The organism is Yoonia vestfoldensis DSM 16212 (assembly GCF_000382265.1).
Lineage (GTDB): Bacteria > Pseudomonadota > Alphaproteobacteria > Rhodobacterales > Rhodobacteraceae > Yoonia > Yoonia vestfoldensis.
In genome coordinates this window covers 1-56,998 of record NZ_KB907982.1, presented here as the reverse complement: position 1 = coordinate 56,998, position 56,998 = coordinate 1, and the positions used below count along the sequence as shown (strand labels likewise).

53 protein-coding genes and 1 tRNA gene (1 of these 54 cut by a window edge) are annotated in these 56,998 nt (G+C 61.9%); 20 read left to right on the top strand and 34 right to left on the bottom strand.

Annotation, left to right across the window (positions count from 1 at the left end):
- Nucleotides 1-957, bottom strand: the 5' portion of a protein-coding gene (locus H147_RS0111440) for a Zn-dependent hydrolase (RefSeq protein WP_019955509.1). The gene continues 294 nt to the left of window position 1, outside the view; 957 of the gene's 1,251 nt are visible here — the first part of the coding sequence; its start codon is at nt 955-957; the stop codon falls past the left edge of the window.
- 164 nt (nt 958-1,121) lie between these two features.
- Here H147_RS0111440 and H147_RS0111435 point away from each other — a divergent pair, with 164 nt between their 5' ends.
- Together H147_RS0111435 and H147_RS0111430 are read left to right on the top strand one after the other, a co-directional pair.
- Nucleotides 1,122-1,724, top strand: a complete 603-nt coding sequence (locus tag H147_RS0111435; RefSeq protein WP_019955508.1) for a TetR family transcriptional regulator C-terminal domain-containing protein — start codon at nt 1,122-1,124, stop codon at nt 1,722-1,724.
- Nucleotides 1,725-1,743: 19 nt separating this feature from the next.
- On the top strand, nt 1,744-2,004 hold the full coding sequence (locus tag H147_RS0111430) for a hypothetical protein (protein WP_245541136.1): 261 nt from the start codon (nt 1,744-1,746) through the stop codon (nt 2,002-2,004).
- Between the two features lie 66 nt (nt 2,005-2,070).
- Here H147_RS0111430 and preA read toward each other — a convergent pair whose 3' ends face one another.
- The 4 genes from preA to araD form a co-directional block, all read right to left on the bottom strand.
- The gene (gene preA / locus H147_RS0111425; RefSeq protein ID WP_019955506.1) at nt 2,071-3,375 is read right to left on the bottom strand and encodes an NAD-dependent dihydropyrimidine dehydrogenase subunit PreA; all 1,305 of its coding nucleotides are present in this window, start codon (nt 3,373-3,375) and stop codon (nt 2,071-2,073) included.
- A 97-nt stretch (nt 3,376-3,472) separates the two neighbouring features.
- Entirely contained in the window at nt 3,473-4,801 is a 1,329-nt protein-coding gene (locus tag H147_RS0111420; protein ID WP_026352447.1) for an NAD(P)-dependent oxidoreductase, read from the bottom strand.
- Between the two features lie 148 nt (nt 4,802-4,949).
- The gene (locus tag H147_RS0111415; protein ID WP_019955504.1) at nt 4,950-5,858 is read right to left on the bottom strand and encodes a Gfo/Idh/MocA family protein; all 909 of its coding nucleotides are present in this window, start codon (nt 5,856-5,858) and stop codon (nt 4,950-4,952) included.
- On the bottom strand, nt 5,858-7,615 hold the full coding sequence (gene araD, locus H147_RS0111410; protein ID WP_026352446.1) for an L-arabinonate dehydratase: 1,758 nt from the start codon (nt 7,613-7,615) through the stop codon (nt 5,858-5,860). Before araD ends, H147_RS0111415 begins: the two co-directional genes overlap by 1 nt.
- 303 nt (nt 7,616-7,918) lie before the next feature.
- On the opposite strand from araD, the gene acs reads away from it, so the two are divergent.
- The 7 genes from acs (at nt 7,919) to H147_RS0111375 (ending at nt 16,618) form a co-directional block, all read left to right on the top strand.
- Nucleotides 7,919-9,883, top strand: a complete 1,965-nt coding sequence (gene acs, locus H147_RS0111405; protein ID WP_019955502.1) for an acetate--CoA ligase — start codon at nt 7,919-7,921, stop codon at nt 9,881-9,883.
- Entirely contained in the window at nt 9,880-10,566 is a 687-nt protein-coding gene (locus H147_RS0111400; RefSeq protein ID WP_019955501.1) for an adenylate kinase, read from the top strand. Before acs ends, H147_RS0111400 begins: the two co-directional genes overlap by 4 nt.
- Before the next feature lie 67 nt (nt 10,567-10,633).
- Nucleotides 10,634-10,894: a DUF4212 domain-containing protein gene (locus tag H147_RS0111395; RefSeq protein ID WP_019955500.1), complete on the top strand. Its 261-nt coding sequence runs from the start codon at nt 10,634-10,636 to the stop codon at nt 10,892-10,894.
- Nucleotides 10,895-10,916: 22 nt separating this feature from the next.
- Complete coding sequence (locus H147_RS0111390; RefSeq protein ID WP_019955499.1) at nt 10,917-12,734, top strand: sodium:solute symporter family protein; 1,818 nt, start codon at nt 10,917-10,919, stop codon at nt 12,732-12,734.
- An 89-nt stretch (nt 12,735-12,823) separates the two neighbouring features.
- Entirely contained in the window at nt 12,824-14,659 is a 1,836-nt protein-coding gene (locus H147_RS0111385; protein ID WP_026352445.1) for a DUF294 nucleotidyltransferase-like domain-containing protein, read from the top strand.
- Between the two features lie 25 nt (nt 14,660-14,684).
- Nucleotides 14,685-15,209, top strand: a complete 525-nt coding sequence (locus H147_RS0111380) for a hypothetical protein (RefSeq protein WP_019955497.1) — start codon at nt 14,685-14,687, stop codon at nt 15,207-15,209.
- Nucleotides 15,209-16,618, top strand: a complete 1,410-nt coding sequence (locus H147_RS0111375; protein ID WP_019955496.1) for a 3'-5' exonuclease — start codon at nt 15,209-15,211, stop codon at nt 16,616-16,618. Before H147_RS0111380 ends, H147_RS0111375 begins: the two co-directional genes overlap by 1 nt.
- On the opposite strand, the gene H147_RS0111370 is transcribed toward H147_RS0111375, so the two are convergent.
- From H147_RS0111370 to H147_RS0111350, 5 genes are read right to left on the bottom strand one after another with little or no spacing between them, the layout of a single operon-like run.
- On the bottom strand, nt 16,615-17,343 hold the full coding sequence (locus H147_RS0111370; RefSeq protein WP_043699812.1) for an MBL fold metallo-hydrolase: 729 nt from the start codon (nt 17,341-17,343) through the stop codon (nt 16,615-16,617). The genes H147_RS0111375 and H147_RS0111370 overlap by 4 nt on opposite strands.
- Nucleotides 17,344-17,345: 2 nt before the next feature.
- Entirely contained in the window at nt 17,346-18,383 is a 1,038-nt protein-coding gene (locus tag H147_RS0111365) for an ABC transporter ATP-binding protein (protein WP_019955494.1), read from the bottom strand.
- Entirely contained in the window at nt 18,380-19,150 is a 771-nt protein-coding gene (locus tag H147_RS0111360) for an ABC transporter permease (protein ID WP_019955493.1), read from the bottom strand. Before H147_RS0111360 ends, H147_RS0111365 begins: the two co-directional genes overlap by 4 nt.
- Nucleotides 19,147-19,998, bottom strand: coding sequence for an ABC transporter permease (locus H147_RS0111355; protein WP_019955492.1), 852 nt, complete (start codon nt 19,996-19,998; stop codon nt 19,147-19,149). The genes H147_RS0111360 and H147_RS0111355 overlap by 4 nt, the downstream gene beginning before the upstream one ends.
- A complete protein-coding gene (locus H147_RS0111350; protein WP_019955491.1) occupies nt 19,998-21,053 on the bottom strand; it encodes an extracellular solute-binding protein in 1,056 nt (351 codons plus the stop codon). The genes H147_RS0111355 and H147_RS0111350 overlap by 1 nt, the downstream gene beginning before the upstream one ends.
- Nucleotides 21,054-21,179: 126 nt before the next feature.
- Here H147_RS0111350 and H147_RS0111345 point away from each other — a divergent pair, with 126 nt between their 5' ends.
- On the top strand, nt 21,180-21,797 hold the full coding sequence (locus H147_RS0111345; RefSeq protein WP_019955490.1) for a TetR/AcrR family transcriptional regulator: 618 nt from the start codon (nt 21,180-21,182) through the stop codon (nt 21,795-21,797).
- On the opposite strand, the gene H147_RS0111340 is transcribed toward H147_RS0111345, so the two are convergent.
- The 5 genes from H147_RS0111340 to H147_RS0111320 form a co-directional block, all read right to left on the bottom strand.
- The gene (locus H147_RS0111340; protein WP_019955489.1) at nt 21,790-22,563 is read right to left on the bottom strand and encodes a beta-keto acid cleavage family enzyme; all 774 of its coding nucleotides are present in this window, start codon (nt 22,561-22,563) and stop codon (nt 21,790-21,792) included. The two genes, H147_RS0111345 and H147_RS0111340, sit on opposite strands and share 8 nt — an antisense overlap.
- Nucleotides 22,560-23,888, bottom strand: a complete 1,329-nt coding sequence (locus tag H147_RS0111335) for an aspartate aminotransferase family protein (protein WP_019955488.1) — start codon at nt 23,886-23,888, stop codon at nt 22,560-22,562. The genes H147_RS0111340 and H147_RS0111335 overlap by 4 nt, the downstream gene beginning before the upstream one ends.
- Nucleotides 23,889-23,890: 2 nt before the next feature.
- Nucleotides 23,891-24,316, bottom strand: a complete 426-nt coding sequence (locus tag H147_RS0111330; protein WP_019955487.1) for a universal stress protein — start codon at nt 24,314-24,316, stop codon at nt 23,891-23,893.
- Nucleotides 24,317-24,326: 10 nt separating this feature from the next.
- On the bottom strand, nt 24,327-26,969 hold the full coding sequence (locus H147_RS0111325) for a TRAP transporter permease (RefSeq protein ID WP_019955486.1): 2,643 nt from the start codon (nt 26,967-26,969) through the stop codon (nt 24,327-24,329).
- Nucleotides 26,970-27,065: 96 nt separating this feature from the next.
- Nucleotides 27,066-28,031, bottom strand: coding sequence for a TAXI family TRAP transporter solute-binding subunit (locus H147_RS0111320; RefSeq protein WP_019955485.1), 966 nt, complete (start codon nt 28,029-28,031; stop codon nt 27,066-27,068).
- Nucleotides 28,032-28,225: 194 nt separating this feature from the next.
- On the opposite strand from H147_RS0111320, the gene H147_RS0111315 reads away from it, so the two are divergent.
- Nucleotides 28,226-29,086 (top strand): SDR family oxidoreductase, encoded by an 861-nt coding sequence (locus H147_RS0111315; RefSeq protein ID WP_019955484.1) that lies wholly within the window; start codon nt 28,226-28,228, stop codon nt 29,084-29,086.
- Here the strand turns inward: H147_RS0111315 and H147_RS0111310 are convergent.
- The gene (locus H147_RS0111310) at nt 29,052-29,708 is read right to left on the bottom strand and encodes an androgen-induced gene 1 family protein (RefSeq protein WP_019955483.1); all 657 of its coding nucleotides are present in this window, start codon (nt 29,706-29,708) and stop codon (nt 29,052-29,054) included. The genes H147_RS0111315 and H147_RS0111310 overlap by 35 nt on opposite strands.
- Nucleotides 29,709-29,837: 129 nt before the next feature.
- Here H147_RS0111310 and H147_RS0111305 point away from each other — a divergent pair, with 129 nt between their 5' ends.
- Nucleotides 29,838-30,650, top strand: coding sequence for an ion transporter (locus tag H147_RS0111305; RefSeq protein WP_019955482.1), 813 nt, complete (start codon nt 29,838-29,840; stop codon nt 30,648-30,650).
- Between the two features lie 110 nt (nt 30,651-30,760).
- The gene (locus H147_RS0111300; protein ID WP_162561666.1) at nt 30,761-31,192 is read left to right on the top strand and encodes a hypothetical protein; all 432 of its coding nucleotides are present in this window, start codon (nt 30,761-30,763) and stop codon (nt 31,190-31,192) included.
- Here the strand turns inward: H147_RS0111300 and H147_RS0111295 are convergent.
- The 7 genes from H147_RS0111295 to H147_RS0111265 form a co-directional block, all read right to left on the bottom strand.
- On the bottom strand, nt 31,170-32,582 hold the full coding sequence (locus tag H147_RS0111295) for a methyl-accepting chemotaxis protein (RefSeq protein ID WP_019955480.1): 1,413 nt from the start codon (nt 32,580-32,582) through the stop codon (nt 31,170-31,172). The genes H147_RS0111300 and H147_RS0111295 overlap by 23 nt on opposite strands.
- Before the next feature lie 79 nt (nt 32,583-32,661).
- Nucleotides 32,662-34,575 carry a 1-deoxy-D-xylulose-5-phosphate synthase gene (gene dxs / locus H147_RS0111290; RefSeq protein WP_019955479.1) on the bottom strand — a complete coding sequence of 638 codons (1,914 nt, stop codon included), beginning with the start codon at nt 34,573-34,575 and terminating at the stop codon, nt 32,662-32,664.
- 11 nt (nt 34,576-34,586) lie between these two features.
- The gene (locus H147_RS0111285) at nt 34,587-35,471 is read right to left on the bottom strand and encodes a polyprenyl synthetase family protein (RefSeq protein WP_019955478.1); all 885 of its coding nucleotides are present in this window, start codon (nt 35,469-35,471) and stop codon (nt 34,587-34,589) included.
- Nucleotides 35,464-35,697: an exodeoxyribonuclease VII small subunit gene (locus H147_RS0111280; protein WP_019955477.1), complete on the bottom strand. Its 234-nt coding sequence runs from the start codon at nt 35,695-35,697 to the stop codon at nt 35,464-35,466. Before H147_RS0111280 ends, H147_RS0111285 begins: the two co-directional genes overlap by 8 nt.
- Entirely contained in the window at nt 35,694-36,617 is a 924-nt protein-coding gene (locus H147_RS0111275) for a histone deacetylase family protein (protein ID WP_019955476.1), read from the bottom strand. The genes H147_RS0111280 and H147_RS0111275 overlap by 4 nt, the downstream gene beginning before the upstream one ends.
- 82 nt (nt 36,618-36,699) lie before the next feature.
- Nucleotides 36,700-37,398: a response regulator gene (locus H147_RS0111270; protein ID WP_019955475.1), complete on the bottom strand. Its 699-nt coding sequence runs from the start codon at nt 37,396-37,398 to the stop codon at nt 36,700-36,702.
- On the bottom strand, nt 37,395-37,901 hold the full coding sequence (locus H147_RS0111265; RefSeq protein ID WP_026352442.1) for a MarR family winged helix-turn-helix transcriptional regulator: 507 nt from the start codon (nt 37,899-37,901) through the stop codon (nt 37,395-37,397). The genes H147_RS0111270 and H147_RS0111265 overlap by 4 nt, the downstream gene beginning before the upstream one ends.
- Before the next feature lie 144 nt (nt 37,902-38,045).
- On the opposite strand from H147_RS0111265, the gene H147_RS0111260 reads away from it, so the two are divergent.
- Nucleotides 38,046-38,915: a branched-chain amino acid aminotransferase gene (locus H147_RS0111260; RefSeq protein WP_019955473.1), complete on the top strand. Its 870-nt coding sequence runs from the start codon at nt 38,046-38,048 to the stop codon at nt 38,913-38,915.
- 42 nt (nt 38,916-38,957) lie between these two features.
- On the opposite strand, the gene H147_RS0111255 is transcribed toward H147_RS0111260, so the two are convergent.
- Nucleotides 38,958-39,155 (bottom strand): hypothetical protein, encoded by a 198-nt coding sequence (locus H147_RS0111255; protein ID WP_110570965.1) that lies wholly within the window; start codon nt 39,153-39,155, stop codon nt 38,958-38,960.
- Between the two features lie 74 nt (nt 39,156-39,229).
- The gene (locus tag H147_RS0111250) at nt 39,230-40,150 is read right to left on the bottom strand and encodes a DMT family transporter (protein ID WP_019955471.1); all 921 of its coding nucleotides are present in this window, start codon (nt 40,148-40,150) and stop codon (nt 39,230-39,232) included.
- 115 nt (nt 40,151-40,265) lie between these two features.
- Between H147_RS0111250 and H147_RS0111245 the strand changes: the two genes are divergently transcribed.
- A complete protein-coding gene (locus tag H147_RS0111245; protein ID WP_019955470.1) occupies nt 40,266-41,285 on the top strand; it encodes a fatty acid desaturase in 1,020 nt (339 codons plus the stop codon).
- Between the two features lie 2 nt (nt 41,286-41,287).
- Here H147_RS0111245 and H147_RS0111240 read toward each other — a convergent pair whose 3' ends face one another.
- The 8 genes from H147_RS0111240 to H147_RS0111205 all read right to left on the bottom strand — a co-directional run bounded on the left by H147_RS0111240 (nt 41,288) and on the right by H147_RS0111205 (nt 52,428).
- The gene (locus H147_RS0111240; RefSeq protein WP_019955469.1) at nt 41,288-42,442 is read right to left on the bottom strand and encodes a PQQ-dependent sugar dehydrogenase; all 1,155 of its coding nucleotides are present in this window, start codon (nt 42,440-42,442) and stop codon (nt 41,288-41,290) included.
- Nucleotides 42,439-43,473, bottom strand: a complete 1,035-nt coding sequence (queG, locus tag H147_RS0111235) for a tRNA epoxyqueuosine(34) reductase QueG (protein ID WP_019955468.1) — start codon at nt 43,471-43,473, stop codon at nt 42,439-42,441. Before queG ends, H147_RS0111240 begins: the two co-directional genes overlap by 4 nt.
- Before the next feature lie 66 nt (nt 43,474-43,539).
- The gene (fzlA, locus tag H147_RS0111230; protein WP_019955467.1) at nt 43,540-44,205 is read right to left on the bottom strand and encodes an FtsZ-binding protein FzlA; all 666 of its coding nucleotides are present in this window, start codon (nt 44,203-44,205) and stop codon (nt 43,540-43,542) included.
- A 64-nt stretch (nt 44,206-44,269) separates the two neighbouring features.
- Nucleotides 44,270-45,022 (bottom strand): monofunctional biosynthetic peptidoglycan transglycosylase, encoded by a 753-nt coding sequence (gene mtgA, locus H147_RS0111225; RefSeq protein ID WP_019955466.1) that lies wholly within the window; start codon nt 45,020-45,022, stop codon nt 44,270-44,272.
- Between the two features lie 81 nt (nt 45,023-45,103).
- Nucleotides 45,104-49,636, bottom strand: coding sequence for a glutamate synthase large subunit (gene gltB / locus H147_RS0111220; RefSeq protein WP_019955465.1), 4,533 nt, complete (start codon nt 49,634-49,636; stop codon nt 45,104-45,106).
- Nucleotides 49,623-50,333, bottom strand: coding sequence for a hypothetical protein (locus H147_RS0111215; protein ID WP_019955464.1), 711 nt, complete (start codon nt 50,331-50,333; stop codon nt 49,623-49,625). Before H147_RS0111215 ends, gltB begins: the two co-directional genes overlap by 14 nt.
- A complete protein-coding gene (locus H147_RS0111210) occupies nt 50,330-50,998 on the bottom strand; it encodes a hypothetical protein (protein ID WP_110570963.1) in 669 nt (222 codons plus the stop codon). The genes H147_RS0111215 and H147_RS0111210 overlap by 4 nt, the downstream gene beginning before the upstream one ends.
- Before the next feature lie 2 nt (nt 50,999-51,000).
- Nucleotides 51,001-52,428 (bottom strand): NAD(P)-dependent oxidoreductase, encoded by a 1,428-nt coding sequence (locus tag H147_RS0111205; RefSeq protein ID WP_019955462.1) that lies wholly within the window; start codon nt 52,426-52,428, stop codon nt 51,001-51,003.
- Nucleotides 52,429-52,644: 216 nt separating this feature from the next.
- Here H147_RS0111205 and H147_RS0111200 point away from each other — a divergent pair, with 216 nt between their 5' ends.
- A complete protein-coding gene (locus H147_RS0111200) occupies nt 52,645-53,448 on the top strand; it encodes an undecaprenyl-diphosphate phosphatase (RefSeq protein WP_019955461.1) in 804 nt (267 codons plus the stop codon).
- Here the strand turns inward: H147_RS0111200 and H147_RS0111195 are convergent.
- Nucleotides 53,445-54,425, bottom strand: coding sequence for a complex I NDUFA9 subunit family protein (locus H147_RS0111195; protein WP_019955460.1), 981 nt, complete (start codon nt 54,423-54,425; stop codon nt 53,445-53,447). The two genes, H147_RS0111200 and H147_RS0111195, sit on opposite strands and share 4 nt — an antisense overlap.
- A 150-nt stretch (nt 54,426-54,575) precedes the next feature.
- Between H147_RS0111195 and H147_RS0111190 the strand changes: the two genes are divergently transcribed.
- The 4 genes from H147_RS0111190 to tnpC form a co-directional block, all read left to right on the top strand.
- Nucleotides 54,576-54,661, top strand: a tRNA-Leu gene (locus H147_RS0111190).
- Between the two features lie 434 nt (nt 54,662-55,095).
- Nucleotides 55,096-55,485 carry a transposase gene (locus H147_RS21020; protein ID WP_026352401.1) on the top strand — a complete coding sequence of 130 codons (390 nt, stop codon included), beginning with the start codon at nt 55,096-55,098 and terminating at the stop codon, nt 55,483-55,485.
- Nucleotides 55,486-55,502: 17 nt separating this feature from the next.
- Complete coding sequence (gene tnpB, locus H147_RS21015; RefSeq protein WP_211216544.1) at nt 55,503-55,835, top strand: IS66 family insertion sequence element accessory protein TnpB; 333 nt, start codon at nt 55,503-55,505, stop codon at nt 55,833-55,835.
- Nucleotides 55,836-55,958: 123 nt separating this feature from the next.
- On the top strand, nt 55,959-56,998 hold a 1,040-nt coding region (tnpC, locus tag H147_RS0111175), incomplete at its 3' end, for an IS66 family transposase (RefSeq protein WP_375342051.1).

The following is a 56,998-nucleotide window of genomic DNA, read 5'->3' as shown; positions in this document are numbered from 1 at the left end:
TATGCCGATGTCGGCACAGATCTGCGGCGCGCGGTCCATGAGTTCGGCGACCATCGCGTTCAGCTTGTCCAGCAGATGCGTGCGCAGATCGACGGTGAACACGACCTTGCCCGGAATGATGTTGCGGCTGTTCGGATAAACGTCGATATGCCCGATCGCCCCCACCGCATTCGGCTGGTGCGTCATGGCGATTTCGTGGACCAGCTCGGTAATCAATGCCAAGCCGCGCCCTGCATTCTTGCGCATATGCATGGGCGTCGATCCGGTATGGCTTTCTTTGCCGGTCACCGTGCATTGCACCCAGCGCAGGCCCTGCCCATGGGTGACGACGCCAATCTGCTTGCCTTCCGCCTCCAAAATCGGGCCCTGTTCGATATGCAGCTCAAAGAAGGCGTGCATCTTGCGCTCGCCCACCTTTTCCGGGCCTTTCCAGCCGATCCGCTCCAGCTCGTCCCCGAACCGTTTGCCCTTGGCATCCACACGGTCGAGCGCCCAGTCCAGCGCATGTTTGCCAGCAAACACACCCGAGGCCAGCATCGCGGGCGCATAGCGTGTGCCTTCTTCGTTCGTCCAGTTGGTCACGACGATGGGGTGTTTGGTCTTGATATCCAGATCGTTCAGCGTGCGGATCACCTCCAGCCCGCCCAGAACCCCCAGCACCCCGTCGTATTTGCCCCCAGTGGGCTGGGTATCCAGATGGGATCCGACATAGACCGGCAGCGCGTCAGGGTCAGTGCCGTCGCGGCGGGCGAACATGTTGCCGATCTCGTCCACGCCCATGGTGCAGCCCGCAGCCTCGCACCAGCGCTGGAACAGATGCCGGCCTTCGCTATCTTCATCGGTCAGGGTCTGGCGGTTGTTGCCACCCGCCACACCGGGGCCGATCTTGGCCATCTCCATTAGGCTGTCCCACAGACGCGCGCCGTTGATCTTGAGGTTCTCTGCGGGGGATGGCATCGGGCTCTCCAGTCTTTCTTGGTTTGACCAAACGGTCAAAAGAACGCTAACAGAGGTTTACGACCAGTCAAGTTTTCCGCGTGATGTTTCGGCAAATGCTGGTTATGCGAGCGAAGCAGACAGCGGGCGGGCCGTCCAGCCTCTAAATTAGGCAGAACACGACGATGACCAAAGCGCCGACCCGAATTCAACAACGCAATCAGGCAGCGATCCTGTCGGCTGGCCTTGATGTGTTTTCGCAATACGGCTTTCGCGGCACCACCTTGGACCAGATCGCAGAGGCGGCAGGGCTGTCAAAACCCAACCTGCTTTATTATTTTCCGTCAAAAGAAGCGATCCACACGGCCCTGCTGGAACGCTTGCTTGAAAACTGGCTCGATCCGCTGAAAGCGCTTGATGCAGCCGGTGATCCGGTGCAGGAACTGACCGCCTACGTGCGGCGCAAACTGGCGCTGAGCAAGGATTTCCCCCGCGAAAGTCGCCTTTTCGCCAATGAAATCCTGCAGGGCGCGCCTTGGATCGAAGACATCCTGCGCAATGACCTCAAGCGCCTGGTCGATGAAAAGGCCGCGATCATTCAGGGCTGGGCCGATGCAGGCAAGATCGCGCCCGTCGATCCGTATCATCTGATCTTTTCGATCTGGGCGTTGACCCAACATTACGCCGATTTCGACGTACAGGTGCGCGCCGTTCTGGGCGACCGCGCGCCCTATGACGGGGCGGCGCTGTTTCTGGACCAGCTTTATCGGAAGCTGCTCGGGTCTTAGGATAGCATTAATGATGTTGATGCAGATTGACACAATGCAGATCATTTACGCCGCCACTGTCCGTCATCCTCGTGCCAACCCAAGTTGGTGTGCCCGCATTTTCGATGCGAAATCTGCACGCAAGGGTGGCATCGTGCGTCGTGCCGTCCGCGATGTGGACCGCGAAATCGGGCGCGCCGCTTTTGTCGAGGAGGTTGGCCGCCGCGGCTTTCACCTGATCGAATGCGGCGGACAATACATCGTCATCTGCAATTCAGGGCAACTGGTCGTCCACACCTGACAGCAAAAATCTTCGTCCGAAGATTTTTGTCGCAAGCCAAGAATTTTTGACAAAAACTCTTGCCCGCTACTCCGCCGCCACGGCGCCCGGATTGTTGGGATGCGTCGTCCAGTTGGCGTAGTCCTTCTGCACGACCTTGCCCGTGCGCGGATCGACCTGCCCCGGTTCCATCGCTTCCATCGTGATGCAGTTCTCGACAGGGCAGACATCGACGCAGAGGTTGCAGGCGACGCATTCCTCGTCGATCACGGTAAAGGTCCGGTCAGCGGACATGGCGATGGCCTGATGGCTGGTGTCTTCGCAGGCGGCATAGCAGCGGCCGCATTTGATACAATCGTCCTGACTGATCTTGGCCTTGGCGACATAGTTCAGGTTCAGATACTGCCAATCGGTGACGTTCGGCACTGCGCGGCCCACGACCTGTTCGACTGAGGTGTAGCCTTTTTCGTCCATCCACTGCGACAGCCCGCTGATCATCTCCTGCACTATCTTGAAGCCATAGGTCATTGCCGCTGTGCAGACCTGCACGTTGCCGCAGCCGAGGCTGATGTATTCTGCCGCATCGCGCCATGTGGTCACACCGCCGATGCCACTGATCGGCAGGCCGTGCGTGTCGGGATGGCGCGCGATTTCCGACACCATCGACAGCGCAATCGGCTTCACGGCAGGACCGCAATAGCCGCCATGCGATCCTTTGCCGTCGATCGACGGCTCGGGCGACATGGTGTCGAGGTTCACGGAGGTGATCGAATTGATCGTGTTGATCAGGCTGACCGCATCTGCCCCGCCGCGCATCGCCGCCGCAGCCGGTTTGCGGATATCGGTGATATTGGGCGTCAGTTTGACGATCACGGGCTTGTCGTAATATTGCTTGCACCAGCGCGTGACCATTTCGATATATTCGGGCACCTGCCCCACCGCCGCGCCCATACCGCGTTCAGACATGCCATGCGGGCAGCCGAAGTTCAGCTCGATCCCGTCGGCACCGGTTTCCTGCACGCGCGGCAGGATGTCCTTCCACGCCTGTTCCTCGCACGGGACCATGATCGACACGATCATCGCGCGGTCGGGATAGTCTGCCTTGACCCGTTTGATCTCGTCGAGATTGGTCTGCAGCGGACGGTCGGTGATCAATTCGATGTTGTTGAGCCCCAAGAGCCGCCGGTCCGCGCCATAGATCGCGCCATAGCGCGGGCCATTGACGTTGACGACGGGCGGCCCTTCGGACCCGAGCGTTTTCCATACGACACCGCCCCAGCCGGCCTCGAAGGCGCGGCGGACATTGTATTCCTTGTCCGTGGGCGGCGCGGATGCCAGCCAGAACGGGTTGGGGGATTTGATACCCAGAAAATTCGTTGTCAGATCAGCCATGGCTTTATCCTTTGCTGTCCGCCCCGTCCCGGGCTTGACCCGGGACCTCGTGCGGGAATGTGAAAGGCCGCGGGTCACGCCCGCGACGCCGTTGCGTTCAGGCGGTCAGGGCCGCGTGGATATCCATAGCCGCATCGCGCCCTTCGGCCACGGCGGTCACGGTCAGATCGTCGCCGCCGCTGGCGCAATCGCCCCCGGCCCAGACACCCGCGCGGCTGGTGCGTCCGGCACCTGTCACCGCGATCTTGCGTCCGTCGAGCGCGAGCCCTGCATCGGTGACCAGCGTTTGACCGATGGCCTTGAACAGCTGGTCGACGGGCAGGCGGATCATCTCTCCGGTGCCTTGCAGCCCCGCGCCCGTGTCGGCGGTGTACTCCAGTTCCACCTCGCGCACGGCCTCGTTGCCGTGGATCGCGACGGGCTGGACATTGAACAAAAGCCGCACACCGTGGGACGCGGCAAGGTCCTGTTCATAGCGGCTTGCGCTCATCGCATCGCGGCTGCGGCGATAGGCGATGGTGACGTTCTGCGCGCCGAGCAGTTTGGACTGCACCGCAGCATCGACCGCCGTCATGCCACCGCCGATGACGACGACATCGCGGCCCACGGGCAGGCTTGTCAGGTCACTGGCCTGCCGCAATTCAGCGATGAAGTCGACGGCATCGCGGACGCCGTCCTTGTCTTCGCCTGCGGTGCGCAGCGCGTTCACACCGCCAAGCCCCATGCCGAGGAACACAGCGTCGTATTCATCCGCCAGCCCGTCAAGCGACAGATCGCGGCCCAGCGCCTTGCCTGTCTGCAAGGTGATACCGCCGATGCCCATCAGCCAATCCACTTCGCGCGCGGCGAAATCGTCCGTTGATTTATAAGCGGCGATGCCGAATTCGTTCAGCCCGCCGGGTTTCGGCAGCGCATCGAAGATCGTCACGTCATGGCCATGCATTGCAAGCCTGTGCGCGCAGGCCAGCCCCGCAGGGCCAGCACCGATGACAGCCACGGTTTTGCCCGTCGATGGCGCGCGGTGATAGGGATGGCTTTGCTTTGCCATCAGCGTGTCGGTCGCATAGCGCTGCAAGCGCCCGATCTCGACCGGCTTACCTTCGGCGGCTTCGCGCACGCAGGCCTGTTCACAGAGGTCTTCGGTCGGGCAGACGCGCGCGCACATGCCGCCAAGGATATTCTGGTCGAAGATCGTTTTCGCCGCAGCCTCGGGCGTGCCAGTGCTGATCTGCCGAATGAAGAGCGGGATGTCGATGGATGTCGGGCAAGCCGTCACGCAAGGCGCATCATGGCAGAAATAGCAGCGATCGGCCGCGACGCGGGCTTCGTGCCGGTCAAGCGGGTCGTGCAGGTCGGCGAAATTCTGGGCAAGGGTTTCGGCGGGCAATCGCGCCGCCGCTATTCCGGGAGTCATCGGGTTGGACATGGCTGCATCCTGTCTGGCTTGTCACTCTCAGCCTGCCACAGTTTTATTTTTTATCAAATGGTAAATTTTTGGCAGTTTGTGAACGCCTTTTCCCCTCCGGGGAAGCCTCCGGCGGGGATATTTTTACTCTGAAGATGCAATGGTTTGCTTAGAAATCGAAAGGTTCGACCACGTGTCTTTTGCCCAAGGTCAGCGCATCCGCGACATGGATCATCGGGGTGATGTCGACCTCGGATGCTGCTGTTTTCACCAGCTCCGCCATCCGGTCATAGAGGGCGGGGTATTCGCGGTCGGGGCCGGATTCGATATCCTTCCCATCAATCACGAGCCGCGCGCCGCCGTCGTGCAACGCCAGCGTGCCATCCGTGGTGTCCACCGTGATGTCCCAGCTTTGCGGGCCGGTTTGCCGCCAGTCGAAACTGCCGGTGACATTGCCTGTCCATGTCAGTTCGGCCGCAATCGGCGTGTCGCGGTTGGCGGGGAAATACAGATCGGCATGACGCAGATGCACGGGGCGCGGCAGGATTTCCGTCATGATCGACAGCGCATTGCTGCCCGGATCGAACACGCCCATGCCACCCGGTGCAAAGACCCAATCCTGCCCCGGATGCCAGCGGCGCACGTCTTCTTTCCAGGTGATATGGGCGGCGGTGATGGTCTTGTCCGCAAGCCAGGCCTTGGCGGGGGCGACACCTTTGGCCATACGGCTGTGCCATGTGGTGTAAAGCGTCACACCCGCATCCTGCGCCATGGCGGCCAGCGCCTGCACCTCGGCCAAGGTCGCGCCGGGGGGTTTTTCCAGCATCACATGGCGACCTGCGGCGATAGCAGCGGCGGCGTAATCATAGCGCGGGACCGGCGGCAGGCAGAGCGAGACTGTGTCGATGTCAGGCCGTTTCGCCAGCATCTGCGCGAAATCCGTATAGGCAGGCACGCCATCCACCGACCCCGCGCGGCTGACCGTCGCGGCAAGGGTCCAGTCGGGGCTGGCGGCGATGGCGGGCACGTGCTGGTCAACGGCAATCTTGCCGATGCCCACAAGGCAGATGGCGCGCATCAATGCGCTTCCTTGCCGACGGCATTGCCGCGATGGCCGACGAGGAAATCAAAATCGGCCCCCGTGTCAGCCCCCATCACGCGGTCATGGTAAAGCATCGCGTAACCGCTGGCCGGACGCGGGTTGGCGCCCGATTTTTCCGCCGACCACGCCGCCAGACGCGCCTGCAATTCGGCATCGGTGATATCCAGATGCAGGCGGCGACCGGCGACATCAAGCTCGATCATATCGCCGTTCTGCACGACAGCCAGTGGGCCGCCCATCGCCGCCTCGGGCGAGGTGTGCAGCACCACGGTGCCAAAGGCGGTGCCGGACATGCGGGCATCCGAGATGCGCACCATATCGGTGATGCCTTTTTTCAGGATCATGGGTGGCAGGCCCATATTGCCGACCTCGGCCATGCCGGGATAGCCGCGCGGGCCGCAGTTTTTCAGAACCATGACGCAGGTTTCGTCGATATCGAGATCCTCGTCGTTGATGCGCGCCTTATAGTCGTCGATATCCTCGAACACCACGGCACGGCCGCGATGCTGCATGAGGGCGGTCGTCGCGGCAGATGGTTTGAGCACCGCGCCACCGGGGGCCAGATTGCCGCGCAGCACGGCGATGCCGCCCGAGGCCGTCAGGGCCTTTTCGACCGGCAGGATCACATCCTCGTTCCAGTTGCGCACATCCTTGACCTCGTCCCAGATCGTCCCGCCCGAGACGGTCAGCGCATCCTTGTGCAGCAATCCCGCCTCGCCCAGTCGTTTGATGACGACGGGCAGCCCGCCAGCGTAGAAGAATTCTTCCATCAGGTATTTGCCCGATGGCATCAGGTTCAGAATCGTCGGCACATCGCGCCCGCAGCGGTCCCAGTCATCCAGCGTCAGCGACACGTCCTTGGTGCGCCCTGCCATCGCCAGCAGGTGGATCACCGCATTGGTGGACCCGCCGATCGCGGCATTGGTGCGGATCGCGTTCTCGAACGCGGCCTTTGTCATGATGTCGGACGGTTTCAGGTCATCCTTGACCATCTGCACGATGCGCCGCCCGGTCAGATGCGCCATCACGCGGCGGCGGCTGTCGACGGCAGGGATCGCGGCGTTGCCGGACAGCGCCATGCCCAGCGCCTCGGCCATAGAGGCCATCGTGCTGGCCGTACCCATCGTGTTGCAGGACCCCGGCGAGCGGGACATCGACGCCTCGGCCTCGACGAATTCTTCGGCTGTCATTTCGCCTGCGCGCACCGCTTCGGAGAATTTCCACAGATGGGTGCCTGAGCCGATGATCTCACCCCGGAAATGGCCGTTCAGCATCGGCCCGCCCGACACCACGATGGCTGGCAGGTCGACAGAGGCAGCGCCCATCAGCAGCGCGGGCGTGGTTTTATCGCAGCCCGCCAGCAGCACGACGCCGTCGATGCATTTGCCGCGCAGCGCCTCTTCCACATCCATGGCGCAAAGGTTGCGATACATCATCGCGGTGGGGCGCAGGGTGCTTTCGGACGGGCTGAAGACCGGAAATTCCACCGGAAAACCGCCCGCTTCGTAGACGCCGAATTTCACACGCTCGGCCAGATCGCGCAGATGCGCGTTGCAGGGGGTCAGTTCGGACCAGGTGTTGCAGATGCCGATCACGGGGCGGCCATCCAGCAGGTCGGCGGGCAGGCCCTGGTTCTTCATCCACGAGCGGTGATAGATCGCGTCTTTCGACGACCCTCCGAACCATTCCTGCGACCGCAGTTTGCGTGGCCATGGGGCGGGTGTGAAAGTCATGATGCGATCCTTTTGGAATGTTCGCGCTATCATTATCGCGGGCGACGGGGAAATCCAAGCGGCAGACCGACGAGACAGCTGACACGGTCACGGCCCCGATCCGCGCTGATTTACTGGCATCCGGTGTATCTTTACAAAAATTCACGAAATTTGTTAATTCGTTGACATCAGAAGAGTTCAAATTCCTTATCTTATTTGAAACTTCTGGCAATCTGGTAACCTGCCCGCGGAGGAGATGGCTGTGCGTTCACGCATGTGACGTGCGCCATCGGCTGAAAAGCCGGGATGACGAACGGAGGATCCATGTCAAGCACAGCTCACGCCGACGGTCGGTTTGCGCCTTCTGCGGCCTTTGCCGCCAAGGCGCATGTCACGGCAGACCAATATCAGGCGATGTATGATGCATCGATCCGCGACCCTGAAAGTTTCTGGGCCGAGCACGGCAACAGAATCGACTGGATCAAGCCGTTCACGAAGGTGAAAAACGCCAGCTTTGCGCCCGGCAACATCGACATCAAATGGTTCGAGGACGGCACCCTGAACGTCAGCGCCAATTGCATCGACCGGCATCTGGAAACCCGTGGCGACCAGACCGCGATCATCTGGGAACCCGATGATCCGAAAGACCCCGCCCAGCACATCACCTACAAGGAACTGCACCGCCGCACGTGCCGCATGGCCAATATTCTGGAAACGCTTGGCGTGCGCACAGGCGACCGGGTCGTGATCTATCTGCCGATGATCCCCGAGGCCGCCTATGCCATGCTGGCCTGCGCGCGGATCGGTGCCGTGCATTCGATCGTTTTTGCGGGCTTTTCGCCCGATGCTTTGGGCGCGCGGATCAACGGCTGCGACGCCAAAGTCGTGATCACCGCCGATCATGCGCCGCGCGGCGGGCGGTCCACGCCGCTGAAATCCAACACCGACGCGGCCCTGCTGCATTGCAAGGACAGCGTGAAATGTCTGGTGGTGCGCCGCACCGGCGGGCAGACCACCTGGGTGGACGGGCGCGACTTCGACTACAATGAAATGGCGATGGAGGCTGACGATTACTGCGCCCCGGTCGAGATGGGCGCCGAAGACCCCCTGTTCATTCTTTATACGTCAGGGTCCACCGGCCAGCCCAAGGGTGTCGTGCATACTTCGGGCGGCTATCTGGCCTATGCCGCGATGACGCATCAATACACCTTCGATTACCACGACGGTGACATCTTCTGGTGTACCGCCGATGTCGGCTGGGTGACGGGCCACAGCTATATCGTCTATGGTCCGCTCGCAAATGGTGCCACGACCATCATGTTCGAAGGTGTGCCGACCTACCCCGATGCGGGCCGGTTCTGGGCCGTGTGCCAAAAGCACAAGGTCAACCAGTTCTACACTGCCCCGACAGCCCTGCGCGCGCTGATGGCGCATGGCAACGCCCCCGTGGAAAAATACGACCTGTCGAGCATCAAGGTGCTGGGCACCGTGGGCGAGCCGATCAACCCCGAGGCGTGGAACTGGTACAATGACGTCATCGGCAAGGGCAAATGCCCTATCGTCGACACCTGGTGGCAGACCGAAACCGGCGGCCATCTGCTGACACCGCTGCCCGGCGCGATCCCGACCAAGCCCGGATCGGCGACGCTGCCCTTCTTTGGCGTGCAGCCCGTGATCCTTGATCCGCAGACCGGCGAAGAGATCACGACGACCGCCGCCGAAGGCGTGCTGTGCATCAAGGACAGCTGGCCCGGCCAGATGCGCACGGTTTATGGCGACCATGAACGGTTCGAGAAAACCTATTTCTCCGACTACAAGAACTATTATTTCACCGGCGACGGGTGCCGCCGCGATGAAGACGGGTATTACTGGATCACCGGCCGCGTGGACGACGTGATCAACGTGTCCGGCCACCGCATGGGCACGGCCGAGGTCGAAAGCGCGCTGGTCGCCCATGTCGACGTGGCCGAGGCTGCTGTCGTCGGGTATCCCCACGCGATCAAGGGGCAAGGCATCTATGCCTATGTCACGTTGATGAACGGAATCGAACCGTCCGAGGATCTGCGCAAGGATCTGGTGAAATGGGTCCGCGCCGAAATCGGCCCGATCGCCAGCCCTGACCTGATCCAATGGGCGCCGGGTCTGCCGAAAACACGGTCCGGCAAGATCATGCGCCGCATCCTGCGCAAGATCGCCGAAAACGATCATACGACGCTGGGCGATATTTCCACCCTCGCCGATCCTTCCGTGGTCGATCACCTGATCGAACACCGGATGAACAAGTCATGAGCGGCGCCGACACCATGACACGCCCTGCCGTGCTGATCCTTCTGGGGCCTCCGGGTGCGGGCAAGGGCACGCAGGCGCGCATGTTGCAGGACCGTTTCGGTTTGGTGCAACTGTCCACCGGCGATTTGCTGCGCGCGGCCGTCGCCGCCGGGACCGAGGCCGGGCTTGCCGCGAAGTCAGTGATGGCGGCAGGCGGTCTGGTCAGCGACGACATCGTGCTCGCGATCCTCAAAGACAGGCTGGCGGCGGCGGATACGCAGCAGGGCGTGATCCTTGACGGGTTTCCGCGCACGACCGTGCAGGCGCAAGCGCTCGACGAGCTGCTGGCGCAAAGCGGGCAGCGGATCAACGCGGCCATTTCGCTTGACGTGGACGACGCCGAAATGGTGGTGCGCGTCGCCGGGCGCTATGCCTGCGGCGACTGCTGCGAAGGCTATCACGACAGCTACAAGATGCCCGCCGTCGCGGGCACTTGCGACAAATGCGGCAGCACCAACATGCAACGCCGCGCCGATGACAATGCGGCAACCGTCGGCCAACGGCTGATGGCCTATCACGCGCAAACCGCGCCGCTGATCACCTATTACGAGAAACAAGGCACGCTGCAACGGATCAACGCCATGGGCGAGATCGGGCAGGTCGCCGAAGAGCTGGGCGCGATCGTCAAAAAGGCTGTCGCGTAACAGGGAGGGAAAGAAGGCGCGGTCCATTCCGCGGCTTCGACTAAGTGTAACAAGGGAGGATGCCTAAATGGCAGAGGAACCACAAAACAACAACGCCTACTGGGCCGCAAACGTGCGGATCATTCTGATAAGCCTTGTCATCTGGGCAACCGTATCTTTTGGCTTCGGCATCATCTTGCGCCCGTTGCTGATGGGTATCTCGGTCGGCGGCGCCGATCTGGGATTCTGGTTCGCGCAGCAAGGCTCGATCCTGGTGTTCCTGGGGCTGATCTTTTTCTACGCCTGGCGCATGAACAAGCTCGACGCTGAATTCGGCGTCGAGGAATAAGCAAAAAGGGACAGGGAAACCAATGGATCAGTATACACTCAACCTGCTGGTGGTGGGCGCGTCCTTTGCGCTTTACATCGGCATCGCAGTCTGGGCCCGCGCGGGCACGACGGCAGAATTCTATGCAGCCGGACAGGGTGTTCCCCCCGTCATGAACGGCATGGCGACGGCGGCAGACTGGATGTCGGCGGCGTCGTTCATTTCGATGGCGGGGATCATCGCGCTCGCACCCGCGGGCGGCTATACGCAATCGTCCTTCCTGATGGGCTGGACCGGCGGTTATGTGCTTCTGGCGCTGCTGCTGGCACCTTACCTGCGCAAATTCGGCAAGTTCACAGTGCCGGAATTCGTCGGTGACCGGTTCTATTCCAAAGGCGCACGGCTTGTCGCCGTGGTCTGTCTGATCGTCATTTCGGTGACTTACGTGATCGGCCAGATGCGCGGTGTGGGCGTGACCTTTGCGCGTTTCCTCGAAGTGTCGACGGATACCGGCCTTTACATCGGTGCGGCGATCGTTTTCGCCTATGCGGTGTTCGGCGGGATGAAGGGCATCACCTACACGCAGGTCGCGCAATACTGCGTGCTGATCGTGGCCTACACCATTCCCGCGATCTTCATCTCGTTGCAGATCACCGGAAACGTGTTCCCGCAACTGGGCCTGCTGGGCAGCTATGCACCAACAGGGGGTGACGTCGCCTTCCTGGCCAAACTTGATCAGGTCGTGACGGAACTCGGGTTCACGCAATACACGTCGTATACGACATCGACGCTGAACATGGTGTTGTTCACGATGTCGCTGATGATCGGCACCGCCGGTCTGCCACACGTCATCATCCGCTTCTTCACCGTGCCAAAGGTTGCCGACGCACGTTGGTCGGCTGGTTGGGCGCTGGTTTTCATCGCATTGCTCTACACCGTGGCACCTGCCGTGGGGTCGATGGCGCGTTTGAACCTGACGACAACATTCTGGCCCAACGCCGTGGAAGGCAATGCGCTGGATGGCGACGCGATCTCGCTAGAGCAGATCAACACCAATCCGGAACTGTCTTGGATCAACACCTGGGTAAACACCGGACTGCTCGCCTTCGAAGACAAAAACGGCGATGGCATGATCCAGTACTACAGTGAAGGCAGTGCAAACATGCAGGCCATCGCAGCCGAACGTGGCTGGGCCGGCAACGAACTGACACGCATCGACAACGACATGATGGTTCTGGCAAACCCAGAGATCGCAGCGCTTCCGGGCTGGGTGATCGCACTGGTAGCTGCAGGCGGTCTGGCAGCGGCTTTGTCAACGGCAGCAGGTCTATTGCTGGCGATCTCGTCTGCAATCTCGCATGACCTGATCAAAGGCTCGATCAACCCGAACATCACCGAAAAAGGCGAGCTTCTGGCTGCGCGGATTTCAATGGGCTTCGCGATCGTGCTGGCGACATGGCTGGGTCTGAACCCTCCGGGCTTTGCGGCTCAGGTGGTGGCGCTGGCCTTCGGTCTGGCTGCGGCGACGATCTTCCCTGTGCTCATGATGGGGATCTTCTCCAAGCGTGTGAACAAGGAAGGCGCAATCGTCGGCATGCTGGTGGGTCTGATCTCGACGTCGGTCTACATCTTCCTGTACCTGGGCTGGTTCTTCATCCCTGGCACAGCGACGTACGAGAACATTCCTGCTAACTGGCTGTTCGGTATCTCTCCATTGTCCTTCGGGACCATTGGCGCGATCCTGAACTTCGGGTCTGCCTATCTCGTTTCGGGCCTGACAAAGGCACCACCACGCGAGATCCAGGACCTCGTTGAATCGATCCGCGTGCCCAAAGGCGCGGGCGCTGCAACCGCTCACTAAGAGCACAGGGCGGGCAGTTCGCAAGGACTGCCCGCTTTCTTTTTTCAGAGCTCCGGCAAGCCTCTATTGCCCGGACCAGGATGCACAAGATGCCCCGATCCATGCTTGATCTGCGTCGCTTTCTTTTGTCGATCCACCCTTATGACAGCCTGCCGGATGCCGATTTCCAGCGCGTACTGACGCAATTCGTCCGCGTGCCGATGGCCGCAGGCGATGCGATCTACCCGTTCGGGACACCGTGCGACGGGCTTTACGTCATTCTCGACGGCGAGGTCGAAATCACCACCGAGACCGGCGAGATCGTCTCGCAACTGAGCAGCCGCAATTCTTTCGGCGAGCGCGGATTGATGCGCGACGGCAAGACCGGCACCAATGCTCGCGCACTCAGCGACGGCGAATTGCTGTTGCTGCCGACAGCCGCATTTCACCAATTGATCGCCGCCGACGCAGGCGCGCACCGTTTCTTTACCCGTGGCCGGACCCGTGATGCCGTGGATGCGACCCGCCCCGCCACACTGACCGAAACACGTGTCGATCAGCTGATGGCCAGCAATCCCGTCACCTGCACCGCCGCCGATACGATTACCGAAGCCGCAAAGCTGATGCGCCAGCACCGGATTTCCTGTCTGCCCGTCATGCAGGACGATCAGCTTGCCGGGATCGTGACACTGCACGACATCAACAACCGCGTCGTCGCCGAAGGGCTGGACACCGGCCTGCCCGTCAGCCGGATCATGACCGCTGATCCCGACACATTGCCACCCTCGGCCATCGGGTCGGACGTGCTGCACATGATGATGGAACGGCGGTTCGGCCATGTGCCTGTCGTCGATCAGGGCAAGCTGGTGGGGATCGTCACGCAGACCAACCTGACGCGGTTCCAGGCGACGAACTCTGCCTCGCTGGTGCGCGACGTGGTGCGGGCAACCACCCCTGCGGAAATGGCCGCCGTCACCGCGCGCATCCCGCAACTGCTGGTGCAACTGGTCGGTGCGGGCAACCGGCACGAAACCGTCACCCGCCTGATCACCGATATCGCCGATGCGATCACCCGCCGTCTGCTGACACTGGCAGAGGAAACGCTGGGGCCGCCACCCGTGCCCTATCTCTGGCTCGCCTGCGGGTCGCAGGGGCGGCAGGAACAGACCGGCATTTCGGATCAGGACAATTGCCTGATGCTGGACGATAGCGTGACCGATGACGACATGTCCTATTTCGCAGAGCTTGCGAAATTCGTCAGCGATGGGTTGGACACGGCCGGATATTTCTATTGCCCCGGCGACATGATGGCGACCAATCCGCGCTGGTGCCAGCCCGTCAGCGTCTGGCGCAGCTATTTCCGGCGCTGGATCGACCAGCCAAGCACCGAGGCGCAGATGCTGGCGTCGGTCATGTTCGACCTGCGTCCGATCGGTGGGACGCGGTCCCTGTTCGAGGATCTGCACCGCGAGACGCTTGAATCCGCCGCACGCAATTCGATCTTCGTGGCGCATATGGTGTCGAATTCGTTAAAACACACACCGCCGCTGGGGTTGCTGCGCGGGTTTGCGACCGTCCGCAGCGGCGAATACAAGAACCATATCGACATGAAGATGAACGGGGTGATCCCTGTCGTCGATCTGGGGCGGATCTATGCGTTGCGTGGCCAGTTGGACGGCGCCAACACCCGCGCGCGCATCGAAAGCGCGCATGGCGCAGGCCAGATCAGTCAGGCGGGTGGGCGTGATCTGCTGGATGCTTATGACCTGATCGCGCAGACACGGCTGGACCATCAGGCGACGCTGATCCGCGCCGGTGCCAAACCGGATAATTTCATGTCGCCCAACGTGCTGTCCGAATTCGAACGCAGCCATCTGCGCGACGCTTTTGTCGTCGTGCGCACCATGCAATCCGCCGTGACCCAAGGGCGCGGCGTCATCGGATGATCCGATAAAACCAAAGGACTTCAGAATGTATGTCGACATCATCAGTATCGTCGCCGCGGGCTTTGCAGCCGCCGGTATCGCGCTGATCCTGAACCGCCTGACCGGCCGGCGCCTGCCGCGCTGGATCGTGCCAGCCTTCGCCGGCATTGGCATGATCGCGATGAGCCTGACCAGCGAATACCGCTGGTATCCGCGCACGTTGACGCTGTTGCCCGAAGGCTACGAGGTGATTTCGACCGTGGATTATTCCGCGCCGTTCAGCCCATGGACCTATCTTGTGCCCTATGTGAACCGCTTTGCCGCCGTGAATGTCGCGGGCGTGCAGCGCAACCCCAATGTCCCGGACCTGCGCCTGAGCAACGTGATCTTTTTCGCCCGCTGGCAGCCGGTGCAGTTCCGGACGGCCTTGTTCGACTGCGCCCAGGGGCGCACCGCACTGCTGGAGGATAACGCCATATTCAACGACGACGGCACGATCAGCGTTTCCCGCTGGGACCAGACCGGACTTGACGATCCTGCGACCGCCGCTGTCTGCGAAGGGTCCGCCTGATGGTGAACAGGCTTCGCCCTCGTCAGCGCACGCTTGCCCTGTTCGCTCTGCTGGCGGTTGCCTGCATCGGGGCTGTGGCCGGCGCGCTGATGATGGCCGAAGCACGGCTTGACCATGCCGACCCCCGGTCGGTGCTGATCAGCGCGGGCCTGATGGCGGGGTTCACGATCCTTGGGATCTGCGCGCTGGCGTGGTTCATTGTCGATGACATGGTGGCGCGCCCGATGGAACGGCTCGCCGCCGCGATGCGGGCCCATGCCGCAACCGACATGCGCCGCGGCATCGATGCCGATATGGCGCGCCACCTTGGCGATCTGGCGCAGGCGGCGGCGGCGCTGACGTCGCGGCTGGCCTCGGCGCGGACCGAGGCGGATGACCACCTCGCCCGCTCGACAAGCAGGCTGTCCGCCGAACGGGAACATCTGACGCGCATCCTGTCGGCGATCCCCGCCGCCGTGCTGATGGTCAGCCCCGACCACCGTATCGCGCTTTATGACGGCCATGCCGCGCTGATGCTGGACGATCAGCACCATCTGGGGCTGGGGCAGAAAGTGTTCGACTATTTCGACGAAACCTATCTGCGTGCCGGACTTGCGAACCTTGCCGACAGCGGACGCGCGACGCTGGACCAGCAGATCGCCACCGCCGACGGCGCGCGGTTGTTGGATGTCAGTCTGCATGATCTGGGCGAGGGGCAAGGCTACATGCTCAGCTTTCCTGTCCCGCGCGAGGCCAGCCCCGCCCGCCCTGTTGTCTTTGATTTCGAAATGACGACCCGCACCCAGACCCGCGATATCGAGGACGTGCCGCTACGCGACCTGACCTATGTGGTGTTCGACACCGAAACCACCGGATTTCTACCCAACAAGGACGAAGTCGTCCAGATCGGCGCCCTGCGCGTGGTCAACGGCCAGCAGGCCCCCGGCGAGGTGCTGGACATCCTTGTCAATCCGGGCCGCCCGATCCCCGCAAGTTCCACCGCCGTCCACCGGATCACCGACGCCATGGTAAAAGACGCGCCCGACATGGTGCAGGCGGGGCGCAGGTTTCACAGCTTTGCCCGCGATGCGGTGCTGGTCGCGCATAACGCGCCTTTCGATCTGTCGTTCTTTCACCGCTATGCGCCCAAAATCGGGGTGAAATTCGACCATCCCGTGCTGGATACAGTGCTGCTGTCCGCCGTGCTGTTCGGGATTACCGAAGGCCATACGCTGGACGAACTGGCCACACGGCTGGGGATCGAATTGCTCGACGAACACAGGCACACCGCGATTGGTGATGCCATCGCCACGCGCGACATATTCCTGCGCATGATCCCCATGCTCGAGGCGCGCGGCCTTTCGACCTTTGGCGCGGTCGTAACCGAAATCCGCAAGCACAAGCGCCTGCTGCCGGACCTGAACGGCTAACCGTCCTTGGCATCCAGCCACGCGCGGATGATCGCGCGGTGGCGGGTGCCGTCATAGCTGCCGAAATGCCCGCCATGCACGACCCGCACCGGCAGATCGTAAAGCCGCACCATCGAGGCATGATAATCCGTCGCATCGGCGTGATAGGTGTCTTCGATCAGGGGACCGTCATAGACGATATCGCCGGAAAACAATGTCTCCGTCGCCGCCTCCCACAGGGCAATCCCGCCCGGTGAATGGCCGGGGGTGTGGATCACCGCGAAATGCCGGTCGCCCAGATCGATCGTATCGCCATCCTCCAACAGCCGCGTCGCGGGGGCGGATGTCACCTGATATGTCGCGGATTGGTAAGGCGCAGGCGGCAGTCGGTCGAATATGTCATCGGTGACATAGGGGTCCGCAAGGATCGCGGCCCGCGTGGGGTTGGCCAGCAGCTCAGCCTCCAGCCGGTGCACGCAGCGGTCGGGAAATTCGTGGTGACAGCCGATATGATCGAAATGCGTATGGCTCGCCACCGCCGTCAGCGCGCGTTCGGTCACCAAAGGCACCCAGTCCCGCAAGGACACGACACCCATCCCGCTATCGACCAGCATGTCACGGTCGCGCCCGCGCACATGCCACATATTGCAGCGGTAGAACGGCTGGATGAAGGGTTCGTCGATCAGGGAAATCCCGTCGCTGACGCTTTGCACGCGGTACCAATCCTCGGGGCGGGCGCGGTCCATGGTCATTCCTTTGCAAACACGCTGATCGTATCGGCGCTGGCCGACAGATCGAGCCTGTCACCCACGCCGGGGACGTGGCCGGGCGGCAGATGCGCGATCAGCACCAGATCGGGGGCGGCATCGGGGATCAGATGCGCGCGCACATGCGTGCCGAAAAACGCGGCATCGCGCACGCGGGCCGCACCCAGCGCAATCTGCGCGCCATCTGTGCCAATCGCCTCTGGCCGGATGCAGACAACAGCAGGGCCTTGCGCCTGACCGCTGGCGGGCAAGGTGCCAAAGGGCGTTTCAACACCCACCGGTGTCACCTGCGCGGGGATATGGTTGATCTCGCCCATGAAATCGGCAGCAAAAAGGCTGGTTGGTTGGCGATAGATGCGGGCAGGCGGTCCCTGATCCTCGATCCGGCCTGCGTTCATCACGACGATCCGGTCGGCGATGGCCATCGCTTCTTCCTGATCATGGGTGACATGGACAAAGGTCGTGCCGACCTGCCGCTGGATCGCTTTGAGTTCATCCTGCATGCTGCGCCGCAGTTTCAGGTCCAGCGCGCCAAGCGGTTCATCCAGCAACAACACATCGGGTTCCACCGCCAGCGCCCGCGCCAGCGCCACCCGCTGCCGTTGCCCGCCAGACAGTTCATGCGGCCGCTTGCCCGCTGCATCGGCCAGCCCGACCAGCGCCAGCTGCGCCTCGGCCTTTTTGTGCCGCGCCGCTTTGCCCATGCCCGCCATACGCAGGCCAAAGCCCACATTGTCGCGCAAGGACATATGCGGGAACAGGGCGTAGTCCTGAAACATCGTGGTCGTAGGTCGCTTGGCGGGGGCGACATGGGTCATGTCACGGCCACCGATGGTCACGACCCCTTGGCTTGGCGCGATGAACCCGCCCAGCACCGACAAGAGCGTGGTCTTGCCACAGCCCGACGGCCCCAGCAGCGCCACATATTCGCCCGCCTCAATCGCAAGGTCGATATCGCGCAAGGCGTGGTAGGTGCCGAACCAATGGTTCAGGCCGGACAGGATCACTGGGGCGGTCATTTGCGTTTCCGTAGGATCAAAAGTTCCAAAAGCAGCACGAAAGCGACCGAGATCAAAAACACGAGGCTGCCAATCGCATTCAGCCGCGGCGACAGGCCCGACCGCAGCAGCGACCAGATTTCCACGGGCAGGGTCACATCAAAACGGGTCAGCAGGAAGGCGATGATGAATTCATCCCAGCTAAAGGTCATCGACAGAAAGAAAGCCGCACCAATCGCAGGCGCCAGCATCGGCACCGTGACCAGCAGGATCACCCGCGCCTCGGTCGCGCCCAGATCGCGCGCAGCGCGTTCGGCGTTCTGTTGTTGCGCCCCCATCGCGGCATAGATGATGGCAAAGGCCAGAGGCAGGTTGATGACGACATGCCCGATCCCCGCCGTGACCAGCGACAGCCCGAACCCCGTCTGCGTCAGCACGATCAAGAGGCCCAGCCCCACGATCAGGTAACTGACCGTCAGCGGCGCGATCAGCAGCCCGCGCACCAGCGCCGACCCCGGCAGGTGATGCCGCGCAAGGCCGTAAGCCGCCAGAAAGCCAAGCGTCACTGCGATGGTCGAGGACACGAACGCCACCCCCACCGAATTGACCAGCGCCGCCATCAGGCGGGCATCGCCCAGCACGTCGCCATACCAGCGCAAACTGGGTCCGTTGAACGGCGGCACAGGCAAGCGCCCGTCCTGAAACGAAAACAGCACCAGCGTGCCGACCGGCAGGTAGATGAACACGAAGGCAGCAGCCAGATAGACCCAGGGCAAGACGCGCATCATAGCCGGTCCAGCCTCAGCCAGCGCGCGGCTGCCAGATAGGCCAGCGTCACGATCCCCATCAGCACAATCGCCAATGCCGCCGCCAGCGGGAAATCCGCACGGCGCCCCAGTTGCACCATGATGACCTGCGGCACGGTCAGTTCGGTATTGCCGCCCAAGATCTGCGGCGTCACGTAATCGCCGATGCACAGCACAAAGGTCAGAAACGCCCCTGTCACGATCCCGGGCAAGGTCAGCGGCAGGATCACATGGCGGAAGGTCTGGAATGCGTTCGCCCCCAGATCCTGCGCGGCGCGGCGATAATTGGGCGAGAGTTGCACAAGATTGGCATAGATCGTCAGCGTCAGCAGCATGACGAAGAAATGCACGAACCCCGTCACCGTGGCGAAACGTGTATTGGCCAGCGTCAGCGGTTCAGCGATCAACCCGATAGTCATCAGCGTCTGGTTCACCACGCCTTCGCGCGCCAGAACCAGCAGCCACGCATAGGACCGCACGACATAGGACGTCCAGAATGGCAGGATTGCCAGCAAAAGCGCCAGCCTTTGCCAGCGCGCAGGCACGTTGAAGGCAATGATCCACGCCAAAGGATAGGCCAGCAGGACCGAGACCACCGTCACCGTCACGGTAATTTCGAGCGAGACGACGATGGCGCGCCACAGGAAACGCCGTTCCGCCAGACTGGCGTAATTGTCGAATGACACCCCCCAGATCAGATTGCGGCCGTCCAGGGTGGCAAGACTCATCGCGCCCATCACGATGAAAGGCACGATAAAGAACGCCAGCGTCCAGATCAGGGCCGGGGCGACAAAGCCCCAGCCTTTTGCGCGCTGGCCCGTGGCGATCATTACTGCGCCAATGTGTCGAGCCAGAGATCCTGCATCGCGACATCCAGCGCATCATCAGGGGCCGGATAAAGCTGGGTGCGCGCCAGATAATCGGGCTGGTCGTCCCAGCGCAGCACGGCTTTCTGCTCGTCACTCAGAAAATCACCAGCGGCGGCGTTCGCGGGCATGCCCCAGAAGCAGGACGAGGTCGCCAGCCGCGCCTGCCCTTCGGGGCTGACGATATATTTGACGAATTCCAGCGCCAGTTCGGGGTTCGCACTGCCCTCGACCACGCCAAGCGACTGGGTCCAGCGCACGGCGCCTTCGGACGGAATCGTCCAGGTCAGTTCCGGCTGTTCGGCGGCCAGCACGGCGGTCAGCCATTCACCGCCACCCACGACGATATCCACCTCGCCCGTGGCCAATGCTGTCTGGGCCGCGACGACACCCGCGACGCTTGCCGCGCGCGACCGCATCGTTGTCATCACACCGCCCAGCGCATCCAGATTGTCGGCGCTGATATCGGCGGTGGCGATCCCTTCGCTCAGCGCAGCAAGGCCCATGACGGGCAGGTAGTAATCATAGATCGAAATGCGCCCGTCGTATTTTTCCGACCAGACCGTCGCCAGCGTTTCCATATCCGCGGGATCGACGTTGGCCGAATTGTAGGAAATCGTGTTGTAGCCGAATTTCTCGGTCACGGCATAGGTCACACCGTCGATTGTGTTGACTTCATCCATCACAACCTCGGGAAAGAAATCGGCGGTGGGCAGTTCATCGGCGGGCAGCGGGGCGAGGATGCCAGCTTCGACCGCGCGGAACACGTCGATCCCGTCGATTACCAGCACATCCCAATCACCGGGGCGGGATTGTTCCAGAAGGGCAAGCGCCGCCCCCGTCCCCTCGTATTCGCGCAGGTTGACGGTGACGTTATGCGCGGCCTCGAACGGGGCGATCAGTTCGGGGTCCATGTGGTCGCACCAGACCAGCGCGTTCAGTTGGTCCTGTGCGGCAGCGGCGCCCGCGACGCTGGTCAGAACGGTCGTGGCAAGCAGGGTCGAAGTCAGTCGGTTCATGTGCATTCTCCCGGTTGAGATGATGTTGGTCCGCTTTTCGCGTTTGTCTTGATAAAAAAGTTGAAGTCATTCATCTTTATAGTCAACATTAATTTTAGACCTGACCGAATGGCTGACAGGAACCCCATGTCCGGATTGCGCGAAAAACAGAAAGCCGATCGCGAACGGCGCATTTTGCAGGCAGCGGTGACCAAGTTTCGGGCAGACGGTTATCGCGCCGTCCGTATCGAAGATCTGGCCGAGATGGCCGAAGTGTCCGTGGGCACGGTCTATAACTACTATCAGACCAAGGGCGATATCCTGATCGCCACTGTCGCCATGGAAGTCGAAGAGGTGCTGACCGCAGGCGAGCAGATCCTGCGCGATCCGCCGCACGGGGTGTCGGCGGCGCTGCTGACCCTGATCTTTTCCTACTACGATCATTCGCTGGAATATCTGTCCAAGGAAATGTGGCGCACCGCGATGGCCCTTGCGATCGAGGCACCGGGCACGCCGAACGGGCGGCGCTATTTCGAACTGGACCAACGGCTTGCCGCGCAGGTCACCGAACTGGTGATCGCCCTGCAAGACCGTGGCGATGTGCGCCCCGATCTGGATGCGCGGGCCATGGGCACGCTTTTGTTCAACAATCTGAACCAGATGTTTCTGGAATTCGTGCGCAATGATGCGATGACGCTCAAGGCGCTGCGCGATCAGGTCGCAGCACAGACCCGCCCCATCGCCCAACTGATCGCGGTCAGCTGATCGCGTGCACCACATCCGCGACACGCGCCGCGTTGCCTGTGGCCTGCGTCCCGTCGGCCATCGTCAGGTTGTTTTCAAATCCCACCCGCAGCTTGCCACCAAAGGCATGCGCGGCTTTCAGGCAGGCCGTCTCGTTCCGGCCAAAGGCGCAGATGCCCCAATCGGGCGCAAGACCAGCATCCTGCGCCGCTGCCAGAAACGGCAGCAGATCATCCGGCGCGCTGACCTGCCCCGGCGTATAGCGCCCCAGCACATACAGCACGCACAGGTCATCCTGCGGGATGGTGCCTGCCGCGATTTCATCCGCCAGCCGCTGCACCTGTGCGGTGTCATAGAGGATATGCTGCACGGCCACGCCTGCCGCCGCCAGATCGTGATAGCAGCGCCGCGCGGCGGCGCGGTCATCATCGGCCAGCATTTCGGCAAGTGCAATCGACACGCCTTCGGGTGTGATCCGGCGCAGCAAGGCGCGCTGATCGGCGGGGGTGAAACTGCCCGCCGCCTCGGTCGTGATCTGTACGGGCATGTCGGGCACGGCCTGCGCCATTTCCGCGATCAGTTCGGCATAGAGCCCTGCATCGAGCACATGCCTGCCCGCCGCATCGCGCACATGGGCGTGCAGCGCGCCTGCACCAGCCGCATGGCAGGCACGCGCGGTGTCCACGGTTTCGGCAATCGTGACAGGCAAGGCGGGATGATCCGCCTTGCCACGCCGCGCGCCGTTGGGGGCGACCATGATCTGCGGCAAAGGCAACAGGCGCGTCATGCGGCCAGTGCGCTGTCGATGGCCTGCCCCAGCTTGTCGGTCAATTCCCCGATCTGGTCGTCGCTGATGATGAAGGGCGGGGCGAGCAGGATGTGATCGCCCCGCTGCCCGTCGATCGTGCCGCCCATCGGATAGCAGATCAGCCCCGCCTTCATCGCCGCCGCCTTGATCTTGGCGTGTAGTTTGCGGGCGGGGTCGAACACCGCCTTGGTTTCACGGTCGGCCACCAGTTCCAGCCCGCGAAACAGCCCGCGCCCGCGGATATCGCCGATATGCGGATGCTGGCCGAACCGCGCGCGCAAGGCGGCATCCAGCGTCTCGCCCGCCTGTTGCACACGTGGCAGCAACCCGCGGTCACGGATCGCGCGCAGCACGGCACCGGCCCCAACGGCGGCCATGGCGTGGCCCATATAGGTATGACCATGCTGGAAAAACCCCGACCCAGCGGCAATGGCATCGTAAATCCGCCCTGTGCAGATCAGCGCGCCGATCGGCTGGTAGCCGGCCCCCAAGCCCTTGGCCACGGTAATCATGTCGGGGGCGACGCCATCCTCGGCGCAGGCATATAGATGGCCGGTCCTGCCCATGCCGCACATCACCTCGTCCAGAATAAGCAGCACGCCATGGCGGTCGCAGATGTCGCGGATACGGTTGAGATACCCTGGCACGGCAGGCACAGCGCCCATCGTCGCCCCCACGACAGGTTCAGCGACAAAGGCCATGACCGTTTCAGAGCCAAGACGCTGGATTTCAGCCTCCAGCTCATCCGCGACACGCAAACCGTAAGCCTCTGGCGTTTCCCCGTCCATCCGGTCGCGGTATTCATAGCAGGGCGCGATATGGCTGGTGTCGGCCAGCAAAGGCGCGAATTGCGCGCGCCGCCATGCATTGCCACCCGCCGCCAGCGCGCCCAGCGTATTGCCGTGATAGCTTTGCCGCCGCGCAATGACACGGTGGCGCTGCGGCTGGCCGATTTCCATGAAATACTGGCGGGCAAGCTTGATCGCCGCCTCCACCGCCTCTGACCCGCCGGAAACGAGGTAAACGCGGTCCAACCCTTCAGGCGCATCGGCGATCAGCAGATCGGCAAGGTCCTCGGCGACCCCCGTGGTGAAAAATCCGGTGTGGGCAAAGGCGATCTTGTCCAACTGGTCATGCAACGCCGCGCGCACATCCGCATCGGAATGCCCAAGGCAGGACACGGCCGCACCCCCCGATCCGTCGAGATAGCGTTTGCCGTCCGCGTCGATGATATAGCAACCGTCACCTGCGACAGCCTGCGCAAGCTGGCCCTTGGTGGCGCGACCGAAAACGTGGTGGGACAAGGTCAGCTCCTGACGACATAGACCGAACAATTGGCGTGGCGGACGACGCGCGCGGCATTCGGGCCCAGCAGGTAATCGCGGAACGCAGGCCGGTGCGACCCCATGACGATGACATCGACCGCCAGCTTTTTCGCCGCCCGCAGGATTTCATCATAGATCGTACCGTGCAGGATATGCGGATGCACATCGACGCTGTCGGGAATGTTGTTGTTGATCCAGTCCGTCAGTGCCTTGCCAAATGCGGCAATCGCCTGCTTTTCGTAATCTTTCTTGAAATAACCGCTGACCTGCGCCAGCCCGAAGTCAGGCAGCACGCTGATGACATGCAGAACGCCGTCATTGCCGACCATCAACAGTGCCTCTCGGAGCGCGGCGGGCCAGCTTTCCTTGTCGTTCAGATCAATGGGCATCAGGACGGATTTGGTCATCGGATCATCCTCAGAATGCGGGTTTGGTCTGGCGGCGGCGCTGGAACAGAATAACGAGGCCGAGCAGCAGGAACGCGGGGAGATAGAATACCTCTGCCGGCAGCCGGTCGCGCGGGGTTTCCACGCGCAGGATTTCCACTTGATCCAGCCCATAGAAATCAAAACTGCGCAACGTGTCGGCATAGGGGCTGTTCGGCAGCGGTTCTTCCATCATCATCTGCTCGCCAATCGGCATCAGGAAAAAGCCGGTCTCGCCCAGCCGCTGTTCGGGCGGCGTGTCACCGATGTCAAAGCGCAGCGTTGTTTGCCGCAGATCACCCGTCGCGAAATCAGGCCCTTGCAGGACGATGCGAAAGAAATCGCCCTGTTCGGTTTCGGCAAGCACCGTCTCGAAACTGGTGCCGGGCAGTTCGGCAAAGCGGGGCTGGACACGGTCGAGCCAGAAATTAGGCACGAAGAGCGTAAAGGCAACGGCCAGCAACGCCGCCGATTCCCACAGCCGCGAAGGCGCAAGGAAATAGCCTTGGGTCGCGGCAGCGAACAGCAGCATGGCGAACGTCGCCACAATGAACACCTGGACGGCCACCAGAATGCCCGTCGCCGTCCCCAGATCGACCCCGTACAGGATGAGCGTCGGGTTATAGACGAACAGGAACGGCAAGGCGACTGTGCGCAGACTATAGAAAAACGCAGTGAAACCGGTCTTGATCGGGTCACCCCCCGACACGGCGGCGGCGGCGAAACTTGCCAGACCGACGGGCGGCGTGACATCGGCCATGATCCCGAAATAGAACACGAACAAATGCGCCGCGATCAGCGGGATGATCAGGCCCTGATCCGCCCCAAGGCTGACGACGACCCCCGCCATCAGCGACGACACGACGATGTAATTCGCCGTCGTCGGCAGGCCGAGGCCCAGCACCAGCGAAAACACCCCCACCAGCAGAAGCATGATGAACAGGTTGCCGCCTGACAGCATCTCGACCAGACCGGCAAGTTCGGTGCCGATGGGCGTGCGCGTCACGGTCGCGACGATGATACCGGCGGCACCCGTGGCTACAGCGATGCCGATCATGTTGCGTGACCCTGCGATCATGCCTTCGATCAGGTCATCGAAACCAGCCCTGAACTGCGCGCCAAGATCGCTTTGCCCGCGCATCAGCGCCTTGATCGGCTTTTGCGTCAGCAGGATCGCGAGCATCACAAGAACGGCGTAGAATGCCGATTTCGCTGGCGATTGCCGTTCGACCATCAGGAACCACACCAGCACAATGATCGGCAGCAGGAAATGCAATCCGGTCGGCACGACCTGTCCCATCACCGGCAACGTGACCTGTTCGGCATTGGGATCGTCGACCTCAAGCTCTGGTCGTTGAGCCGCGACGTAAAGCGCCCCCACATAGAGCGCCGCGACACAGGCGAAGATCACCCATGGCGCGATACCCGGCGCCACGCTCCGCAACACGCCTACCGCCCAGATGACGCCGTAAAACACGACACCCGCCACCGTGAACCCGACGAAAACCTTGAGCAGCATGGCCAGCAGACTGCCGCCTTCGCCCAGCGCGGGCATGTCATTTTTCAACGCCTCCAGATGCACGATATAGACCAGCGCAATATAGCTGATGATCGCGGGGATGAAGGCGTGCTTGATGACTTCCAGATAGGAAATCCCGATGAATTCGACCATCAGGAACGCAGCCGCGCCCATCACAGGCGGCATGATCTGGCCGTTGACAGAGGATGCAACCTCGACCGCACCGGCCTTTTCACTGGAAAAGCCGACCCGCTTCATCAGCGGAATCGTGAAGGTGCCGGTGGTGACCACATTGGCGATGGACGAGCCGGAAATCAGGCCTGTCGCGGCAGAGCCGACGACAGCCGCCTTGGCCGGACCGCCGCGCAGGTGTCCCAACCCCGCGAAAGCCATCTTGATGAAATAATTGCCCGCGCCTGCCTTGTCCAAAAGCGATCCAAACAGCACGAACAGGAACACGAAGGCGGTAGAGACACCCAGCGGGATGCCGAACACGCCTTCGGTCGACAGCCATTGCGTGTTGACGATGGACGAAAAGCTGCGCCCGTTGTGGGCGATCAGGTCGGGGATCAGCCAACCCTGGCCGAAGTAGCTGTAGGCAAGGAAAATCGTCGCGACGACGGTCAAGGCGGGACCAAGCGACCGGCGACTGGCCTCGAGCAGGACAAGAATACCGACGGCACCGATCCAGATCTGCGCATCTGTCGGCAGACCAGACCGTGCGGTGGTGGCAAGCTCTCGCGAGAACCAGAAGACGTAAAGCGCGGCCCCGGCCCCGATGATCGCCAGCACCCAGTCATAAAGTGGGATATGGTCGCGCGGCGATGTCTTGGCAGCCGGATAGGCCAGAAACGCCAGCGAAAGAGCAAGCGCAAGGTGCATGGGCCGGGTCTGGTCGGACCCCAGAATCTTGACGAAAGGCAATTGCCCGAACCAGAACTGCGGTTCCGCGATCCAGACCTGAAACAGCGCCCAGAACAGGGCCAATCCGGCGATCAGCAGCGCCACGCCTCGGCTGCGGGGGTTGCGCGCACCACTGTCGGTAGAGGCAACGAGATCCTGCAATTCCTCGTCAGTGAACCCGCGCCGATCCGAAGCCTGTTTCTCGTCGCTCATGCCGGACCCCTTGTCATTCTTCTTTGTCAAAGCGCCAGATCGGCACATAGGCAAGATACCCGACGACCGTCACAGGCCGGCGGGTAAAATACCGGATTACTCCAGCAGACCAGCTTCGCGGTAATAGCGCGCAGCGCCCTCGTGCAGGGGTGCGGAATTGCCGTCATTGACCATCTCGGACGCTTGAAGCGCGGCCAATGCAGGGTGCAGTTCGCGGAACTGATCCAGGCTTCCAAAGACTGCCTCGGTAACCTCGTAGACGATATCATCAGGCACGGTTGCAGAGGTGACGAATGTCGCCCCCACACCAAAGGTGGTCACATCGGCATCGGTCCCGCGGTACATCCCACCGGGAATGGTCGCAACGCGGTAATAGGGGTTGTCAGCGATCAGCGCGTCAATCGCCTCGCCAGTGACGTTGACCAGCACGGTGTCGCAGGCGGTCGTCGCCTCCTGAATGGCGCCGGATGGGTGGCCCACGGTATAGATCATCGCGTCGATGTTGTTGTCGCACAATGCTGCGGCCTGCTCTGCTGGCGGCAATTCGGACGCCACAGCGAAATCGTCAAGGGTCCAGCCCAGCGCGTTCATCACGACATCCATCGTGCCGCGCTGACCGGAACCGGGGTTGCCGATGTTCACGCGCTTGCCTTGCAGGTCCTCGAAATTGGTGATGCCTGCGTCGGCGCGGGCCACCACGGTGAACGGTTCGGGATGCAACGAGAACACGGCGCGCAGGTCGTCGAAGGCACCGGTTTCCTCGAATTGCGAGGTACCGTTGAACGCATGGAACTGCCAGTCGGACTGCGCCACGCCGAATTCCAGCGCGCCTTCGCGGATCGCGTTGATGTTGAAGATCGACCCACCTGTCGATTCCACACCACAGCGGATGCCGTGGTCGGCACGGTCACGATTCACAAGGCGGCAGATCGCGCCCCCGGCGGGATAATAGACGCCCGTCACACCGCCGGTTCCGATGGAAATGAAAGTATCCTGCGCCTGCACCGCTCCACCCGTCATCACAACGGCGGCGGCGGCCGCGGCCATCCAGTTCTTGTTCATAACCTTCTCCTTTTTTGGTCTGACAGCTGCCTCATGGCAGCCTAATGTTCCGGCATCAGCGTATTGTTTAGCGTCCGGGTCGGCTTTATTGGAACAGATATCCTGATTTTGTCAAATCGTTAACTAAACTTTACGGAGCGGCGACCGCCGTCAGAGGGCCTTGCGCAAGGCCGCGCACTGCGGCACCAAGCCTTATGACCAAGACGCTTTTATCATTCGGACACGGCTTCAGCGCGGATGCGCTGGCTCGGCTGTTGCTCGCACAAAACTGGCGGATCATCGGTACGACACGGTCGGATGCCAAGGCCGCGCGTTTGCTGCGCGCCGGGATCGAGCCGCGCATCTGGCCCGGTGCGGATATGCGTCCGGCGCTTGATACCGCGACCCATCTGTTGATCTCGGCCGCGCCCGATGACAACGGCGACCCGGTGCTGGCCGCATTGCAGGACGAAATCACAGCCCGCGCGGGTCAATTCGCATGGGTCGGCTATCTGTCCACAACCGGGGTATACGGCGACCATCAGGGCGATTGGGTCGATGAAAACACGCCCCTGACACCCGCCACGAAACGCGGCATCGCGCGGGTCGAGGCCGAGGCGGCTTGGGCTGCGATCCCCGATCTGCCGCTGCATATCTTTCGCTTGGCGGGGATCTATGGGCCCGGGCGCGGCCCTTTCGCCAAGGTGCGCGACGGCAGCGCGCGACGAATCATCAAGCCGGGGCAGGTGTTCAGCCGCACCCATGTTGCCGATATCGCCCAAGTGCTGGCCGCGTCGATCGCGCGGCCAAACCCCGGCGGCATCTACAACGTCTGCGACGACGACCCCGCCCCGCCCGAGGATGTGATCGGCTATGCTGCCGAACTGCTGGGCCTGCCGCTGCCCCCGACCGAGGATTTCGCGACCGCCGACATGACGCCCATGGCGCGCAGCTTTTACGCCGAAAGCAAGAAGGTCCGCAACGACCGGATCAAGGACGAACTGGGCGTGCGGCTGATCTATCCCGACTACCGCGCAGGCCTCAGGGCGCTACTGGCGCAGGAAGACGACGCCTGACGATCAGCGCGATACCCGCATAGACGAACAGCAGCACCAGCCCCGTGGCCAGATTTGTCGCGTAAAACACCATTCGTTCTGACACTTCCAGATTGTTCAGGAACGGGTAAGGCAAGCCTGACGTGACACGGCCGACAGGGGTATCGTTCATCGGTCCGACCAGCAATTCGGCCCATGCGACATAAGCAACGATCACCCCGACAAGCCAGGCAAGCGCCGGACCCAACCGCCGATAGCTGCGATGGATGAAGATCGTGTCGATGACCTGCAACAGCGGGCCGACCAGATGCAGGTAAAGTTCGAGATGCCAGGCCGCCAACTGCCCGTCGGGCGTCACCGATGTGGGATCAGCAAAGAAAAGCCGCCAGTACAGCATCACCACCATCGTGTTGATCACGGCGGTCATGCACACGAAACCGTCCCAGCGGCTTTCGCTGCGTCCTTCCATCAGCGCCATCATCCGGCTCGCGGCGAAAAACGACATGAACAGCGCCCAGATCGTCAGAAACCGGAACGGCCCGCCAAAGGCATCATAGCCCCCGAAAACCAGCGTGCGGATGCAATACCCCGCGGCCAGCAGGAAAACGACCCAGCGGTAGAAGGAAACGATGGTCATGGTCATGCTTGTCCTGTGTCAGCCGTCACGTTTGTCATAAATTCGGACCGCTGCAATCCCCGAGACCCGCAGCGCCCCTTGCCGTTTTACGCCATAACACGCATATCCGGGCAAGATTTGATCAGGGATAGACCGATGACGTTGCGTACCAGAACATCCGCCTTTCTTGACCGGCCGGTCGTGACGCAGTTCATCGTTGGCGTGATCATCTTCAACGCGATCATCCTCGGCCTTGAAACCTCGGACACCGCGATGGCGCGGGCCGGCGGGTTGATCCTGCTGCTTGACCGGATCTGTCTTGCGATCTTTGTTGCCGAACTTGCGGCCAAGCTGTTTGCCTACGGACCTCGGTTCTTCCGAGGGGGCTGGAACATCTTCGACTTCGTCATTGTGGGCATATCGCTGTTGCCCGGCAGTGGCGGGCTTTCGGTGCTGCGCGCGCTGCGGATCCTGCGGGTGCTGCGCGTCATTTCGGTGGTGCCGTCGCTGCGCCGCGTGGTCGAAGGATTCGTCACCGCCCTGCCCGGCATGGGGTCGGTGTTCCTGCTGATGGGGCTGGTGTTCTACATCGGGTCGGTGATGGCGACAAAACTGTTCGGCGACAGCTTTCCCGAATGGTTCGGCACGCTGGGCGCGTCGGGCTATTCGCTGTTCCAGATCATGACGCTGGAAAGCTGGTCGATGGGCATCGTCCGTCCGGTGATGGAGGTGTACCCCTACGCCTGGGCCTTTTTCATCCCCTTCATCATGATGACGACCTTTGCGGTGGTGAACCTGCTGGTCGGTCTGATCGTCAATTCCATGCAGGACGCCCATGCCGAGGAAGGCAATGCCGCCACAGATGCCTATCGCGACGAAGTGCTGAGCAAGCTCGCCGCGATTGAGAAACGGCTGGACGAGGTGAGTGGTACGGCAGGTGCTGCTAAATCCGAACAACAAAAAGACTGACCGGCCTATCCGTCACGGCGGCGACTGAAATCAGGTGACCCTGGCCGCCGGTACGTTAAGCTGGCCCCGCCGAAACGAGAGAGCACACCGGGGCGACGACACGCGCCCGATTGATACTGGCCGGTCTGGTCGTGGCCTTGGCGTTGGGTCTCTCGCTGGTCGCAGTGGTCTATTTGTTGCTGTTTTTGTTTCTGGTTGTGGCAGTCAACGATTATGACTGGTGGACCGCTCCCTATACCTGGTTCCTGATCTGTCTGGCTTTCGCGCCTGTCTATGCCAGCGTCAAAGCCGCAAAAATCCGCCGTCTGGCTGCCAACAACCACCGGAATGCCTGGAAAGGGATCGCGGCCATGGCGCCAGTCGTTGCGAATTTCGGCTATCGGTCCAGCATGTTTGCCATCCATGGGGCGTTGCCAGTTATTGTGACCGGTCCTCTGGTTCTGGCGCTCGCGATCATCGCGGGGTTTGGTGGTTTCATCCTTTTCGACAGATACGCGCCAGACGGCAACACAGGCGCGCTCAGGCGAGATACGCCAACCTGATGCCGCCCCAGTGGCGGCCGTTGACCTTGATCGGGGCGGACACATCCTTCATCATCGCGAAGGTACCGTTGCCCATGTCGCGGCGGTACGCCTGCAACAAAAACGGGCGGGTGCTGCGGCCAGCGGCCAGTCCGACGCGATCATTGAAAATGCGCCGGTTGCGGCAATTGGCAGCGTTCCATGCGGGATCTTCGATCCGTTGCGGCTGGCTGAACTTGGTGTTGTGCGTCGGCAGATAGCCGTCAGTATTGACCGCGGCACAGAACACGACATCGTCTGAAAACCCCAGCATCTGTTCCTGAAACGCTGGCAGCACCCTGTCGGTAAAACGCACACAGCGGGCCACCACCTGTGCTGGATTGCTGCCGGGAACAGGCCGGTAATCCTGGTCAAAGAGATCGGCAAACGATATTTCACCGCTTTGCACGGCCTGCTCGAAACGTGCGCTGATCTGCTCCGCCAGTTGCTGCACGGCATTGATGTAAGGCGTGTCGATGGTTTTCAGACCCATCCGCGCTGTCATCGCGGTCAGCGCCTCGGAACTGTGGGTCAGGTCGAGCATTTTTTGCCGCGCATTGTCGAGGCTTTTGTCGGATGCCGCCATCCCGCCAGCCAAACCGTCGATCCCGAATTTCATCTGCTCGATCTCGGTGGCGATGCTGGTCGAGGCACCGACGATGTCGCGCTGCGCGGATGACACAGCGCCCATCACGCGTGGCATGTTTTCGACAAGGCTGCTGACGTCGCCGATCTGGGTGCGCACCACGCCAGCGCGTGTCAGCGCGCGCGAGGTTTCGTCGCGCAGCCCCGCCAGTTCGCGATCAAGCGCTGCAATCGTGCCAGAGATTTCCTCGGTCGCGTCGCGCGTGGTCTGCGAGAGGTCCTTCACCTCGCGCGCGAGCACCATGAAGCCAAGCCCGTGTGACCCCGCGCGCGCGGCTTCGATAGCAGCGTTCAGCGACAAAAGGTTCGTCTGGCGCGAAATCTCGCCGATTTCGCCGGACACGCGCGCCACACTGGTCAATGTGTCCTGCAGGCGGCTGAACTGATCGGCGATATGGGTCACTGTATCGATCAAGGCCGTCACATCCGCCACCATCGCATGCAGGCGCGTGCCGCTTTCCTGTGCGCTGGCTTCGGCTTGGGAGGAAATATCCTGCGCGGCCTCTGCCGAGGTCATGACAGATTGCGCCCTGCCGGATATGTGATCGACACGCTGCGCGAATTCGACACCCCTGCGCGACTGGTCGGCGACCTGTTTGGCCGTGTCGTCGACATGCCCCGACACGCTGGCGATATCGATCGAAAGATCCCCCAAGCGCCGCGCAAGGTCGGCCATCAGCCCATCGTCGATGTCGTGCATGGACGTGTCCGGCTGCAAGTCTTTCATGTCTGATTCCCATCCTGTCCGTGACCAACCTAGTCACAGACAGCCAAGGATTCATTAAGAAGGGACCGCCGTGGTCGGATCAGGCGCGTTTGCCCATGCGCACCACGCCCAGCACATCCAGCACCTTGGCCTCGATATGCGCGGCATTCATCCCCGCGACATCATACATCGCCTTGGGGCTGGCTTGATCGATGAAGGTATCTGGCAGGACCATCGACCGGAACCGCAGGCCGTGGTCGAACACGCCTTCATCCGCCAGCAATTGCGCGACATGGCTGCCAAAACCGCCAACGGCGCCTTCCTCGACGGTGATCAGCGCGTCGTGATCCGCCGCCAGTTGCAAGATCAGGTCGCGGTCGAGCGGTTTGGCGAAACGCGCATCGGCGACGGTCGGCTTGATGCCCTTGGCCTCCAGCGCCTCGCAGGCGCGCGTCACCTCGGACAGGCGTGTGCCGAACGACAGGATGGCGACCTGCGCGCCTTCGCGGATCATGCGGCCTTTGCCGATCTCGAGCGGGGCGGCGTCTTCGGGGATTTCAACGCCCTCACCTTCACCGCGCGGAAAGCGAAAGGCGATAGGGCCGTCATCATGCACGGCGGCGGTCGCAACCATACGGACCAGTTCCGCCTCGTCCGCGGCGGCCATGACGACGAAGCCGGGCAGATTGGCCAGAAAGGCCACATCGAACGACCCCGCATGGGTCGCACCATCCGCACCCACCAGCCCTGCGCGGTCGATCGCGAAACGCACCGGCAGACGCTGAATCGCCACATCATGCACGACCTGATCATACCCGCGTTGCAGAAACGTCGAATAGATCGCACAGAACGGGCGCATCCCGCCCGCGGCCAGTCCTGCACTGAAGGTCACGGCATGCTGTTCGGCGATACCCACGTCAAAACAACGGCTGGCATAGCGTTCCATGAATTTGGACAGACCAGTGCCATCGGGCATGGCGGCAGTCACGGCACAGATGCGCGGATCAAGGCTCGCATGTTTCAGCAGGCTGTCGGCAAAAACGGATGTATAGCTGGGCGCATTGATGGGCGCTTTCGCCTGCTTGCCCGTGACCATGTCGAATTTCGCGGTGGCGTGCCCCTTGTCGCTGGCGCGTTCGGCGGGTGCATAGCCCTTGCCTTTTTTCGTGATCGCATGGATCAGGATCGGGCCATCGGCCCGCGCCTTGACGGTGCGCAAAACGGACAAAAGCTGGTCCATGTCATGCCCGTCGATAGGGCCGAGATAGGAAAAACCCAACTGTTCGAACAAAGTCCCGCCCACCGTCATATGCTTGAGCACATCCTTGGCGCGCTTGGCCCCTTCGCGGAACGGTTCGGGCAGCAGCGAAACGGCACCCTTGGCGGCGGCCTTGAATTCCTGAAACGGCGCACCTGCGTAAAGCTGCGACAGATAGGACGACATGGCCCCCACGGGCGGGGCGATAGACATTTCATTGTCGTTGAGGATGACGATGAGCCGCTTGCCCAGATGGCCCGCGTTGTTCATCGCCTCATAGGCCATACCGGCCGAAATCGCGCCATCCCCGATGATGGCAATCGCATCGCCCGGATCGCCACCCAGATCCCGCGCCACGGCAAAACCAAGGGCGGCCGAAATCGAGGTGCTGGAATGCGCGGCCCCGAACGGGTCATAGGGGCTTTCGGACCTTTTGGTGAACCCCGACAACCCGCCTTCGGTCCGGATTGTGCGGATGCGGTCGCGCCGGCCTGTCAAAATCTTGTGGGGATAGGACTGGTGCGACACATCCCAGATGATCTTGTCCTTGGGCGCATCGAATACGGCATGCAGCGCCACGGTCATCTCCACCACGCCAAGCCCCGCCCCCAGATGCCCGCCTGTCACGGACACGGCGGCAATCGTCTCGGCGCGCAATTCATCGGCCAGCTTGCGTAACTGCGCATCCGACAGGGATTTCAGATCGGCGGGGGTCTGGACATTGTCCAAAAGCGGGGTGTTGGGTTGGTCCGACATGGCGACCCTTCCTAATGCGCCCGCGCGGTCACAAAACGCGCGGCGTCCTTCAATGTTTCGGCATCATCGCCATAGCCAGATAGCGCATCGCAGGCCTGCGTGACCAGATCCTCAGCGCGGCGTTTCGCCCCATCCAGCCCCAGAAGCGACACGAATGTCGCCTTGCCCGCCGCCGCATCCTTGCCCAGGGCCTTGCCGACAAGCGCGGCGTCGCCGGTCACGTCGAGCACATCATCGGCGATCTGGAAGGCAAGGCCCAGACAATCGCCATAAATGCCCAAGGCGGCCTGATCCGCGCGTGCCATGCGCGGCCCGACAAGGGCGGCCCATGACATCAACGCGCCAGTCTTACCCGCCTGCAAGGCGATGATCTGGTCCAGCGTCAGCGGCACATCCGCCGTTTCCGCCGCGATATCCGCCGCCTGCCCGCCCACCATGCCACGCACGCCCGCCGCCTGCGCCAGGGTCAGCACCAGATCGACCTTGGCTGCCTCCGCGCAATCGAGCCTCCCCAAGAGTTCAAACGCCAGCGCCTGCAAGGCATCCCCCGCCAGCACGGCGGTCGCCTCGTCCCAGCGTTTGTGCACCGTGGGCTGGCCACGCCGCAGGTCGTCGTCATCCATGCAGGGCAGATCGTCATGGATCAGCGAATAGGCGTGAATGCATTCGATCGCCGCCGCCGCATGGGCCGCAACCTGCGGCGAGACTCCGTGCAGACGGGCCGTCTCGATCGCAAGAAAGGCGCGCAAACCCTTGCCGCCCTTTGCCGCATAGATCATTGCCTCCGGCACGGGGCCAGAAAGGCCCGTCAGGCCGGTCTCTATCGTCTCCGTCGCGATCCGGGCGGCCTGCGCCAGGGCGTCAGGCAGCGGTCGCCGGGCAAGCAGATCAGCCATCCAAAGGCGCTGTGCCGGTGGGCTGGCCAGTCTCGCCAAGCGTGATGCGGGCGACCTTTTCTTCGGCTTCCTTCAGCTTGGCCTCGCAGCGGGCCTTCAGCGCCGCGCCACGCTCATAAAGCGCGATGGACTGGTCGAGGGCCACATCCCCACGCTCCAGCTGGCCCACGACGGTTTCCAGCTCCTTGATCGCGTCCTCGAAACTCATCTGGTCAACGTCGGTCATCGGCCTCTTTCCTCCAAAATCCTGACATGGGCGGCAGCGGATGCGCCCAGCGCCGGCAGGTCATACCCGCCTTCCAGCGCCGACACCACCCTGCCGTGGCAATGCCTGTCCGCCAGATCGCACAACCGCGCGGTGACCCAAGCGAAATCCGCTTCGGTCAACGCCAGCCCTGCCAGCGGATCATCGCGGTGCGCATCGAACCCTGCCGAGATCAGGATCAGCTCGGGCGCAAAGGCATCGACGCGCGGCAGCACGACACGCTCCATCACATCGCGAAACGTCTTTGACCCGGTGCCTTCGCGCAAAGGCACGTTCAGCACATTGCCAACCCCGGTTTCATGCGCGGCCCCCGTGCCGGGATAAAGCGGCGATTGGTGGGTGGAACAGAACAGGATGCGCGGATCATCCTCGACCAGATCCTGCGTGCCATTGCCGTGATGCACGTCGAAATCGACGATGGCGACACGGGCCAGCCCGTGATGGTCCAGCGCATGTTTCGCTCCGATGGCGACATTGCCGAAAAAACAGAACCCCATCGCCGTCTCGCGTTCGGCATGATGACCCGGCGGGCGCATGGCGGCAAAGGCATTCGCGGCCTGGCCCGCCATGACCAGATCGACCGCGCGCACGACTGCCCCCGCCGCGCGGTAGGCCGCCGCCAGCGTGCCGGGCGACATATGCGTATCGGCATCAAGCGCGCGCCAACCTGTCTGAGGCGCAGCGGCGCGCAAGGCATCAAGATGCGCCTGCGGATGCGCGCGCAGCAGATCATCCTCTGCCGCCAACGGAGCCTTGACGCGCAAAAGATCCATGTCCGCAAGCGCACCCAACACGGCATCCAGCCTCGCCACCTGCTCGGGGTGGCCGGGGGGCGTCACATGGCCATAGCCATCATCATGAAAGATCAGAGCAGTTGTCATGCCCACACAGAACCCAATTCCATGCGAAACCTCAACCACCTTCTTATTTCCCAAAATACTCCCGCCGGAGGCCAGAAAGTTCTTACTCCGGTGCCAGCATATAGCCTTCGCCGCGCACAGTTTGCAGGAACCGCGGCTGTTTGGGGTCGGTCTCGATCTTGCGGCGCAGACGGGTGATCTGCACATCGACCGCGCGTTCCTGTGTCTGGCCGCCGGACCGGCTCAATTCCTCGACCAGCTTGGTGCGGGTGACAGGCTCACCCGGACGGCCAGAGAAGATGCGCATCAGCTGGCTTTCGGTCGCGGTCAGACGGACAAGGTTTTCGCCGTGCCACATCTCGCCGCGTTCGATATCATAGCGGACAGGCCCCATATGCAGCACCTTGGGCAGGATCGTGACAGGTTCGGCGGCGGGGACACGGCGCAGGATCGCGTTGATGCGCAACAGCAGCTCCTTTGGCTCGAACGGCTTGACCAGATAATCATCCGCCCCTGCCTCCAGCCCAGTGATGCGATCCACGGTTTCGCCCTTGGCCGTCAGCAGCATGATCGGCGTCGTGATGGTCCGGCGCAAGTCACGGCAGAGCGCTATCCCGTCTTCACCCGACATCATCACGTCGAGCACGATCAGATCGAATTCCAGACCCGCCAGCACGCGACGGGCATGGGCGGCATCGCGCGCGGTGGTCACAAGGAATCCGGCCCGCATCAGGAATTTCTGCAAAAGGCTGCGGATGCGGGCATCATCATCTACAATCAACAGGTGGGCATCGTCACTCATTCAGGTTTGTCCTTCATCGCCTCGTAATGCTGGCGCGCCTCGGGGTCCATCATCGCTTCCAGCACCTGTCTGAAGCCGACGACGGCGGCAGGGCCTGCCGCGCGGTAGGCGGCACGCATCCGGTCCCTCTGGGCGTCGGACAATTCGCGTTCCAGTGCCGCACCGGCGGGTGTCAGATGCAGATGCCGTTCGCGTTTGTCCTTGTTGCCAACACTGCTGACGACCAGACCGTCCTCTATCAGACTGCGCAAGACACGATTAAGCGATTGTTTCGTAACACCAAGTATGGACAACAGGTTGTTGACGGTGGTGCCGGGGCTGCGATGGATGAAATGCAGCGCGCGGTGATGGGCACGGCCATAGGATTTCTGCGCAAGGATACGATCCGGGTCTGCGGTAAAGCCGCGGTAGGCGAAGAACATCGCCTCGATCCCCTTGCGCAACTGTTCATCCGTCAGGAACAGCAGGTTTTGCCCCATCTGGGGCCTCGCACCTTCTGGCATACTGTCCTCCCTCGTTACGACGCCGACAATACGTCAGCTTTATTGACATTCCAAGAATCAACTGTTAGCGATCTCGCGAAATTGCGCAACATTATATCCGAAACGGACCTTGTTGCGACATTATTGCAAAGTGTGGAGGAACGCATGGCGGGTGCATACGACGATCGGGACGGCAAGATCTGGCTGGACGGCAAACTTGTGGAATGGCGCGATGCCAAGGTGCATATCCTGACCCATGCAATGCATTATGCCTCTTCGGTCTTTGAAGGCGAACGGTGCTACAGCGGCAAGATCTTCAAATCCCGCGAACATTCCGAACGGCTGATCAAGTCCGGGCAGTTGATCGATTTCCAGATCCCCTACTCCGTGGACGAGATCGAAGCGGCGAAGCAAGCCGCACTCGACGCGAACGGACTGAAAGACGCCTATGTCCGCCCCATCGCATGGCGTGGATCGGGTGAGGACATGGGTGTCGCTGCCGCGCGCAACCCCGTGCATCTGGCCGTGGCCGTCTGGGAATGGGGCAACTATTACGGCGACGCGAAAAACCGCGGTGCCAAGCTCGACATCGCGAAATGGAAACGTCCCAGCCCCGAAACCGCGCCCAGCCAGGCCAAGGCGGCGGGTCTCTACATGATCGCCACCATGTCCAAGCACGCGGCAGAGGCGAAAGGCTGTTCTGACGCGATGATGTTCGACTATCGCGGCTATGTGGCAGAGGCGACAGGTGCCAACCTGTTCTTCGTCAAGGATGGTGAAGTGCATACGCCTGCGGCCGATGCTTTCCTGAACGGGATTACCCGCCAGACCGTGATCGGCATGCTGCGCGACAAGGGGATCACCGTGCATGAACGCGTGATCATGCCCGAAGAACTGGAAGGTTTCCAGCAATGCTGGCTGACCGGCACCGCGGCAGAGGTCACGCCAGTGGGCCAGATCGGCGACTACAATTTCGAGGTCGGCGCGCTGACCAGAGACATCGCGGCGGATTACGAAAAGCTGGTCCGCGCTTAAGCGGACAGGGCAAAGGGCGCCGAACGGCGCCCTTTTTGACGTCTAGCGCTGCCAGACGGGCGTTTCTTCCTCGCGGGCGATCCGCACGAATTCGGCGGCGCGGCGCGCGGGCTTGTGGCTGCGTGGCCGCTTTTGCAGGTCAAGGCTTGCGCGGCGCGGCAAGGCATCCTTTTTCATGCCGATGGCACGTTGCAATTCGCTGTCAGACCCTGATTGAGCGCGATCAAGTGGATGTTTCATGGAATCCTCCTCTTTGCTGCGGACCCTGACCATAGCACAGATGCGGGCTTTGTTCGCGCTCTTTCTGACCAGCCTCAACTGCCCATGTTTCCCGTCGCCTTGCGCTGCTGCGCGCGTTGCAGCCCCAGCTTGCGTTCGCGCCAGATGATCAGCACGCCCGCAAGGATGACGATGCCCGCCCCGATGAGCATCGTGCCGGTCGGCACTTCGTCAAAGATGAAATAGCCGATGGCCAGCGCCAGGATCATCGAGGTATAATCGAATGGCGCGACCAGTGAGGCATCGGCGAAACGATAGCTGGAAGTCAGGAAAATCTGGCCGACGCCGCCAAGCAGCCCCGCCATCACCAAAAGCGCGGCAATCGTCCAGGTCGGGACCACCCAGCCCCAGGGAATCGTCAAGAGCGCCAGCAAGGACGACGTGACGGTGAACCACAGCACGATGGCCGCCGTCGTTTCCGTGGCGACCAGTTTGCGCACGAAAACCTGCGCCAATGCCGTCAGCACGGCCCCCATCAGGACGACGATCGCACCCAGGGTTTCGGTCGTGTTCAGCGAAGCGCCCACCGACAGGCGCGGCGACAGCACGACCAGCACGCCGACCATGCCCAGCGCCACGGCGGACAAACGGAAGGCACGCACATCCTCGTTCAGGAACATCGCGGCAAAGATGACCACCAGCAGCGGGGCGGCATAGCCGATCGCCGTGACCTCGGGCAGCGGCAACAGGCCAAGGCCCGCAAAGCCCAGACCCATCGCCGAGGTCCCGACCAGCCCGCGCCAGAAATGTCCCATCGGGTTCTTGGTTTTCCAGCCATGCCGCAATTCACCGCGCAGCGCGAGCCAGCCAAAGATGATCGGCAAGGCAAAGAAAGACCGAAAGAAAACCGCTTGTCCGGGCGGCACCGTATCGGAGGACGCCTTGATCAGCCCCGCCATCGCCATGAACATGCAGACGGACACGACCTTGAAGACAATTCCCTTGAGCGGCTGCATGGTGTTCCCCTTTTCGGTGCGACACTATGGCGGCATCTGGTCACAATGAAGCCCTTTTCGCTTGCTAATCGCACCCGCTAGGGTACCGCTTACGAAACGGCACAAGAAGAACAGTATGATCAGACCAAACGACCAGACCACCAACATGACCGCGCGCGACTGGGTTCAGATACTTGCGCAGTACCGCGAACCGAGCAATTGGCGCAGCAGCTTTGAATTGGGTGTCAGCCTGATCCCGTTCATCCTGCTATGGGTGCTTGCCGTTTGGGTATCGCAGTTCAGCTATATCGGTGCTTTCTTGATCTCGGCGCTGAACGGCCTGTTCCTGCTGCGGCTGTTCTGCATCCAGCATGATTGCGGGCATGGCTCGTTCTTAGGCAACCGCAATGTCAGCGACTGGATCGGGCGCGCCTTGGGCGTCGTCACGTTGACACCCTACGACGTCTGGCGGCGCACCCATTCGATCCACCATAGCCATGCGGGCGATCTGGACCAGCGCGGGATCGGTGACGTGATGACCCTCACGGTCGAGGAATATCACCAGCGCACGCCCTTCGGCCGTTTCATGTATCGCGCGTACCGACATCCGCTGGTGATGTTCGGCCTTGGGCCGACCTATATCTTCTTCCTGCAAAACCGTGTCCCGCTTGGCCGGATGCAGCGCGAAAGCAAATATTGGGTCAGCGCGATGGGCACCAATCTTGCCGTCGCCGCTATCCTTGCCGCGATCGTCTATGTCGGTGGGTTTGCGGCGCTGTTTCTTGTGTTCCTGCCCACGACACTGATCGCAGCATCCATCGGGGTCTGGCTGTTCTACGTCCAGCACCAGTTCGAGACGACGCATTGGGACGCCGCCGAAGACTGGAAACTGCACGATGCAGCCCTGCACGGCAGTTCACATTACGACCTGCCCCCGATCCTGCGCTGGTTCACCGCCAATATCGGCATTCACCATGTGCATCACCTGTACAGCCGCATCCCGTTCTACCGTTTGACCGAGGTGCTGCGCGACCATCAGGATCTGGTCGAATGCAGCCGCATGACCCTGCTGCAAAGCCTCAAATGCGCAAGCCTTGATCTCTGGGATGAAAAATCACGGCGGCTGGTGTCTTTTGCCGCCGCACGCCGTGCCTGACCTTACTGCGGTGTGACGCGCAGGATTCCCCCGCGCGTCGCATCGACCAGCAACAGGATGGACCCGTCGTCCAGCACTTCGACGTCGCGAATACGGCCGACACCATCAAGCAACCATTCCTCGCCCACGACACGGCCATCTTCGATCTTCAACCGCGTCAGACCGCCGGGGTTCAGCGAGCCAATGAACAGATCGCCCTGCCAGTCGGCATAGGGGCCGTCATAGAACGCCATGCCACCCGGCGCGATCACGGGGTCCCAGTAATAGACGGGCTGTTCCATACCCTCCATCGAGGATGTACCCGCCCCCACCGCTGTCCGGTTGTAATTCACGCCATAGGAAATGACTGGCCAGCCATAGTTGCGCCCGGCCTGCGGCTGGTTCAATTCGTCACCCCCCGCCGGGCCATGTTCGACCGTCCACAGCCCGCCCGGACCCATCGCTGCCCCTTGCGGGTTGCGGTGACCATAGGACCAGATCGTGTCCAACCCGTCCTGTCCGACAAAGGGGTTATCGGGCAACGGCTGCCCGTCCCAATCGACGCGGATCACCTTGCCATAAGTCGTGCCCACATCCTGCGCCAGTTCGCGCTCGCCTGCCGACGACCGCTCGCCTGTCGTGATCCAGACCACACCATCGGCGGTCGGAATGATCCGGCTGCCGTAATGCATGGGCGTGCGCGACGGCGGGTTCTGGATGAAGATGTCGCGCACATCGCTGAGGCTGCCATCATCCGCCACCTGCCCACGCGCGGCGGCGGTCACCGTGCCGCCCTGCACAGGCTTGGAATAGGTCCAGAAAATAGTTCGGTCCGTCACGAAATTCGGGCTCACCGCGACATCAAGAAGGCCACCCTGCCGTTCTGCGCTGATCTCGGGCAGGCCCCGCAGGGGAACAGACACCTCGCCATCCAGATTGACGACACGCAGGCGACCGGGCCGTTCGGTGACCAGCAACTGCCCGTTGCCCAGGGGTGAAATCCCCCAGGGATTCTCCAGCCCGACAGCAAAGGTCTCGACCGTGACAGCAGTCGCAGGCAAGGCCGGGGCACGGGTCTGGTTCTGGTACGCAGGCGTGAAATCTGCATTGGGCCGGCCCTGATCCACCTGCGCCGCGGCAAAAGACGGGACCAACATAAAGGCGAACAGTCGGATCATGGCAATTCTCCCTTTAAGCGCAGAATAGCCCAGCGCGCCGCATCCGCCACCGTGGCATCCGCGTCATCAACCAGATGTGACAGGGCTGCCACCATGGCCGGATCACCGGAATTACCCATCGCATAGGCGACGTTACGCACGAAACGGTCCCGCCCGATCCGCTTGATCGGCGACCCGGCGAAACGGGCACGAAAGCCAGCCTCATCCAGCAGCGCAAGCTCCACTAGCGGCGGCGCCAGCAGATCGTCGCGCGCGGCCAGCCGTGCATCACGGCCAGAGGCTGCAAACTTGTTCCACGGACAGATTGCCAGACAATCGTCGCAGCCGTAAATCCGGTTGCCCATCAGGCCGCGCAGGTCGGCGTCCACCGGGCCTTTGTGCTCGATCGTCAGGTAGGAAATGCAGCGCCGCGCATCCAGCTGGTAGGGTGCGGGAAAAGCCCGCGTTGGACAGATGTCCAGACAGGCCGTGCAGGACCCGCAATGGCTGACCTCGGGTGCGTCGGGCTCCAGATCGACGGTGGTAAAGATCGCGCCCAGAAAAAACCAGTTGCCCAGATCACGGCCCAGAAGGTTGGTATGCTTGCCCTGCCACCCCAAGCCCGCCGCCTGCGCCAGCGGCTTTTCCATCACGGGGGCCGTATCGACGAACACCTTGATCTCAGCCCCCGGCACCTGATCGATCAGCCAGCGGCCCACGACCTTGAGCCGCTTCTTTACGACATCATGGTAATCGCGCCCCTGCGCATAAACGCTGATCGCGGCCCGGTCGCGTTGATGCAGCACCGCCAGCGGATCATGGTCTGGGGTATAAACCTCGGCCAGCATGATGACCGACCGCGCCTCGGGCCAAAGCGCCGTGGGATCGCCGCGCCACTGCATCCGCTCGGCCATCCACGCCATCTGGCCATGGCGGCCATCATCCACAAAAGCCGCCAGCCGTTCGGCCATTTCCGGCACCGCATCGGGACGACAGACACCCACCTTGGCGAAACCCGCGTCACGCGCAAAGGCTGTCAGGCGCTCCTTCATCCCTCTTCCGAGCCCAAATATCCCGGGGGAATTGCCCCGTCAGGGGCAAGGGGGCAGCGCCCCTTCTTAGAAATCCAGATCGGCATAATGCGCCGCCGGCTGAAAGCCCGGCACCTCATCGGCCAGCAAGGACCGGAAGGCAGGCCGCGACTTGATCTTGGCATACCAGTCCTTGACCACCTCGTGACGGTTCCAGTCCACGTCGCTGGTATAATCCAGACAGGACAGATGCGCCGCGCCCGCGAAATCGGCAAGCGTCATTTCGTTGCCCGCCAGCCAGCGGCGGTGTTCCAGCAGATGCGCCATGTAATCCAGATGATACTTGATCGCGCGCGCCCCCGCCTTGACGTTGGCACTGTCGGGATAGCCGCGCCCCATCACCTTGCGATAGACGCGTTCGCCGATCAGCTTGGACGTGACCTCATGATAGAATTTATCATCGAACCAACCGACCAGACGGCGCACCTCGTAGCGGCCTTCCGCGTCGCGCGGCATCAGGGGCGGGGTCGGCTGCACTTCTTCCAGATATTCGCAGATCGCCGTGCTTTCGGACATCAGGCGCCCGTTCATCTTGAGCACCGGCACCTTGGCGGCGGGGTTGCGGCGCAGGAATTCGGGGCTTTGTTCCCAATAGCGTTCCTCGACCAGACCGACCTCGATCTTCTTTTCGGCAAGACAAAGCCGGACTTTGCGCGAAAAGGGCGACAACGGGTAATGGTACAGCGTGTTCATGGCAAACCTGGGTTGGGTGATCGTATCTGCATGCCGCAAGAGGCGCTGGGGTTCAATGGTTGCATCATTCCTCAAAGCAATCCGCGCGGCCATCCGCCGCGATGGTTTGCGCACCCTGAACGATCTGGGCGGCGCGGTTGCGGGTGAATGTGCCGGGGTTGGCGGCAGAGCGTTCCTTTGGCGCAGGCAGGATCGCGGCCAGCCGTGCCGCCTGCGTCGGGGTCAGATCGGCGGCATCGACGCCGAAATAATGCCGCGCGGCTGCCTGCACGCCGAACACGCCCGCATCGAATTCGGCGACATTCAGATAGATTTCAAGGATGCGCCGCTTGCTCCAGAACACTTCGGTCACGGGGGTCCAGACCGCCTCGATCGACTTGCGCGCCCAGGACCGGCCATGCCACAAAAACACGTTTTTCACGACCTGCTGGCTGATGGTCGAGGCCCCGCCCCGCCCGCGTTCCATCGCATCGCGGATCGCGTTCACGTCAAGACCCCAATGCAGACAGAAATTGGCATCCTCGGCCGCGACAGCGGACCGGGCCATCACCGGCGCGATCCGGTCCATCGGCACCCAGTCCTGCTGCACCCCGCCGAGCCTACGGCTTTCGGACAGCATATAGGCGTTGGTCGGCGGGTTGATCAGCGCGTAAAGCAGGGTCCAGGCCAGCACGAAACCCGCAATCCCCGCAATACCCCAGACCAAAAACCGGCGGGCAGGCCGCAAGGTCCGGCGCACAAGGCCCGGTTTTTTTGCCGCCTTGTCGCCCGCAGGCTTACGCGCGCGCCGTTTCGTGGGTTTGGAGGTTTCTGCCATCGCCCTCTATAGCCACAAGGCGACGGGGGCGGTCAAGCAAACGGGCCGCCCCGCGGCTGAATTCAGCGCGGGGCGTTGCAATTACTCCGCCGGGATCGCGGTTTCCTCGATCATCAGCGGATGTTTCAGGTGGATCAGCATTTCCTTGGGGCAGACCTGCAAGAAATTGGATTTCTCCAGATCCCAGTGCTGCAACAGATCAGCGGCCTTGCGGCTCCCGGTTTCCTTGGCGTGCCGTTCGATCAGACCCTTCAACTGGTCGTGCCAATGCGCCACCGTCACCGGGCAGGTCACCAGCGATTCCATGTTGATCAACGCCGCCGACATGCCACTAGGATCGTAGAGATAGGCCATGCCGCCGGTCATCCCCGCGCCGAAGTTGGCACCGATGCTCCCGAGAATTACAGCAACACCGCCGGTCATGTATTCGCAACCGTTGGTGCCGCAACCTTCGATCACGACATGCGCGCCAGAATTGCGCACGGCGAACCGTTCACCCGCACGGCCTGCTGCGAAGAGATACCCCGCCGTCGCACCGTAAAGCACGGTGTTGCCGATGATCGTGTTCTCGCTGGCCACCAGCGGGCTTATCATCGGGGGCCGGACGACGATAGTACCGCCAGAAAGACCCTTGCCGACGTAGTCGTTGGCGTCGCCCGATACCTCGAGCTTTAGCCCCGGTGCCGCGAAAGCGCCAAGCGATTGCCCCGCGGACCCGCGCAGCTTGACCGTCAAATGGTCGGGTTGCAGCGCGTTGCGCATCCCGAATTTCTGCACGATGTGGCTGCTGGTGCGCGTGCCGATGCTGCGCAACGTGTTCTGCACCGCATAATCCAGCTGCATCTTTTCGCCATCGTTCAGGAAGCGTGCTGCATCCTGCACGATCTGCGCATCCAGCGTGTCATTGACCGCCGTGCGCGGACGGTGCCGGTCGTACCGAATCTTGTGCGCGCCATCGACGGTGATCAGCAGCGGGTTGAGATCCAGATCATCCAGATGCGCCGAGCCACGGCTGACCTGCGTCAGCAGGTCCGCGCGCCCGATTACGTCATCAAGGCTGCGCGCGCCGATGCTGGCCAATATCTCGCGCACTTCGGTGGCGTAGAAAGTGATCAGGTTCACGACCTTTTCAGCATTGCCGGTAAATTTGCCGCGCAAGGCTTCGTCCTGCGTGCAGACGCCGACAGGGCAGGTGTTGGACTGGCACTGGCGCACCATGATGCAGCCCATCGCGATCAGCGCCGCCGTGCCAATGCCGTATTCCTCGGCCCCCAGCATCGCGGCCATGACGATATCGCGCCCGGTGCGCAGTCCGCCATCGGTGCGCAGGGTGATCCGTTCCCGCAAATTGTTCATAGCCAGAACCTGATGCGCCTCTGTCAGGCCCATTTCCCATGGCAGGCCAGCGTACTTAATCGACGTGCCGGGCGATGCGCCCGTGCCGCCGTTGTGACCCGAAATAAGGATTACATCGGCCTTGGCCTTGGCCACGCCCGCCGCGATCGTGCCGACACCAGAAGACGCGACCAGTTTCACCGTCACCTTGGCGCGCGGGTTGATCTGCTTGAGGTCATAGATCAACTGCGCCAGATCCTCGATCGAATAGATGTCGTGGTGCGGCGGAGGCGAGATCAGCGTCACGCCTTCGGTGGAATGCCGCAGGCGGGCGATCAGTTTTGTGACCTTCATGCCGGGTAACTGGCCGCCTTCGCCGGGCTTGGCACCTTGGGCGACCTTGATTTCCAGCTCTTCGCAGGCATTGAGATATTCCACCGTCACGCCGAAACGGCCCGACGCAACCTGCTTGATCTTGGCGCTGGGGTTGTCGCCATTGGGTTCCGGCACGAAATGCGCGGGGTCTTCGCCGCCTTCGCCGCTGTCGGATTTCGCACCGATGCGGTTCATCGCGACGTTCAGCGTCTTGTGCGCCTCGGGCGACAGGGCCCCCAAGGACATGCCCGGCGTCACGAACCGTTTGCGGATCGCGGTGATGCTTTCGACCTCTTCAATCGGCACAGGCGCGCCCAAAGGCTTGATCGCCAAGAGATCGCGCAGATGGATGGGCGGGTTGGCCTGCATCGACCTGGAATATTGCTGCCAAAGCGCATAGGACGCGTTGTTGCAGGCAGCTTGCAGCATATGCATCGTCTGCGCTTCCCAAGCGTGCTTTTCACCCGAACGGCGCGCCTTGTAGAAGCCGCCAATCGGCAACACGTCGCTGCCGCCTTTCCAGCCTTTGGCATGAACCTCTTCGGCCTTGGCCTGAATGCCCGTCGTGCCGATGCCGGAAATGCGGCTGTGCATGCCGGGGAAATATTCGGCGACCATGGCGCGGGACAGGCCGACAGCCTCGAAGTTCAGGCCACCGCGATAGGATGACAGAACCGAAATGCCCATCTTGGACATGATTTTCAGCAGGCCCGCGTCGATGGCCGCGCGATAGCGGCGCACAGCTTCGGTCAGGGTGCCGTCGATCAGCCCGCGCCGCAGACGGTCGGCGATGGAATCCTGCGCCAGATAGGCGTTCACCGTCGTCGCACCGCAGCCGATCAGCACGGCGAAATAATGCGGGTCGATACATTCCGCCGACCGGACGTTCACCGAACAGAAGGTGCGCAGCCCCTTGGCCGTCAGCCCTGAATGCACGGCGGATGTGGCAAGGATCATCGGCATCGGCACGCGGTCAGGCGATTGATGCTGATCGGTCAGCACCAGATGGCCTGCCCCCGAGCGCACGGCATCCTCCGCCTCGGCCCTGATGCGTTGCAGGCCCACGTTCAGCGCGCCGCGTCCCGGTTCGAACGTGCAATCGATAAAGGCGACGGACGCGCCGAACTGGCGCACCATTTCATCGAATTCGGCGTTGGCGATAAACGGGCTGTTCAGCACAAGGATTTCGGTCTGCGACGAATCCTCGTCCAGCACGTTCTTGAGGTTGCCGAACCGTGTTTTCAGGCTCATCACGCGGCTTTCGCGCAAGCTGTCGATGGGCGGGTTGGTGACTTGGCTGAAGTTCTGGCGGAAAAAATGCGACAGCGGCCGATAGGTCGTGGACAGAACGGCGGAGGGCGTATCGTCGCCCATCGAGGCAATCATTTCCTTGCCGTCCTCAGCCATCGGGGCCAGCACCTGTTCCAGTTCCTCGATGGAATAACCTGCCGCGACCTGCCGCTTGCGCAGGTCCGCACCGTCGAACAGCGCCTTTTCGGGCACGTCCCGCATCAGATTGTTTAGGTCTACGACCTTTTCCACCCAATCACCGAACGGCTGGGCGGCGGCCAGTTTGTCCTTCAGTTCGGTATCTCGGTAAAGTCGGCCTTCCTGCATGTCGACAGCGATCATCTGGCCGGGGCCAAGCGCGCCTTTTTCCACGACGGTGGCTTCATCCACCGGCACCATGCCCATTTCGGATCCGGCAACCAGCAGACCGTCACCGGTGACGACGTAACGCAGCGGGCGCAACCCGTTCCGGTCAAGGCCGCCACAGACCCAACGCCCGTCGGTCATGGCAAGGGCGGCGGGACCATCCCATGGTTCCATCACGGCATTGCAATAGCCATACATATCCTGCCAAGCCTGCGGCATTTCCACGGCCTGCTGCGACCACGCCTCTGGCACGAGCATGGTTTTTGCCATCGGCGCATTGCGACCCGCACGGACGAGGACCTCGAATACAGAGTCTAATGCAGCGGAATCGGACGCGCCCGACGGGATGATAGGCTTGATATCCTCGGCCATGTCGCCGAATGCGCCAGACGCCATGCGGATTTCATGGCTTTTCATCCAGTTGATGTTGCCCTTGAGCGTGTTGATCTCGCCGTTGTGGGCCAGCATGCGGAACGGCTGCGCCAACGACCATTGCGGGAAGGTGTTTGTGGAATAGCGCTGGTGATAGATCGCGAAGGCGGATTCGAACCGTGCATCCATCAGGTCGGGATAGAATTCCGCGACCTGTTCGGCGAGCATCATGCCTTTGTAGATCACCGACCGGCAGGACAGGGAACAAAGGTAAATACCGGCGATCTGCGCTGCAGCGGCGGCTTTTTCGATCCGGCGGCGGATGATGTACAGCTCACGCTCGAATTCTTCCTCGGTCATGTCCTTTTCGCAGCGGATCAGGATCTGTTCGATCTCGGGCCGTGTGGCATTGGCCTTGTCACCCAGCACTTCGGTGTTCACGGGCACATGGCGCCAGCCATAGATGTAATGACCCATCCGCAGCACTTCGGATTCAACGATGGTCCGGCAGCGTTCCTGCGCGCCGAAATCGGTGCGCGGCAGGAACACCTGACCGACGGCGATCATCTTGTCGTCGTCGGGTTCGTGGCCGGTGCGGCGGACCTGATCGTAAAAGAACGGCACGGGAATCTGCAGATGGATGCCCGCACCATCACCGGTCTTGCCATCGGCATCGACGGCGCCACGGTGCCAGACCGCCTTCAGCGCGTTGATGCCCTTTTCCACGACATCGCGGGATGGCGTGCCGTCGATGGCGACCACGAGGCCGACACCGCAGGACGCATGTTCGTCGTCATCGCGGTACAGGCCGTTTTCCGACATCCACTTGCGCTTGGCTTCTTCTGCCGCGACCCAGTTTGCATCATAGGTTGTCATGCGCGTTCTCCTTGAAAGTATCGGCAGATGAAATGGCGAGGCCGCAATCGTATTTCGGTCGGGTGCTCAGAAATCCCGGTTCGTTCGGAAAGATGAATTCGACGGGGGTGCCATCCATCTCGAAAGTTTCGTCTGGGGTGGTGATCGTGCTGGTGCCGGACAGGAACATGCGCCAATCGCGGCTGACGAATTCATTGCCCTGACTGGACCAGATTTCGGTGCCCGACCCGTCATAGGCGGTGATCTGAAAGGCGGTCTCGTCCAGCGTCACGCCGTCGATGGTGACCTGACGGCCCGTCAGCGTGTCCTGCCCGACATAGCGCGTCTCGCCGACTTCGGCGGACAGGGTGCGAAAATCGAAGGTATCGAGGTTCGTGGCGAACAATCCGGTCAGCGACGCACGGTCGGCAGGGTCCGCTTCCAGCATCTCGGTCAGACCCGCCTGCGCGTGGAAACTTGCGATCCACTGTGCCTGAATGTCGATCTGGCCCGCATAGGTCATGCCCTGTTCGTCCAGCGACACGCGGCGTTTCATGCCCGCGGCGTCACCTGTGCAGGTGAAATGGTGTTCAACCTCGCAGCTTTTGTTCTGGATGGTCACAAAGGCCGTGCAACCCGCAGGCAGTGAATACGTCGCTGGCCCGGATTGGGCAAAGGCGGGTCCTGTCAGCAGGACAAGGGCAAGCGCGGTTCTCATGGACGGAACCCCGATTCGATCACGTTGCATTCGAACTTGGGCTGGTCGCTGAAAAACCCCGGCTCGCCCGGATAGATGAATTCCACGGGCGAGGAATCAGTCACCTGATCGGGCGACGCGTCTTCCCAGGCTTCGCCCAGCAGGAACAGCCGGTGCGTTTCGCTGACATATTGGCGGCCGGAGCCTGCGTAAATCTCGTTGCCGTCACCATCGATTGTGCGGCCCTGAAATTCGGTGGCCAACAGGGTTTCACCGTCGATCACGACCGTTTCACCCGTCAGCATGTCGAACCCCACATGGCGTTCGGTGCCGGCATCGGTGTCCAGCGTGAAATCCCATGTATCAAGCTGTGTGGCGAAAAGTTCATCCAGCGATGCCGGATCGGGGGCAGGCACCTGCAATTGTTCGTTGCCCGTGACCTTGTAACTTTCCATCCACTGGAACTGGTCATCGACGCGCTGGACGCTGAATACGCCGCCTTGGCCGATCAGGGCCATCCACTGATCGCCCGCCGCATCCGCCTCGCAGGTCCAGACGTTGACCATGACACAGTTGCGGTGCTGCACGGTCAGTTTACCAGCGCAGCCTTGCGGCGGCGCAAAGGTCTGCTGCGCCGCGACAGGGGCCGCGACCGTCAAGGCGATCAGGGTCAGAAGCGGTTTCATCGTCATTCTGCGGCGACCGATGCGGATTGCCCCAGATAATCAAGGATCGCCGCGGCTGCATCGCGCCCGTCACGGATCGCCCAGACAACCAGCGACGCGCCCCGCACGATGTCACCGGCGGCATAGACGCCGTCCAGCGATGTCTTGCCGGTGTTGAAATCGGCCTTGATCGTGCCCCAGCGGGTCACGGCCAGTTCCGGCACGCCCCAAAGGGTCGGGATATCCTCGGGCTCGAAGCCGAGCGCCTTGATCACCAGATCAGCGTCTTCGATGTAATCGGCACCGGCGATCACTTCGGGCATCTGGCGACCTGTTGCATCGGGCGCGCCAAGGCGCATTTTCTGCACCTTCACGCCGGACACGGCATCGCCTTCGAAACCCAAAGGTGCGGACAGCCAGATGAATTCGACGCCTTCTTCTTCGGCATTGGCGACCTCGCGCTGCGATCCGGGCATGTTGGCGCGGTCACGACGATACAGGCATTTGACGCTTTCGGCACCCTGACGGATCGCCGTGCGCACGCAGTCCATCGCGGTGTCGCCGCCGCCGATGACGACAACGCGCTTGCCCGCAGCGTTCAGCGCGCCGCTGTCATATTCCGGCACCTCGTCGCCAAAGGATTTGCGGTTGCTGGCGGTCAGATAGTCGATGGCGTTCACGATGCCTTCGGCACTGGAATCAGGCAGGTCGCGGGTTTTATAAACGCCTGTTGCGATCAGCACGGCGTCATGCTTGCCCCGGATCGCGTCGAACGACAGGTCTTCGCCCACGTTGCAGTTCAGCACGAATTGCACGCCGCCATCTTCCAGCTGCGCCATGCGCTGCATGACGATGTCTTTTTCCAGTTTGAAACCGGGGATGCCATAGGTCATCAACCCGCCGCCACGGTCATAGCGGTCATAGACGGTGACCTGCACACCCTGACGGCGCAGCATATCCGCCGCGGCCAGACCACCGGGGCCCGCGCCGATGATGCCCACGCTTTCGGCGCGTTCGGCATAAGGGCGGATGGGCTGCACCCAGCCGTTTTCAAACGCCATATCTGTGATGTATTTTTCCACAGACCCGATCGTGACCGTGCCATGGCCGGATTGTTCGATCACGCAATTGCCTTCGCACAGGCGATCCTGTGGGCAGATGCGGCCGCAAATCTCGGGGAAGGTGTTGGTGGCTTGCGAAATCTCATAGGCTTCCTGCAACCGCCCTTCGGCGGTCAGGCGCAGCCAGTCGGGAATGTTGTTGTGCAGCGGACAATGCGTCTGGCAATAGGGCACGCCGCATTGCGAACAGCGGCTGGCCTGTTCGGCCGCCTTGTCGCGCGCGTATTCAGCATAGATTTCGTTGAAATCCTGCCTGCGCAGGTCGGGTGGCCGTTTTTCGGGCATATCCCGGTGAACGGTGGTAAATTTCAACATCGTCTGGCCAGCCATTGCCGTCCTCCCAATCAAGCTCAAAACAGGTTCTAGAGCGAGGTCGAGGAAATGAAAAGGCAGCAATGCTGACCTATATTGATGAATTTTTGCGTGCGAGGCATGATGGATGGCATTTTGATCGCCAAATTAGGTATCATTTGTTACCTAACTCTTCTCTTCCCTCAGATTCCCGGGCGGATAGGGTGCGGCTAGCGAATCACCAAGGCGGTTTCTATGACGACTTTTCATCTGCTACTGATCGCTGTGATACAGGGCGTGACCGAATTTTTACCCGTTTCGTCGTCCGGTCACTTGATCCTGCTGCCACGCCTGACCGGCATGGCCGACCAAGGGCTTATCATCGACGTCGCCGCCCATCTGGGCACGCTGACAGCGGTGATCGTCTATTTCTGGGCGGATGTGCGGCTTGCGCTCGCGGGGACGCTGCGTCTGCTGCGCGGCAAGGTCGACACGCAGGGTGCGTTTCTGGCGCTCTGCCTGTTGATCGCGACGATCCCCGTTATCATCGCCGGCCTGATCCTGAAAGTGACCGGACTGGCCGACGCAATGCGCGGGATCGCAGTGATCGGCTGGGCGATGCTGCTGTTCGGGATCGTGCTGTACATCGCTGACCAAAAGGGTGAAACGACCAAGACGGCCGAACGCTGGACGTTGAAGGATGCGGCGATCATGGGACTGTGGCAGGCGGTGGCGCTGATCCCCGGCACGTCACGGTCAGGCATCACGATCACGGCGGCGCGGATGCTGGGCTATGCCCGCCCCGACGCGGCACGGCTGTCGATGCTGATGTCGATCCCGACGATCATCGCCTCTGGCGCGCTGCTGAGCCTAGACGTTGTTGGCACCGCCACGGCGGCGGACCTGCGCGACATCGCAATCGTGGCTGTCATGTCGGGCTTGGCCGCATGGGCGGCCCTTGCAATCATGATGCGGTTGCTGCGCAGCGTGAGCTACACGCCCTACGTCATCTACCGGATCGGCCTTGGCATTGTGCTGCTGGTGATCGCTTATCGCTAGGACCGCAGGTTCTTGGCCGATTCCTTGATCGCGTCATACTGGCCCGATGGGCGGAAGCGCCACAGATAATCGGGCAGCACGGCCATCAACGCTGTGGGCTTGATCCCAAGATCGGCAAAGCCCTTGGCCCCATCGCCGACGACATTGTCGACAGCAAGATTGGCGACCTGATCGCGCGTCACAGGCGGCGTCACCAGACCCAGCGACACAATGCGGAGAATATTGAACGCACCGGCCATGATCCGCGCGGCCCAGAACGGAATATTCACGATCAACCGGCGGCGGCGCACGACAGCCAGCATCTGCTGCATCAGATCGCGGAAGGTCGCGACATCCGGCCCGCCCAGTTCATAGATCCCGCCCGGCACCTCGCCGAGCACGCCCTTGACGGCGGCTGCGGCAACGTCATCGACATAGACCGGCTGGAACAGCGTATCGGCCCCGATGACGGGCAGAACGGGGCCCAGACGGGTCATGCCCGCGAAACGGTTGAAGAATTCATCCTCGGCCCCGAAGATGATCGACGGCCGCAGGACCATCGCGCCGGGCATATGGTCCAGCACGCCCTGTTCACCGGCGACCTTGGTGCGGGCATAGTCACTGGCCGATGTGTCGCTCGCGCCGATGGCCGAAATGTGAACCATGCGCGTCACGCCCATTTCGGCTGCGATGCGCGCGATCCGGGTCGCGCCATCGGCCTGAACAGCGGCAAAAGTATTTTTGCGGACCTCGGCCAGAACGCCCACACAATTGACGACAGCATCGGCCCCGTTGGTCACAGCCGCGACGCTGGCATCGTCACGGATGTTGCAGAACACAGGTTCGACCTGCCCGACGACGCCATAGGTCCGCACGAACATCGCCTCGTTCGTGTTGCGGACAGCGACGCGCACCCGCCAGCCGTTTTGCGCCATACGACGGGCGATATACCGCCCCACAAAACCGGATCCGCCGAAGATGGTGACAAGCTTGGACATAACGCAGCCTTTGTTCAGGTTCGCCTTCGTTTACCGCCCCACCCCCTGCCAGACAAGGCGCAATCAGGCACGGCAAAAGATCCTGCGGATTCCGTTTCAAAAGCCGTTGACACGCCCGCGCCGCCGCCGTATTGCCCCCAAAGCACACCTGCCCAGGTGGCGGAATGGTAGACGCGCTAGCTTCAGGTGCTAGTATTGGCAACGATGTGGAGGTTCGAGTCCTCTCCTGGGCACCATATTTCCTCGACAAAAGTTATATGAAACAGCTATTTCGCTGTTTTGGCTGGCCCGTATCCCCAAATTATCGCCCAATCGGCAATCGTCGCCAGAATATCGGGCAGATGTGAAGACCAGCGCACACAGGGCAAGACGACCACGACAGCTTGGCTGTCGGCAAACTAGTCGCGCAAACCGGTCATTCGCGACGGCGGCGAGGTCAGAAGACTGCGCCGCCTGAAGCCGTCACTCGCGTGGCCCGCTTTTACGCCGCCATTGACACCGTGGCGTACCCTGTACGCCAACCGCCGCATGGTTGACTGAGCCTTTCCCCGCCAATCGTTCCACTTTGTCGTTCGATCGAAAAGCGGTAAGCGTTTCCTGCCCCACACCTTCCGTCTGTCAGCATGATGGGTTCATTGGACCCTGTTGATTGTTGGACTGGATTTTCTCCATGGAGACTACATCGGAGGTTCTCCCGGTTGGCGGCCGGGGTCGTCGGAACCGGAAATGGCCGGATGAGCTGAAAGCACGGATCGTGGCGGAGACGCTGTTGCCGGGCAGCACTGTGAATGCGGTAGCGCTGCGGCATGGTGTGCCTGCGAACCATCTGTCCTCCTGGCGGACGCTGGCGCGGACCGGACGGCTGGTGCTACCTGCGCCGGAAGATCCTGCGGAATTCGCGTCTCTGATCGTTGGACCCGTTGACGAGGCCCCGCTTGGTAAAACGGGTGCGGAGGATAGGCCGGAGATTGTCATGGGCGCAGTCGTGATCCGGCTGGAAGCCGGGGCCTCAGCGGAACGGATTGTATCGGTCGTGCGCGGCCTGGAAGCCAACCTATGATGTTCCCGTCAAACCGCGTGCGTGTTCTGGTCTCGACGCAGCCTGTCGACTTCAGGAAAGGTCATGACGGTCTGGCGGCGATCGTGTCGTCGGTGCTGCGCAAGGATCCATTCACCGGCACGGTGTTTGTGTTCCGCTCGCGCCGTGCCGATCGGCTGAAGCTGCTCTACTGGGATGGCACCGGATTGGTGATGGCTTACAAGCGTTTGGAAGATACGACCTTCACTTGGCCAGCGATCAAGGACGGGATGATGACGCTGAACCACGCCCAGTTTGAGGCCCTATTTGCCGGTCTGGACTGGCGGAAGGTCAAGGCATTGGAGATGCGCCCACCGGCTGCGGCAGAATGAATCAAGCGCTGTCTTTTGCGTGTTTTTACTGAGGTTTTATCGTAGTCTCGGGCTATGATTGAGACGCCTGTCATTGACCTTTCCACTATCCCTGCCGCGCAGCGTGCGGTGGTTACGTCGTTGATGAAAACGATCGCAGCACTTCAGGATATTACCCAACGCCAACAGCATCTGATCGCCGAGCTGAACCATGCCCTGCATGGCAAGCGGTCGGAAAAGCTGACCGAGGATGAGCGGCAGCTGGCCTTCGAGGATCTGTCCATCGCACTGGCCGAGGTCGAGGTGCAGAAGGAGCATCTGGCCGCCAAGACAGGTGAGAAAACGGCAACCAGGCCTGCGCCAAAACGCATCATCGGTAATCTACCGGCCGCACTGCCGCGCATCGAAGAGATTATCGAACCCGACAGCCTGATCTGCCCCTGTGGCTGCGGTGTCATGCACAAGATTGGCGAAGATCGCAGCGCGCGGCTGGACATCGTGCCGGCGCAGTTGCGTGTGATTGTCACCGTCCGCCCCAAATACGCTTGCCGGACCTGCACCGACGGCGTGACCCAGGCTCCAGTACCATCGCATCTGATCATGGGCGGGTTGCCGACCGAGGCCAGCATCGCCCATGTGCTGGTCAGCAAATATGCCGACCACCTGCCATTGTATCGTCAGAGCCAGATCCTGACGCGGGCTGGCCTCGATCTGCACCGCGCTGTCTTAGCCGACTGGGTTGGCAAGGCGGCATTCCACCTTAAGCCCATCGTCGACCGGCTGGCTGAACACCTGAAACGATCCGACAAGCTGTTCATGGATGAAACCACCGCCCCGGTGCTGGATCCAGGGCGCGGCAAAACCAAGACAGGTTATCTCTGGGCACTGGCCCGCGATGACCGGCCATGGGGCGGCGAGGACCCACCCGGTGTGGTCTACTTCTATGCACCCGGTCGAGCGGGCGAGAATGCCGAAACCTTCCTCACCGGCTTTGACGGCATCCTGCAGATCGACGGATACCAGGGCTACAACCGACTGACCAAGCCTACCCGCAAGGGCGGCGATCCCATTCGCGTGGCCCATTGCTGGGCACACGCGCGCCGCAAGCTGAAGGAAGTCTTTGACCGCGACGGCTCACAGATCGCCGCCGAAGGCCTGCGCCGCATCGCCGAGATCTATGCCGT

Bases quoted from the DNA above. Each gene is read 5' to 3' on its own strand.
- mtgA (WP_019955466.1), bottom strand. From the start codon at position 45,022: ATGGCAGAAACCTCCAAACCCACGAAACGGCGCGCGCGTAAGCCTGCG.
- H147_RS0111205 (WP_019955462.1), bottom strand. From the start codon at position 52,428: ATGGCTGGCCAGACGATGTTGAAATTTACCACCGTTCACCGGGATATG.
- araD (WP_026352446.1), bottom strand. From the start codon at position 7,615: ATGACTTTCACACCCGCCCCATGGCCACGCAAACTGCGGTCGCAGGAA.
- H147_RS21020 (WP_026352401.1), top strand. From the start codon at position 55,096: ATGGAGACTACATCGGAGGTTCTCCCGGTTGGCGGCCGGGGTCGTCGG.
- H147_RS0111420 (WP_026352447.1), bottom strand. From the start codon at position 4,801: ATGTCCAACCCGATGACTCCCGGAATAGCGGCGGCGCGATTGCCCGCC.
- H147_RS0111325 (WP_019955486.1), bottom strand. From the start codon at position 26,969: ATGAGCGACGAGAAACAGGCTTCGGATCGGCGCGGGTTCACTGACGAG.
- H147_RS0111415 (WP_019955504.1), bottom strand. From the start codon at position 5,858: ATGCGCGCCATCTGCCTTGTGGGCATCGGCAAGATTGCCGTTGACCAG.
- H147_RS0111360 (WP_019955493.1), bottom strand. From the start codon at position 19,150: ATGATGCGCGTCTTGCCCTGGGTCTATCTGGCTGCTGCCTTCGTGTTC.
- H147_RS0111215 (WP_019955464.1), bottom strand. From the start codon at position 50,333: ATGAGAACCGCGCTTGCCCTTGTCCTGCTGACAGGACCCGCCTTTGCC.
- H147_RS0111200 (WP_019955461.1), top strand. From the start codon at position 52,645: ATGACGACTTTTCATCTGCTACTGATCGCTGTGATACAGGGCGTGACC.
- H147_RS0111315 (WP_019955484.1), top strand. From the start codon at position 28,226: ATGACCAAGACGCTTTTATCATTCGGACACGGCTTCAGCGCGGATGCG.
- H147_RS0111320 (WP_019955485.1), bottom strand. From the start codon at position 28,031: ATGAACAAGAACTGGATGGCCGCGGCCGCCGCCGCCGTTGTGATGACG.
- H147_RS0111435 (WP_019955508.1), top strand. From the start codon at position 1,122: ATGACCAAAGCGCCGACCCGAATTCAACAACGCAATCAGGCAGCGATC.
- H147_RS0111255 (WP_110570965.1), bottom strand. From the start codon at position 39,155: ATGAAACATCCACTTGATCGCGCTCAATCAGGGTCTGACAGCGAATTG.
- H147_RS0111365 (WP_019955494.1), bottom strand. From the start codon at position 18,383: ATGACCGCCCCAGTGATCCTGTCCGGCCTGAACCATTGGTTCGGCACC.
- H147_RS0111240 (WP_019955469.1), bottom strand. From the start codon at position 42,442: ATGATCCGACTGTTCGCCTTTATGTTGGTCCCGTCTTTTGCCGCGGCG.
- preA (WP_019955506.1), bottom strand. From the start codon at position 3,375: ATGGCTGATCTGACAACGAATTTTCTGGGTATCAAATCCCCCAACCCG.
- H147_RS0111280 (WP_019955477.1), bottom strand. From the start codon at position 35,697: ATGACCGACGTTGACCAGATGAGTTTCGAGGACGCGATCAAGGAGCTG.
- H147_RS0111310 (WP_019955483.1), bottom strand. From the start codon at position 29,708: ATGACCATGACCATCGTTTCCTTCTACCGCTGGGTCGTTTTCCTGCTG.
- H147_RS0111370 (WP_043699812.1), bottom strand. From the start codon at position 17,343: ATGGACCGCGCCCGCCCCGAGGATTGGTACCGCGTGCAAAGCGTCAGC.
- H147_RS0111340 (WP_019955489.1), bottom strand. From the start codon at position 22,563: ATGACGCGCCTGTTGCCTTTGCCGCAGATCATGGTCGCCCCCAACGGC.
- dxs (WP_019955479.1), bottom strand. From the start codon at position 34,575: ATGTCGGACCAACCCAACACCCCGCTTTTGGACAATGTCCAGACCCCC.
- H147_RS0111395 (WP_019955500.1), top strand. From the start codon at position 10,634: ATGGCAGAGGAACCACAAAACAACAACGCCTACTGGGCCGCAAACGTG.
- H147_RS0111265 (WP_026352442.1), bottom strand. From the start codon at position 37,901: ATGCCAGAAGGTGCGAGGCCCCAGATGGGGCAAAACCTGCTGTTCCTG.
- H147_RS0111430 (WP_245541136.1), top strand. From the start codon at position 1,744: ATGCAGATTGACACAATGCAGATCATTTACGCCGCCACTGTCCGTCAT.
- gltB (WP_019955465.1), bottom strand. From the start codon at position 49,636: ATGACAACCTATGATGCAAACTGGGTCGCGGCAGAAGAAGCCAAGCGC.
- H147_RS0111305 (WP_019955482.1), top strand. From the start codon at position 29,838: ATGACGTTGCGTACCAGAACATCCGCCTTTCTTGACCGGCCGGTCGTG.
- H147_RS0111380 (WP_019955497.1), top strand. From the start codon at position 14,685: ATGTATGTCGACATCATCAGTATCGTCGCCGCGGGCTTTGCAGCCGCC.
- H147_RS0111285 (WP_019955478.1), bottom strand. From the start codon at position 35,471: ATGGCTGATCTGCTTGCCCGGCGACCGCTGCCTGACGCCCTGGCGCAG.
- H147_RS0111245 (WP_019955470.1), top strand. From the start codon at position 40,266: ATGATCAGACCAAACGACCAGACCACCAACATGACCGCGCGCGACTGG.
- H147_RS0111210 (WP_110570963.1), bottom strand. From the start codon at position 50,998: ATGAAACCGCTTCTGACCCTGATCGCCTTGACGGTCGCGGCCCCTGTC.
- H147_RS0111400 (WP_019955501.1), top strand. From the start codon at position 9,880: ATGAGCGGCGCCGACACCATGACACGCCCTGCCGTGCTGATCCTTCTG.
- H147_RS0111355 (WP_019955492.1), bottom strand. From the start codon at position 19,998: ATGATCGCCACGGGCCAGCGCGCAAAAGGCTGGGGCTTTGTCGCCCCG.
- H147_RS0111345 (WP_019955490.1), top strand. From the start codon at position 21,180: ATGTCCGGATTGCGCGAAAAACAGAAAGCCGATCGCGAACGGCGCATT.
- acs (WP_019955502.1), top strand. From the start codon at position 7,919: ATGTCAAGCACAGCTCACGCCGACGGTCGGTTTGCGCCTTCTGCGGCC.
- queG (WP_019955468.1), bottom strand. From the start codon at position 43,473: ATGAAGGAGCGCCTGACAGCCTTTGCGCGTGACGCGGGTTTCGCCAAG.
- H147_RS0111195 (WP_019955460.1), bottom strand. From the start codon at position 54,425: ATGTCCAAGCTTGTCACCATCTTCGGCGGATCCGGTTTTGTGGGGCGG.
- H147_RS0111385 (WP_026352445.1), top strand. From the start codon at position 12,824: ATGCCCCGATCCATGCTTGATCTGCGTCGCTTTCTTTTGTCGATCCAC.
- H147_RS0111350 (WP_019955491.1), bottom strand. From the start codon at position 21,053: ATGAACCGACTGACTTCGACCCTGCTTGCCACGACCGTTCTGACCAGC.
- H147_RS0111260 (WP_019955473.1), top strand. From the start codon at position 38,046: ATGGCGGGTGCATACGACGATCGGGACGGCAAGATCTGGCTGGACGGC.
- H147_RS0111390 (WP_019955499.1), top strand. From the start codon at position 10,917: ATGGATCAGTATACACTCAACCTGCTGGTGGTGGGCGCGTCCTTTGCG.
- H147_RS0111250 (WP_019955471.1), bottom strand. From the start codon at position 40,150: ATGCAGCCGCTCAAGGGAATTGTCTTCAAGGTCGTGTCCGTCTGCATG.
- fzlA (WP_019955467.1), bottom strand. From the start codon at position 44,205: ATGAACACGCTGTACCATTACCCGTTGTCGCCCTTTTCGCGCAAAGTC.
- H147_RS0111295 (WP_019955480.1), bottom strand. From the start codon at position 32,582: ATGAAAGACTTGCAGCCGGACACGTCCATGCACGACATCGACGATGGG.
- H147_RS0111275 (WP_019955476.1), bottom strand. From the start codon at position 36,617: ATGACAACTGCTCTGATCTTTCATGATGATGGCTATGGCCATGTGACG.
- H147_RS0111375 (WP_019955496.1), top strand. From the start codon at position 15,209: ATGGTGAACAGGCTTCGCCCTCGTCAGCGCACGCTTGCCCTGTTCGCT.
- H147_RS0111330 (WP_019955487.1), bottom strand. From the start codon at position 24,316: ATGACCAAATCCGTCCTGATGCCCATTGATCTGAACGACAAGGAAAGC.
- H147_RS0111270 (WP_019955475.1), bottom strand. From the start codon at position 37,398: ATGAGTGACGATGCCCACCTGTTGATTGTAGATGATGATGCCCGCATC.